We start from the raw sequence: 53633 nt of genomic DNA on the forward strand, positions 1-53633 counted from the left end.
AAGAACTTGGAAGAAGCAGCAAAAATGGTCGATGAATCGGTTCGGATTTACAATGCTGAACGACCGCATCTGGCCCTAAATTACAAAACGCCCGATGCGGTGCATCGGGCGTTTTGAGACCGAAATAGGTGTAAACCTATTTCAGGACTAGACAGGATTACGGCCGGGATTTGCCTTAAAACGAATGCGCCTGTTGCCGTCTGCGCCACTGACTTAAACTTTGTTCCAGGCGTGCAGGGCTGTCGATCAATTGTTTGCGGGCATGGCTGAACAGGATCAGTGCCAGTTCGGCTGTTACCAAGGCGTCGGCGCTGGCGTGGTGGCGCTCGCCCGCTTGCAGGCCGAAAAACGCGGTCCAGTCATCGAGACCCGCCTGGCGGATGTTGGCATTGGGGAACAGCATCGGCGCCATCTGCGCGACATCGATAAATCGGTGCTGCAAGCGATAGCCCAGGCTGTCTTTGAGCGCACGGCTCAGCATGTGTTGGTCGAATGCCGCGTGGAAGGCCATCAGCGGACTGTTGCCGACAAACTCCATCAGGTCCAGCAGTGCGTCGACCGGCTCGCTACCGGCCGCGATGGCGCTCGGTCCCAAACCATGCAGCAACACGCTGGGACTCAGCTTGTGGTCTGGGCGCAACAGCGTGCGTTCGAATTGTTGGCCGAAGTCGATGGCGCCGTCTTCGATCACCACTGCGCCGATGGACAATACCTGATCGCGGTTGAGGTTCAATCCGCTGGTTTCCAGGTCCAGCACCACCCAACGTTGCTGACGCAACGGATTTTCGTTGACTGGCGCGCAGGTGGCCAGGTTCTCCAGACGCTGCCGTTGGCGAGCATCGAGGGCGGGTGCGGCACTGCGTAGCCAGGCAAACAGGTTCATAGCTGATAGCGCAACGTCAGACTGCTTTGCAGGCGTTGGGCCTGGCGCAAAGACTCCCGCAGAATACGTCGATCCAAATGGTTGAGAATGTCGGGATCGACGCGGTTCGAATACGGCAGGTTTTGCCGACTTTGTAGCTGATGTTGCTGCATTCGGGTTTGCTGAATGAAGTGGTACGCCTCTTCATAGGCGGCGCCATCCAGCGGTTCGATGACTTCTTTGTCGACCAATTCCCGCAGACGCTCAAGGGTGTTATTAGCCTCGACACCGTTGGCCAGTGCCAGCAGGCGGGCGCCGTCGACAAAAGGCGTCAGGCCTTGAACCTTGAGGTCTAGCGTGGCTTTTTCAGCGCCCTTGCGGGCCAGCACGAATTCCCGGAAGCGACCGACTGGAGGCCGCTGGCGTAGCGCGTTGTCGGCCATCATGCGTTGAAATAACCGGTTGTCTGCGACCTGATCGAGGATTCCACGGCGCAATTCATCGGCGCTGCGCTCGTCGCCCCACACCACCCGCAAGTCGAAATAGATGCTGGAGGCCAGCAGGTTCTCTGGCGTCGCTTCACGAATGAACGCAGAGAAACGACGCGCCCATTCTCCGCGCGACAGACACAGGTCGGGATTACCCGCCATGATGTTGCCTTTGCACAAGGTAAATCCGCACTGCGCCAGACTTTGGTTGATCTGCTGGGCCAAGGGCAACAACTGCGCGCGGATGGCGGCTGCTTCCGCCGCGTCTTTGGCTTCGAACAGAATGCCGTTGTCCTGATCGGTGTACAGCGTTTGCTCGCGGCGACCTTCGCTGCCAAAGCACAACCAACTGAACGCAATGCCAGGATCGCCTTTCTCCAGCAGCGTCAGCTCGATGACTCGGCACACGGTATGGTCGTTGAGCAGAGTGATTATCTGGGTAATCTGCGTCGAGGAAGCGCCATGGGCCAGCATGCGGTCGACCAGTTGCACGATTTCCCCGCGCAGGTTGGCCAGGCTTTCGATTTTCGGCGCGTTACGAATGGTCCGCGCCAAATGCACCAGGTCCACGCGCTGCAAGGAAAACAAATCACGCTCGGACACCACGCCGCATAAACGCTGATCCTTAACCAGGCAGACGTGGGCGATGTGCCGTTCAGTCATGGCGATTGCCGCGTCAAAAGCGCTGGCATCGGGACTGAGAAAAAACGGTTTCTGGATCATGCTTTTTTCGATGGGAAAGCCGAAGTCTCCGGTGCCGTCGGCCACCACTTGGCGCAGGTCGCGCAAGGTGAAAATACCCAGCGGCGCCTTGTGTTCATCGACGATCACAATGCTGCCCACCTGTTGCTCATGCATCAGCTTGACCGCTTCACGCAACGGAGTGTCAGGGCTGCAGGTTACCGGGTGACGCATGGCCAATTCGCCGAGGCGCGAATTCAAGGAATATTGGGTGCCCAAGGTCTCTGCGGCGCGTTGTTGGACCTGTTGGTTAACCTGATCGAGTAAGCTGCTAACCCCGCGTAACGCGAAGTCGCGAAAAACGCTGGAAATAGCGAACAGTTTGATAAATGCCAGTTTGTTCAGCTGCAGGCAAAACGTGTCTTCAGCCGCCAGATGCTCAGTGCGGGTGGCGCGTTCGCCCAGCAGCGCGGCCAGCGGGAAACACTCCCCTGTGGAGATTTCGAAGGTGGTTTCGGTTCCGCTCTTTGCCGGGTGCGTGCGTTCTCCCACTACCCGACCGGTTTTGACGATGTAAAAATGTTCTACCGGCCCGTCCGTTGGCTTGATAATGCTTTCGTCAGCTGCATAAAAACGCAGCTGGCACTGTTCGACTAGGTACGCCAGGTGGGCGTTTTCCATCTGGTTGAACGGTGGGAATTTTTGCAGGAATTGGATGGTGCCGTGTATGTTCTGCAACACCGCCGTCTTGCCTGCCTGGGTGAAAGCATCTGCCTTACTCATGACCAATACCGCTTATGTAGAACTGTTTTTAGAATCGGTTTTTTCGACAGCCATGGTCGACCGCTTGCGCGTAAGTGCCCATTCGACGTAAGTCTAGGGTAGGGGGCCGATAAAACGCACAGCGCACCTTTGTGGATTCGCTGTCCTAATGCAGATGAACGATTGAGAGATGTATGTCCGATCTCGACCTTTTGAGTGATGAAGAGCGCGAAGCGATTAATGAGGCGATGCAAAACTCTGATCCGCTTGCGCAACAACGGGTGCTGATTGTCGATGACAATCGAGACTCGCGAGAGTTATTGGCTGAAATTCTCAGTTTGAACGGCATTAGCTGTTTGACGGCGGCGGACTGTGCCTCGGCGATGAGTTTGCTTGAAACCCCCAAATCCATCGGTTTACTGATTACGGATTTGCGCATGGAGCCGTGCAGCGGACTGGACCTGATCCGTTGGGTACGCGAGTCAACCCTGGCGGCGCTGCCGATTATCATCGTTTCTGGCGATGCGGATGTTCAAGACGCCATTGCGGCGATGCATCTGGGCGTGGTGGATTTTTTGCTTAAGCCGATAAATACAGAGCGGCTATTGGAATTGGTAAAACGGGAGTTGGGGGTTCTGTAGGAGGGGCCGCCACGTCTTCGACACCGCGCTGTCGCGCAGCAAATACAAAACCTGTAGTAGCTGCCGAAGGCTGCGATAGGCCGGGGCCGCGGGCGACCGGCACGACCTTCAGCGGCATCACGAGGGCGACCGGTTCCCTGTCGAATCGCAGCCTTCGGCAGCTCCTACAGGAGTTTATCTCAGTGTCAAATCCCGTTTTTTGCTTTGAACTCACGACGGCGGCGGTGCAGTACTGGTTCGGTGTAGCCGTTGGGTTGTTTAGTCCCTTCGATCACCAGTTCAAGTGCGGCCTGGAAGGCGATGTTGCTGTCGAAATCCGGCGCCAGGGGGCGGTACAGCGGGTCATTGGCGTTCTGCCGGTCTACCACTGGCGCCATGCGCTTGAGGCTTTGGACAACTTGAGTTTCGTTGACCACACCATGGCGTAACCAGTTGGCGATGTGCTGGCTGGAAATCCGCAATGTGGCGCGGTCTTCCATCAGGCCGATATCGTTGATGTCCGGCACCTTCGAGCAACCCACGCCCTGGTCGATCCAGCGCACCACATACCCGAGAATGCCCTGAGCGTTGTTGTCCAGTTCATTCTGGATCTCGTCAGCCGTCCAGTCAGTATTGGGCGCCAACGGGATGGTCAGAATATCGTCGACCGACGCGCGCGCACGTTTGGCCAGCTCGACCTGGCGGGCGAACACATCAACCTTGTGATAATGCAGCGCGTGTAGCGCAGCAGCGGTGGGCGACGGCACCCATGCGGTGTTAGCGCCGGCCAGCGGGTGAGCGATTTTCTGCTCAAGCATCGCCGCCATCAGGTCAGGCATTGCCCACATGCCTTTACCGATTTGCGCACGACCTTGCAGGCCACAGCTTAAACCGATATCGACGTTCCAGTTCTCGTAAGCGCTGATCCACTTCTCGGCTTTCATCTGCGCTTTGCGCACTACCGGGCCAGCTTCCATGGAGGTGTGAATCTCATCGCCGGTGCGATCCAGGAAGCCGGTGTTGATAAACACTACGCGCTCACTGGCAGCCTGGATGCAGGATTTGAGGTTGACCGTAGTGCGCCGCTCTTCGTCCATGATGCCGACCTTGAGCGTGTTGCGCGGCAGATTCAGCACGTCTTCCACGCGTCCGAACAGCTCGTTAGTGAACGCCGCTTCTTCCGGACCGTGCATTTTCGGCTTAACGATGTACACCGAACCGGCACGGCTGTTGCTGCGCTGGCTGCTGCCATTGAGGCTGTGTATCGCAGCAAGGCTGGTCAGCAAACCATCGAGAATGCCTTCCGGGACTTCGTTGCCGTCCTTGTCGAGAATGGCGTCGATGGTCATCAGGTGACCGACGTTGCGAATGAACAGCAATGAACGACCATGCAGGCTGACCTCGCCACCGTTCGGCGCGCTGTACACCCGGTCGGCGTTCATGGTGCGTGTAAACGTTTCGCCGCCTTTGGTTACCTGCTCGGCCAAATCGCCTTTCATCAAGCCCAGCCAATTGCGGTACACCACGACTTTATCGTCGGCATCAACGGCAGCAATGGAGTCTTCGCAGTCCATGATGGTGGTCAACGCGGCTTCCAGCAGCACGTCTTTCACGCCCGCAGCGTCGGTTTGGCCGACGGGGCTGGAGGCATCGATCTGAATCTCGAAATGCAGGCCGTTGTGTTTGAGCAGAATCGCCGTGGGAGCCGATGCCGGGCCTTGATAGCCGATCAGTTGCGCGTCATCGGCCAGGCCGGTATTGCTGCCACCTTTGAGCGATACGACCAGCTTGCCGTCGATCAGCTTGTAGCCGACGGACTCCACATGGGAGCCAGCAGCCAACGGCGCGGCGTCGTCGAGGAAGGCGCGGGCGAAAGCGATCACCTTGTCACCGCGGACCTTGTTGTAACCCTTGGTTTTTTCCGCGCCATTGGCTTCGCTGATGGCGTCGGTGCCGTAGAGCGCGTCGTACAAAGAACCCCAGCGTGCGTTCGATGCATTGAGGGCAAAGCGCGCGTTCATGACCGGAACCACCAGTTGCGGGCCTGCCATGCGCGCCACTTCGTCGTCGACGTTTTGTGTGGTGATCTGGAAGTCTGCCGCTTCCGGGAGCAGATACCCAATCTCTTGCAGGAAGGCTTTATACGCCGGGGCATCATGGGCAGTACCGGCTTGAGCCTGGTGCCAGGCATCGATCTGCGCCTGGAAATCATCACGTTTGGCGAGTAGGGCTTTGTTCTTCGGTGCCAGCTCATTGATGAGCTTTTCTGCACCGGTCCAGAACGTGGCGGCATCAAGGCCGGTTCCCGGAATGGCTTCGTTATTGACGAAGTCCAACAGGACTTTGGCGACCTGAAGGCCACCGACTTGAACGTGTTCAGTCATTACTTGCCTCACTCTGCTCAGCGGTTAGCTTTTCATCGATCAAACATTATGTAGTGCGCGCTGCGGCATACTACATGAAGCGTTGGGTTGTGAAAATCTGGGTAAATACGTCATTGAACGACCCTTTATTAACTTCGGGTCACTCTAAGGGACAGGATGTTCTCAAAAATGACATGGATTGTTCCAGATAATTATTAAAACGGTACACGATTTGTTTTGCCCGAGCTTGGTTGCCCTTGCCTATACTTCTTCGGGCAGCTTGCGTATTTATGCACTATCCAGTGCCGGGCGCTTCAGAATAAGAGGATTGAGCGTGGATCATCTCGTTATAACAGTATTTGCTCCCGATCAACCGGGCCAGGTTGAGCGCATCGCCGAATGCATTGCAGAGCATGGCGGCAATTGGCTTGAAAGCCGTATGTCACGCTTGGCCGGTCAATTTGCCGGCGTGATCAAAGTTGGCGTGCCAGCCGAATCCCACGATGAAATGCTGGATGGTTTACAGAGATTGGCGGAGCACGGCATTCGGGTGCTGGTGGCCAAGAGTGAAATCGAGCAGTCGTGCAACTGGAAGCCGATTGCGATGGAACTGGTGGGAAATGACCGACCGGGCATCGTCCGTGACATTACCCGGGTGTTGGCTGAGCAGGGGGTGAACCTTGAGCGGTTAGTCACCAGCGTCACCCCAGCGCCCATGAGCAGCGAACTGCTGTTTCATGCCGACGCGATTCTCGGTGTGCCGCTAACGCTGTCATTGGAGGTACTGCAGAAGCGTTTGGAAACTCTGGCGGATGACCTGATGGTTGAGCTGGTGCTGAAAACCGAAGAGTGAGTTTGTTCTGCTATCTGTCTGTAGGAGCCAACGTGTTTATGAATAGCTTTGTGCCGCATTTCGACGAGAACGTAGCCAAATGTCGACGCTGTAAACCGCCAGCCCCGACCAAATAAACGCAAACGCCACCAACGTGATGCTGGAAAGCTGTTCGCCGAATACCAGCACTGCCAGCGACAGCACCAAGGTAGGCGCCACGTATTGCAGAAACCCCAATGTGGTGTAGGGCAAATGCCGGGCTGCAGCGTTGAAGCAAATCAGCGGCAAGACCGTGATGGGGCCCGCGGCTGCCAACCACCAGGCCTCGGAAGTCGACCAGAAACCGGGTTGTGCGCTGACCGCCGCGGGGTTGAACACCATCCAGCCAATCGCTAACGGCACCAGTAACCAGGTTTCCACCACCAAGCCCGGCAATGCCGCCACGGGTGCCTGTTTGCGGATCAGGCCGTAGAATGCGAACGATAACGCCAACACCAACGAGACCCAGGGCAGGCTGCCGACTTGCCATACTTGCTGCGCAACACCGACCGCCGCCAAACCCACTGCCAGCCATTGCAGAGGCCGCAAGCGCTCGCCCAATATCAGCATGCCCAGTAGCACATTCACTAATGGGTTGATGTAATAGCCGAGGCTGGCTTCGACCATTCGTCCGTTGTTTACCGCCCAGACATAGGTCAGCCAGTTAATGGCGATCAAGCTTCCGCTCAACGTGAGGACCGCCAGACGACGCGGGTTATCGCGTAGTTCGCGCCACCAGCCCGGATGTTTCCACAGCAGTAGTAGTAATGAGCCGAACAGCGCTGACCACAACACGCGATGGACGATGATTTCTACAGGCGGTACAGATGCGATGGCTTTGAAATAAAGCGGAAACAAGCCCCAGGTGATATAGGCCGTAAGGCCAAGGATGTACCCGCGACGCGGGTTGACGGCGTGCATGCATGTTCCTTGTGCGGCGAAATAGTTAACGGCGTTCAGTCAGCGGCGCCGCTGTCCGGAAACAACGGCGCTAAGTGCGGGGGCTAAAACAGCTTCAACGGTTCTTCGTTGAGTGCGGACAATTGTTCGCGCAGCGCCAATACCTGATCGCCCCAATAACGCTCGGTGCCGAACCAGGGGAAGCTGTGGGGGAAGGCCGGGTCGTCCCAGCGCCGGGCGAGCCAAGCGCTGTAGTTCATCAAGCGTAAAGCGCGCAACGGTTCGATCAGCGCCAGTTCACGTGGGTTGAAGTCATGAAATTCGCTGTAGCCGTCCATCAATTCCGATAACTGGCTCAGGCATTCCTGTCGATCACCGGCAAGCATCATCCAAATGTCTTGGGCTGCCGGACCCATGCGGCAGTCGTCGAGATCGACAATGTGGAACATTTCATCACGGGCCATCATGTTGCCGGGGTGGCAATCGCCGTGCATGCGGATATTTTTATGCGGCGTGGCAGCGTAGACGTCTTCGACACGCTTGAGCAAATCCCGGGCAACCGACTCGTAAGCGGGCAACAGGCTACGCGGGATGCAGTTGTTCTCCAGCAAGAAGGCCAGCGAATCATGGCCGAAGTTTTTAACGCCGAGGACTTCACGGTGTTCGAACGGCTTTGTGGCACCCACTGCATGTATGCGGCCGAGCAATTGCCCGAGACGATACAGTTGATCCAGGTTGCCCGGCTCTGGCGCCCGACCGCCGCGACGTGGGAACAGGGTGAAGCGAAAACCGGCGTGTTCATGCAGGGTTTCACCGTTGTGAATCAGGGGCGCCACCACCGGGATATCTACATTGGCCAATTCAAAGGTGAAGCTGTGTTCTTCAAGGATGGCTTCGTTGGTCCAGCGCTGAGGCCGGTAGAACTTGGCGATCAGCGGCTCGCCGTCTTCGATGCCGACTTGATACACGCGGTTTTCGTAACTGTTGAGCGCAAGAATACGAGCGTCGCTGAGAAAGCCGATGCTTTCGACAGCATCCAGCACCAGGTCAGGCGTGAGTGTTGCAAACGGGTGGGCCATGCTTACTCCTGCGCGCAGCAGGCTGCCGCGTCGGGCCCGGTATGGTAACGCACTGGGCTCGGCCTGACACAAAGGGGTCTCGATTTTCCGTTGGCTGGGCTACAGCGGCGTGCCCAACAGTACGTACGTCGGTGCAAACTGCGCGCGCACCGACGCGCCCTTTTCCAGTTGCAATGCCGCGAGCTGTGCTGGCTCGGCTAAAGAGCACAACGTTTGACCGCCGGGCAGGGAAATTCGCACTTCACTGGGGCCGTCGTCGGCGTCGAGAATGTCTTCGATTTTTCCGGCCAGGCAATTGTGGCCAGGTGTTACCGGTTGCCCATCGCCCAGCAGTTCGAGCCAGCCGGCTTTGATCAGCGCCACAACGTCAGTGCCGATTGCCAGTTCAAGTCGCAACGTACTTTCATGGGTGATTTGCGCATCAATCGACACATCGCCAGCCAACAGCAAGCGCACCCGGTCGTTGTGCCCTTGGCGAGTGATGGTTTCAATACGGCCAAGCAGTTGATTGCGCGCGCTGGTGCGCAACATCAGACGGCTGAGCAAATCCAGATCACTGGTTTCCTCGGTGGCTTCCAGCACTTGGGTCTGCAACGCTTGCAAGCGCAGGTACAGGCGCAACACGCGCTCGCCTTCCGCCGACAATTGCGCACCGCCCCCGCCACGCCCACCGACACTGCGCTCGACCAATGGTTTTTGCGCAAGGTTGTTCAATTCGTCGATTGCGTCCCACGTCGCCTTGTAACTGAGCCCCGCGCTTTTCGCCGCACGGGTAATCGAACCCTGATCGGCAATGTGCTGAAGCAAAGCGATCCGCTGCGGGCGACGGACCATGTGCTGAGTGAGCAGAAGAGGCAAGGGCATGATGGCTGTGCTTTTGGTGTGAGGCTTGGAGTGTAAGACCCACAGCCTTCGGCCAGTAGCAGATTTGTGGAATGAGCGAAAAACCAACTGTAGGAGCGAACTTGTTCGCGAGGCATTGTAACTGACACATCAGGCAGACCCTTCGCCAACAAGTTGGCTCCTACAAGGGGGCTTTGTTTGCCGCGGGACAGTGCGGTCGATTGCGGCGATTAATCAATCCTGCGGCTTTGGTGTCCGTGCCAAACAGTACACATCCACCCGCCGCGCGCCGGCTTCTATTAACAGCCGCGTCACCGCGTCAACCGTCGCACCCGTCGTCAATACGTCATCCACCACAGCGACGTGCCTCCCTTTAATCTGCGCGCCAACAGCAAGGGCAAACGCTTTGCGCAGATTGATTTGCCGGGCCTTGGCATCCAGGCCTTGCTGGCTCGCGGTGTCCAGCACTCGCAGCAGCAAGCGGTCGTCTGATAGCAAGTCCAGTTGTTTGCCAAGCCAGCGGGCCAACATTTCTGCCTGGTTATAGCCACGTTTACGCAGCCGTTTACTCGCCAGTGGCACCGGCAGCAGGCAATCAGGGCGCGGCAGGCCTTCGGCAAAGCGATGCTGCAAGGCTTCCCCTAGCAACTCCGCCAGCAAGCGACCCATGGGCCATTTTCCTTCGTGCTTGAAACGTGTGATCAGGCTGTCGATGGGGAAGTCGTAACGCCACGGCACCACCACTTCACTGAACAGCGGTGGCTGCCTGCGACATTGTCCACAGGTCAGGCCGGACATCGGCATGGGTAGCGCGCAACGCTCACAGTGATCCCGCAGCCACGGCAGGTCGGTTTCGCAACCGGCGCATATGGCAAATAACGCGTCGGTACTTTCGTCGCACAGCAAGCACGATTGTTTGTTTTTTAACCAGATGTAAACCTGGCGTGTGCTATATGGTTGACAGCGCATGGCTCTTCCTTAAATATGCCGAACATCCGTGTAGTACGTTTTGGACGTGTGTTTTATCCGCGCCAATCCGCGCAAGCCAAGAAACAAACAAGGAGCCGCCCAATGAGCGCCAGCATCACCGCCACTCTGCGTCACGACTGGACTTTATCCGAGGTCAGAGCGCTGTTCGTACAGCCATTCAATGACCTGTTGTTTCAGGCGCAGACCGTGCACCGCGCTCACTTCGACGCCAACCGTGTTCAGGTGTCGACGCTGCTCTCAATCAAAACCGGCGCCTGCCCGGAAGATTGTAAATATTGCCCACAGTCCGGCCACTACAACACCGGGCTTGAAAAAGAGAAGCTGCTGGAAGTGCAGAAAGTCTTGGAAGAGGCTGCTCGCGCCAAGTCCATCGGTTCTACGCGCTTCTGCATGGGCGCTGCCTGGAAGCATCCGTCGGCCAAAGACATGCCGTACGTGTTGGAGATGGTCAAGGGCGTGAAAGCCATGGGCCTTGAAACCTGCATGACACTGGGTCGTCTCGATCAGGATCAAACCGCAGCGCTGGCTAACGCCGGGTTGGATTACTACAACCACAACCTCGATACCTCGCCAGAATTCTATGGCAGCATTATCACCACCCGCACTTACAGCGAGCGTCTGCAGACCTTGGCGTATGTGCGTGAGTCGGGGATGAAGATTTGTTCCGGCGGTATTCTTGGCATGGGCGAAAGCCTGGATGACCGTGCTGGCCTGCTGATGCAACTGGCGAACCTGCCTGAGCACCCGGAGTCGGTGCCGATCAACATGCTGGTCAAGGTCGCCGGTACGCCGTTGGAAAACGCCGAAGACATCGACCCGTTCGACTTCATTCGCATGCTGGCCGTGGCGCGGATCATGATGCCGCAATCTCACGTGCGCCTGTCGGCCGGTCGTGAAGCGATGAATGAGCAGATGCAAGCGCTGGCCTTTTTCGCCGGTGCCAACTCGATTTTCTATGGCGACAAGCTGCTGACCACTGCCAACCCACAGGCCGACAAGGACATGCAGTTGTTCTCGCGTCTGGGGATTCTTCCGGAAGCAGGTGTGGAACACTCCGACGAAGTGCATCAAGCGGCCATCGAACAGGCGTTAATAGAGCAGAAGAGCAGCGAAATGTTCTACGACGCGACAGCCTGATTCCGACGCCGCGCTGTCGCGCGGCCAGCCCACAACCTGTAGGAGCGGGCTTGCTCGCCATCGGCTGCAAAGCAGCCGTAATCAAGCGAATGCAATTCCTCCCGCTAGAGCCGGGTTCAGTTTGGGACCGCTTCGCGATCCATCGCGAGCAAGCCCGCTCCTACAGAAAGCCACCCAAACACCCATGAGGCCTGCATGTCTTTCGATCTCCGCACGCGTCTGGCAGCTCGTCGCGCTGAACAGCTGTACCGTCACCGGCCGTTGCTGCAAAGCCCACAAGGCCCGGAAGTGCTGGTGGATGGCCAGCCGCTGTTGGCGTTCTGCAACAACGACTATCTCGGCCTGGCCAATCACCCCGAAGTGATTGCCGCGTGGCAAGCGGGCGCTGATCGTTGGGGCGTGGGCGGCGGCGCGTCGCACTTGGTGATCGGCCACAGCCGCCCCCACCACGAACTCGAAGAAGCCTTGGCCGACTTGACCGGCCGCCCACGGGCGCTGTTATTTTCCAACGGTTACATGGCCAACCTCGGTGCAGTCACCGCGTTGGTTGGTAAGGGCGACTCCGTCATCGAAGACCGCTTGAACCACGCCTCTTTGCTGGATGCCGGTTTACTCAGCGGCGCGCGGTTTTCCCGTTATCTGCACAACGACGCTGACAGCCTCGCCTCGCGCCTGGAAAAGGCCACCGGCAATACGTTGGTGGTTACAGACGGCGTGTTCAGCATGGATGGGGATTTGGCCGATCTGCCCGCATTGGCTCAGGTGGCCAAAGCCAAAGGCGCCTGGTTGATGGTGGATGACGCCCACGGTTTCGGTCCGTTGGGCGCTAACGGCGCGGGTGCCGTCGAACATTTCGGCTTGAGCATGGAAGAGGTACCCGTGCTGGTCGGCACCTTGGGCAAAGCGTTTGGCACCGCTGGCGCGTTTGTCGCAGGCAGCGAAGAGCTGATCGAAACCTTGATTCAGTTCGCTCGGCCCTACATCTATACCACCAGCCAACCGCCTGCTTTGGCCTGCGCTACCCTGAAAAGCCTCGAAATACTGCGCACCGAACATTGGCGCCGTGAACACCTGCGACGCTTGATTCAGCAGTTTCGCCAAGGTGCCGAGCAGATCGGTTTGCAATTGGTGGACAGCTTTACGCCGATTCAACCGATCCTGATTGGCGACAGCGGTCGTGCCCTGCGTCTCTCGCACATGTTGCGTGATCGAGGCCTATTAGTGACCGCCATTCGCCCGCCCACCGTTCCGGCCGGCGGTGCTCGTTTGCGCGTAACGCTGTCCGCAGCCCACAGCGAAGCGCAAGTGCAGCTATTGTTAAATGCATTAGCGCAGTGTTATCCGCTGCTGGGTGCAGGCGAATCGGTGGAAACGGACCATGCGTGATCGTTTGATCTTGCTGTCGGGTTGGGGTCTCGGAATTTCACCCCTTGAGCCATTGGCCACCGCACTTCGTGGGCTGGATGAGCATTTGCGAGTGGAAGTCGAGCCTTTGCCGGACGTTCAGCTGTCAGCGTTCGGCGACATCGAACTGAGCGAACTGCTCGATGAGCTGGACGCGACTTTGCCGGACAATGCCTGGCTGGGCGGCTGGTCGCTGGGCGGCATGCTGGCGACGGAGTTGGCGGCCCGTCGTGGGGATCGTTGCTGCGGTTTGCTGACGTTTGCCAGCAATAGCTGTTTTGTGTCCCGCAGCGATTGGCCGAACGCGATGTCAACAGACGCCTTCGATGCGTTTATCGCCGATTGTACGGTTGACCCGCAAGGCACACTCAAGCGTTTTAGCCTGCTGTGCGTACAAGGGGCTGAAGATCCTCGCGGTCTGGCGAGATTACTGAACGCTGCCGCACCCCACACGTCGCCCGACGCGCTGCTGCATGGATTGAAACTGCTGGCGCAACTCGACACCCGGAATGCCTTGCAGGCGTATCGCGGGCCTCAATTGCACCTGTTTGCCGGACTTGACGCGCTGGTGCCAGCGGAGGCTGCGAGCGATGTGTTGCGCTTGCTGCCGGATGTGGAAGTTGGCGTGATCGAGCAGGCCAGCCACGCTTTTATTCTGGAAAACCCACACGGAGTGGCCGCGGCAATCCAGGCCTTTTTACATGAGTCCGGTGATGACTGATTTGTCTTTCTTCAAACAACCCGAGGTTGAACCATCAGGTGTGTTGCCCGACAAGCGCCAGGTGGCGGCCTCCTTTTCACGGGCTGCCGCCAGTTATGACAGCGTGGCGGAATTGCAACGTGCCGTGGGCAGCGAATTGCTCGGGCGTTTACCCGTACAACTGAATCCTGTGCGTTGGTTGGATTTAGGCAGCGGCACGGGTTATTTCAGCAGAATCCTCGCTGAAAAATTCGCCACCCGCGAAGGCATTGCGCTGGACATTGCCGAAGGCATGTTGCGCCATGCCCGTCCCTTGGGCGGCGCCGAGCATTTTGTCGCAGGGGATGCCGAGCACCTGCCGCTGGCTGACCACAGCTGCGGGCTTATTTTTTCCAGTCTGGCAGTGCAATGGTGTGCGGATTTCGCCGCAGTGCTTGGCGAAGCGCGCCGAGTGCTGGAGCCGGGGGGCGTGCTGGCATTTGCCAGTTTGTGCGTAGGTACTTTGTACGAGTTGCGCGACAGTTGGCAGGCAGTGGACGGTATGGTCCATGTCAATCGCTTCCGCCATTTCGAGGATTATCAGCGACTGTGCGCGGCCAGCGGTTTTTACGTTCGCAGCCTTGAATTTCAACCGCATGTGCTGCATTACCCGGATGTGCGCAGCCTGACCCATGAATTGAAAGCGTTAGGCGCGCACAATATCAACCCTGGCAGGCCGGGGGGCTTGACGGGACGGGCACGCATCACTGGGCTGATCGACGCTTATGAGCAGTTTCGTGACAGCGAAGGGCTGCCGGCCACTTATCAAGTGGTTTACGCGGTGTTGGAAAAATCATAAATAGCAGGCACTGAGATGAGCAGTTCGTACTTCATCACCGGTACCGATACGGATGTCGGCAAGACCACTATCGCAACCGGGCTGCTGTACGCCGCACGCCAGGCAGGCTTAAGCACGGCGGCGGGTAAGCCGGTCGCGTCGGACTGCGTTGTGGGACCTGACGGGTTGCGCAACCGCGACGCCTTGGCGCTAATGGCTGAAAGCTCGGTCAAACTGACCTATGACGAAGTCAATCCGGTTGCGTTTGAACCGGCCATCGCTCCCCATCTTGCGGCGCGAGAGGCAGGCGTAGCACTGACCGTGCAGTCTTTACTCAAACCCATGCGCAACGTGCTGAGCAAAGGCGCAGACTTCACCTTGATCGAAGGCGCGGGCGGCTGGCGTGTACCGTTGGCGGATCAGGCCAATTTATCCGACTTGGCCGCTGCGCTGCAGTTGCCGGTGATTCTGGTCGTAGGTGTGCGTTTGGGGTGCATTAACCACGCGCTGCTCACCGCCGAAGCCATCGCCCGCGACGGCCTGCAACTGGCGGGTTGGGTCGCTAACATCATCGACGGCAAGACCTCGCGCCTGGAAGAAAACCTCGCCACCCTGGCGGAGCGATTGCCTGCGCCGTGTCTAGGGCGAGTGCCAAGGTTGAAAAAACCGACAGCGGAAGCGGTGGCGGGGTACTTGCATTTGGAGCTGTTGGATTAGAAAAAAATTTGGATGAATTTGTGGGAGCCAACTCGTTGGCGAGCATTTGACTGTCAGGCGCTTCGCCAACAAGTTGTCTCCTACAGAGGCAGAGGTTGCGGGGCGATGTATAGATTTTTGTAGTGCTTTGCCTATCGCCTAGCCAATTGCCATTAGTCTTTTTGTCGGGCCTTTTGCGGTTTGGTCTGTTTCAATGGCCGTTGTTCGTTTTATGAACTGAGGGTTGGTTGCATGCAAATTCAAAGTAACAGCGCTTTTACGTCGGGCGTGAACCTTATCCAGTCTGGCCAGGCTCTCGTCGACCATGCCGCTGCGCAGATTGCTAAATCCAGCGTTCCCAGCGACGACACCGGTAGCAACAGCGTATCGACCAGCACGGGCGATTCTTCGGCCAAGAGCCAGTCCTCGAATCAGCAAGTCGAACGTCTGCATTCAGTTGACCGCAGCCAGCAAACCGATCTGGCGACCAACGCAGTCGAACTCTCCCTCGGCAAGATTCAAGCTGAGATGGGTGTGAAAGTGGCTAAAGCGTCCGATGAAGTGCTCGGCACATTGATTGACACTCACGCTTGAATCCCGTCTCTTGGGTGCGCCCCGGCGCACCTCGATAAATCGTCGCCCCCGTATTCCAGTCCTGTTCAACTAAACTTACACATTCGCAACGCTGGCTTCTGTCCCGGGCCTTTAGGCGCCCTTGTGTGCATTTTTTGCCTCGCTGACCATGAACGAAGTGCGCGCCGCCCTTGACAAGGTTTAGACGTAAACGTATGTTTCAAACAACTGTTTGATCGGCCTTCGATCATTCGTTCCAGGATTCCCAGCAGAGGTTTATCGCTATGCCTGACTACAAGGCCCCCTTGCGTGATATTCGCTTCGTTCGTGACGAATTGCTCGGTTACGAAGCGCATTATCAAAGCCTGCCGGCTTGCCAGGACGCTACTCCGGACATGGTTGATGCCATTCTCGAAGAAGGCGCCAAGTTTTGTGAGCAGGTATTGGCACCGTTAAACCGTGTCGGCGACTCTGAAGGGTGTACCTGGAGTGAATCCGGCGTGAAAACCCCGACCGGCTTCAAGCAGGCTTATCAGCAATTCGTGGAAGGCGGCTGGCCGAGTCTGGCCCACGACGTGGCACACGGCGGCCAAGGCCTGCCAGAGTCACTCGGTCTGGCGGTCAGTGAAATGGTTGGCGAAGCCAACTGGTCGTGGGGCATGTACCCTGGCCTGTCCCATGGCGCGATGAACACCATTTCCGAACACGGCACCGAAGAACAGCAGCAGGCTTACCTGACCAAACTGGTCTCGGGTGAATGGACCGGTACCATGTGCCTGACCGAATCCCACTGCGGCACCGACTTGGGCATGTTGCGCACCAAGGCTGAACCTCAGGCTGACGGCTCTTACAAAGTAAGTGGCACCAAGATCTTTATTTCCGCTGGCGAACACGATATGGCCGAGAACATCGTCCACATCGTGCTGGCCCGCCTGCCGGACGCACCGGCTGGCACCAAGGGCATTTCGTTGTTCATCGTGCCCAAGTTCATGCCTAACGCAGACGGCAGCGTCGGCGCTCGCAACGCTGTGACCTGTGGTTCCCTTGAGCACAAAATGGGCATCCACGGTAACGCAACCTGTGTGATGAACTTTGATGGCGCTACGGGCTTCTTGATCGGTCCGGCGAACAAAGGCCTCAATTGCATGTTCACCTTCATGAACACTGCGCGTCTGGGCACTGCGTTGCAGGGCTTGGCCCATGCCGAGATTGGTTTTCAGGGCGGTTTGAAATATGCCCGTGACCGCTTGCAAATGCGTTCGCTGACAGGCCCGAAAGCGCCCGACAAGGCTGCTGATCCGATCATCGTTCATCCCGACGTGCGCCGCATGCTGTTGACCATGAAAGCCTTCGCTGAAGGCAACCGTGCAATGGTGTACTTCACTGCCAAGCTGGTTGATATCGTTAAGTACGGTCAAGACGCTGAGCAGAAGAAGCAAGCCGATGGCCTGCTGGCGTTCATGACGCCGATTGCGAAAGCGTTCATGACGGAGGTGGGCTTTGAGTCCGCTAACCATGGCGTGCAGATTTACGGCGGTCACGGTTTTATCGCCGAGTGGGGCATGGAGCAGAACGTTCGCGACAGCCGTATTTCCATGCTGTACGAAGGCACCACCGGTATTCAGGCGCTGGACCTGCTTGGCCGCAAAGTGTTGATGACTCAAGGCGAAGCACTCAAAGGCTTCACAAAGATCGTTCACAAGTTCTGCCAGACCAACGAAGGCAACGAAGCGGTTAAAGAGTTCGTTGAACCCTTGGCTGCGCTGAATAAAGAGTGGGGCGAACTGACCATGAAGGTGGGTATGGCCGCCATGAAAGACCGTGAAGAAGTCGGTGCTGCTTCGGTGGATTACTTGATGTATTCCGGATACGCCTGCCTTGCATATTTCTGGGCTGACATGGCGCGCCTGGCTGCTGAAAAACTGGCTGCCGGCACCACTGAAGAAGCGTTCTACACCGCGAAGCTGCAAACGGCGCGTTTCTACTTCCAGCGAATCCTGCCGCGTACTCGCACCCACGTGGTTACCATGTTGTCGGGCGCTAACAACCTGATGGACATGAAAGAAGAGAATTTCGACCTGGGCTACTGAGTTTATTCTGTAGAAGCCAAATTGTCGGCGAGACGGAGCCATGAGTACGCTCCGTAAGGTCTTTCGCCAACACGTTGGCTCCTACAGACGTAAAAGGGTTGAATCGCCATAAGCCGCTTTTCCTTTGGGAGACGCGGCTTTTTTACGTCTGTCCCTACCGATTAAACAGTCAACTTCTTGGACTAGCGGCCGTTAAAGAAGATTAGTCAGGTCTCTAACGTCATTATAGTGCGTAACCGAGACGGTACAGGCACAATGCCATCTGTAGCGTTTCGCCGGTTAGGAGCCGTCCTCTTTTGCAGCGTTTCTCTTCCGCACGTCTCAGTCATTTCCTTCCCTCGCTGCTGTTGCTGCTGGCAGGGCTCTCGGCTGCGTATGTGAAAGACCTCAACGTATTTTTTACATCGTTGTTCAACGTGCTGCCGACGTTGGTATTGCTGCTGGGTGGTGCTTATTGTGCGGTGTATCGGCGTCAGCGCGAGCTGTTCCTGATGATCACTGTGTACACCGCCTATTTTCTATTGGATACCCAAACCGACTATTACCGCGATAATGGCAAAGTCCGTGAAGACGCCGCAGTGACTTTCCATTTGTGTTGTCTATTGTTACCGCTGCTGTACGGCCTGTTTGCCGGATGGGAGGAACGTACGCACTTGTTCCGCGATATGGTCGCGCGCTTTGCCGTGTTGCTTGCGTTCGGCAGCGTTGCGCTGGCGCTGGAACAGAGTTTTCCCCAAGCGCTGCTGGGGTGGCTGGCGGAAATCCGTTGGCCAGCCTTGCATGGCAACTGGATGAGCCTGATTCAATTGGCTTACCCGGTATTTTTCGCCGCTTTCTTGCTGGTAATCGTGCAGTACATACGCAAGCCCCGACCGCTGCATGCTGCGCAAATCGTCGGTTTGCTCGGTCTGTTCTGGGCCCTGCCGAAAACCTTTATTTTGCCCTTCACGTTAAACATCATGTGCAGCCAAGTCATGTTGATGATCGCCGCAGCGGTCGCCCATGAGGCGTATCAAATGGCCTTCCGAGACGAACTCACGGGCCTGCCTGGGCGCCGCGCACTTAACGAGCGCCTTCAGCGGCTGGGGCGCAATTACGTGCTGGCCATGACCGATGTCGACCATTTCAAGAAATTCAACGACACCCATGGCCATGACGTTGGCGATCAAGTGCTGCGGCTGGTGGCAAGCAAGTTGTCGAAGGTTACCGGCGGCGGTCGGGCTTACCGTTATGGCGGTGAAGAGTTCGCCTTGGTCTTTGCCGGCCAAACGCTGGAGGAATGCATGCCGCATCTGGAGCTGATCCGAGAGGCCATCGCGACGTACAACATCCAGCTGCGCAATGAGGATCGTCCCAACGATGACCAGCAGGGTCGTCAGCACAGAAGCGGTGCGAAAGCCTCCAGTGTCTCAGTCACTGTCAGCATCGGCGTAGCTGAACGGCAGGTGGACCAGCGTACGCCTGAGGAAGTGCTCAAATCCGCCGACCAGGCGCTGTACAGTGCCAAAGGCGCGGGACGCAATTGCGTGGTCGCGTATGGCCAGAACCGCCGGGGCGCTGTCCGTATGACGGGTGCTACCAGTTAAGTTATGAGCGTCCATTCAGCGTCTGGACTGTGATTGTCCGTGCCATCTTCGCGCAGTAGCTTGGGACATCTGCTGCCGGAGAAATGACCATGCCTGAGTACAAAGCCCCCCTGCGCGACATGCGCTTTTTAATCGATAACGTGTTCGACTTTCCCGCGCATTACCAGGCGCTGGGCGCCCACGACGCCAGCCCGGACATGGTCAATGCGATCCTCGAAGAAGGCGCCAGGTTCTGCGAGCAGGTGCTGTCGCCATTGAACCGTCCCGGCGATGAAGAAGGCTGCCATTTCGACAAGGGTGTCGTCACCACACCCAAAGGTTTCAAAGAAGCTTTTGCCCAATACGTTGAAGGTGGCTGGCATGGCCTGGCAGCGGATCCGGCTTATGGCGGGCAAGGTCTGCCACTGTCGCTGGGGCTGGTCATCAGCGAAATGATCTCGTCGAGCAATACCTCCTGGGGCATGTACCCTGGGCTGACCCACGGCGCCATGTCGGCCATCCATACCCACGGCACCGAAGAACAAAAACAGACATACCTGACCAAGCTCACCGAAGGCGAGTGGACCGGGACCATGTGCCTGACCGAGGCCCATTGCGGTACCGATCTGGGAATTATCAAAACCCGTGCCGTGCCCCAGGCCGATGGCAGCTATGGCATTTCTGGCAGCAAGATTTTCATCTCTGCTGGCGAGCACGACATGAGCCAAAACATCGTGCATTTGGTATTGGCGAAGTTGCCGGATGCGCCCGCCGGCACCCGGGGTATTTCGCTGTTCATCGTGCCCAAGTTTTTGCCTGACGCGGCTGGCGATGCGGGTCAGCGCAACGCGGTGTCCTGCGGCTCCATTGAGCACAAGATGGGGATCAAGGCTTCGGCCACCTGCGTGATCAACTTCGATAACGCTACCGGCTATCTGATCGGCGAGGCGAATAAGGGCCTCAATTGCATGTTCACCATGATGAACCATGCACGTCTGGGCACTGGCATGCAGGGCTTGTGTCTGGGTGAGGCGAGCTTTCAGGGTGCGATCAAATACGCCAATGAACGCTTGCAGATGCGCTCACTGACCGGCCCTAAAGCGCCGGACAAAGTGGCTGACCCGATCATCGTCCACCCTGACGTGCGCCGCATGTTGCTGACGATGAAAGCCTTCAACGAGGGCAACCGAGCGCTGACCTACTTCACCGCCCAGATGCTGGATACCACGCACATGAGCAGTGACGCGGGGCAGCGCGAGGACGCCGAAAACCTCTTGGCGTTTCTCACGCCGATCTGCAAAGCGTTCATGACCGAAACCGGTCTGGAAGTGACCAACCTCGGCATGCAGGTGTTTGGTGGTCATGGATTCATTCGCGAATGGGGTATGGAACAGTTGGTCCGCGACTGCCGAATCGCCCCGATCTATGAAGGCACTAACGGTATCCAGGCATTGGACCTGCTCGGGCGCAAGGTGCTGGGTAGCCAAGGCAAATTGCTGCGCGGGTTTACCAAAATCGTGCATAAGTGTTGCGAAGCCAATGCCGACCATCCGCAACTTAAGGGCTTTGTCGCTCAGCTCAATGGCTTAAATAAACAGTGGGGCGATCTGACCACTACGGTTGGCATGGCGGCCATGAAAAACCCTGATGAAGTCGGCGCGGCCGCTTTGGATTACTTGATGTACAGCGGTTACATCATTCTTGGCTATCTCTGGCTGCGTATGGCGCTGGTCGCTCAGGCCCAACTGGATAGCGGCAGCGGTGACGCGGCGTATTGCCAAGGCAAGCTGGCAACTTGCGAGTTTTACTTCAAGCGCCTGTTGCCCCGCACCACCGCCCATCAGGCAGCGATTGAGGCGGGCAGCGATTGCCTGATGAAATTGCCCGCAGAGATGTTCGCCCTTTAAATTCTGTAGGAGCCAACTTGTTGGCGAGGCGGCTGAATTGATACACCGCATAGGGCCTCTCGCCAACAAGTCGGCTCCTAGGAGTTTGCGTTTTCTTCTGGCATGAAAGTGACCAAAATAGTCTATACGGTCACGCACTGACCCTATGTGTCGCAAATGGTGTTCGGGTACACTCGGGGCCTTCGTTTCATTGGCTCAATTTCCGGGAGGTTTGCCATGGCTGACTATAAAGCGCCCCTGCGCGATATGCGTTTCGTCCTCAATGAGGTTTTCGAAGTTGCCAAGCTCTGGGCTCAGCTGCCGGCATTGGCCGAAACAGTCGACGCCGAAACGGTAGAAGCCATTCTTGAAGAGGCGGGGAAAGTTACCAGCAAAAGCATCGCCCCGCTGAGCCGCGCTGCCGATGAAGAAGGCTGCCACTGGAACGACGGCGTGGTTACTACGCCGGCCGGTTTCCCTCAGGCTTATCAGACCTATGCCGATGGCGGCTGGGTTGGCGTTGGGGGCGATCCCGAGTTTGGCGGGATGGGCATGCCCAAAGCCGTTTCGGCGCAAGTAGAAGAAATGATCAACTCATCCAGCCTGGCGTTTGGCTTGTATCCAATGTTGACATCCGGTGCGTGCGTATCGATCAACACCCACGCCAGCGAAGAGCTGAAAGCGATTTATCTGCCGAACATGTATTCGGGTGCATGGGCCGGTTCCATGTGCTTGACTGAATCCCACGCGGGCACTGACCTGGGAATTATTCGGACCAAGGCCGAGCCGCAAGCTGATGGTTCTTACAAGGTCAGTGGTACCAAGATCTTCATCACCGGGGGTGAGCACGACCTGACGGAAAACATCATCCATCTGGTATTGGCGAAACTGCCGGATGCACCTGCCGGGCCTAAAGGCATATCGCTGTTCCTGGTGCCCAAGTTCATGGTCAATGCCGATGGCAGCCTGGGCGCGCGTAACCCGGTCAGCTGCGGTTCGATTGAACACAAAATGGGCATTCAAGCCTCCGCAACCTGCGTGATGAACTTCGACGAGGCGGTGGGTTATTTGGTTGGCGAACCGAATCGCGGGTTGGCCGCGATGTTCACCATGATGAACTACGAGCGTCTGGGTGTTGGCATCCAAGGCCTTGCGTCTGGCGAGCGTTCCTATCAGAACGCAATCGAATATGCCCGCGACCGCCTGCAAAGCCGCTCACCAACTGGCCCCAAAGCCAAGGAAAAAGTAGCCGATCCGATTATCGTTCACCCCGACGTGCGTCGCATGCTGTTGACCATGAAAGCCTCCAACGAAGGCGGTCGTGCCTTTTCCACGTACGTGGCGATGCAGCTGGACACGGCGAAGTTCAGCGAAGACCCGGATGCGCGCAAACGCGCTGACGACCTGGTGGCCTTGCTGACGCCTGTGGCCAAAGCATTTCTCACCGACCTTGGGCTGGAAACCACGGTGCACGGCCAGCAGATATTCGGCGGCCACGGCTTCATTCGTGAGTGGGGCCAGGAGCAACTGGTGCGCGACGTTCGCATCACGCAGATTTACGAAGGCACCAATGGTATTCAGGCGCTGGACTTGGTCGGACGCAAGATCGTCGGTAATGGCGGTGCGTATTACGCGTTGTTCGCTGATGAGATTCGCCGGTTCACAGCCAGTGCTGGCAGCGACATGGCTGAGTTCACCAAGCCGTTGAACGCAGCCCTGGATAACCTCGACGAGCTGACCAACTGGGTCATGGACCGATCGAAAGCCGACGCCAATGAAATCGGCGCGGCATCTGTCGAGTACCTGCATGCGTTTGGCTATACCGCTTACGCTTACATGTGGGCGTTGATGGCTCGTGCGGCGCTGGGTAAAGAAACTCAGGACGATTTTTATGCCAGCAAGCTGGGCACCGCACGCTTCTACTTTGCGAGGTTATTGCCGCGTATTCATTCGTTGAGTGCGTCGGTGAAAGCAGGCAGCGAATCGCTATTTCTGTTGGAGGCGTCGCAGTTTTAAAGGCATCGGACAGGTCTGACGCAATGTAAGCATTTGCTTACGTGACGTGCTGCCGTTTCGCCCCTATCGCTTAGATGGATCCAAAGCTAATCTACTCAACAGGGACGTAGCGCAGGAAGCGCAAAAAACACAACAAGGACACGTAAGGATGCCTGCCAGGATGGCGGGGAGAAACGGATGTCAGGGAAACAGTCTGCAAAACCCCGCTTCGGCGGGGTTTTCTTTGGGCGCGATTTAACCCGGCACTTATTCCTCCAGCATTGTTCGCACCAATTCCAGCGCTGGCTGATGACGCTGTGCATCGCGGTACATCAGTCCAACCTTGAGCGGCACCCGCGGTTCGGTCAGCGGTTTCCACAGCAACGATGAGTTGCCCTGAATTCCCCGCACCCGCCCCGGCAAAACCGTCGCTAGCGTAGTGTTGAGCAGACTGTCGAGTATTCCAGTCATGCTATTCAGTTCGCCTTGCACGTGGGGGCGGCGACCTAAATTAGCCAACTGGGCCTGCCAGATCTGGCGCACTTGATACTCCTCACCCAGCAACAGCATCGGCAACTCTGCCGCTTGGCTGACCGAGACCTTTTTGAATTCCCGAAGTGGATGAGCGGCAGGGATGACCAATTGCAGTTCGTCTTCATACAACAGCACGCTGTGCAAGCCGGGTTGATGGGCTGGCAAAAAGCTGATGCCAATGTCCAGCGCGCCGTTGAGTAAGCGCCGTTCTATCTCCAGTCCCGATAATTCAAAAATCTGCACCACCAAATGCGGCTGAGCGTTGCGCAGTTGCTCAAGTAGATGCGGCACCAGATTGAGCACGGTTTGCAGCACACCAATCGCTAGCGTTCGAACCGACTGCCCACGGAAATTGCGCAGTGCATCCCGAGCGCGTTGCATGCCGTCGAGCAACGGCAATGCATGGTTGTACAAGGTATGCGCGGCCAAAGTTGGCAATAGTCGCTTGCTAGTGCGTTCGAACAAGCTCACGTCAAGACTGTGTTCAAGCTGGCGAATTTGCTGTGAAAGCGCCGGCTGCGACAGGGACAGGCGCTCTGCGGCACGTCCGACGTGACCTTCTTCGTAGACCGCGACAAAATAACGTAGCTGACGGAAATCCATAAGAAAAACTTATCGAAAGTGTAAATAAATCGAAATGGTCTCAGACCCCCAATAGGGCTTAGTCTAGCCCCATTCTTCGAGGCTTACAGGGCCATAAATTTTAATGAACAGCATATCTGTCGACGGAATTTTCATAGGAAAAGCCAAAAACCTCGGACACGGATTGGTCATTGATATCGATAAGCAAAGGTTGCAGCGCCGCACCTGGCTGTGGCCGCAAGGCCTAGGCGCCGATGAACACGGTGATCCGCGCTTCCATACCGGCCCAGAGCGCGCCTTGCATCACTACCCCGCCGAACATTACGCCTACTGGCGCACGCTCTACCCACACATTGACTGGACCGCTCCGGCTTTTGGCGAAAATCTGTCGACCCACGGCATTACCGAAGAACAGGTCTGCCTCGGCGATATTTTTCGCTGGGGCGGCGCATTGCTACAGGTCAGCCAGCCGCGTTCTCCGTGCTACCGCTTGACCCACCGTTGGGGCTTGGCAGACATGCCCCAAGAGGCCCAAGACAGTGGCCGTTGTGGTTGGTTTTATCGAGTGCTCAAGCCGGGCTTTGTCAGTGACAGCGATCCATTTGAATTGGTCCAGCGCAGCTATCCGGGTCTGACCGTGGCGGGGGCGTTACGAAGTTTTTTCCATGAGCCGCTGGAGCATTCGGGCCTGAAAAGATTGGTGGATTGCCCGGCGCTGTCATCCCGCTGGCGTGACATTGCCCTCAAGCGCTTGCGCACTGGCCGGGTGGAAGATTGGTCGGACCGTTTGCTCGGATTGCCGTTGGAAGGGCTGCGCGCATGAATTTGTTCAAGCTGTTATTCAATCGTGCGGCACGCGCCAACCCAGACGCCGGGATTGATTTGGCTGAACTGCTGCGCCAAAGCACAAGCCACGATCAGGTGCATATCGTGGCCACCGATTCCCAAGCCCGAGAAGCAACCCTCGTCCTGACGCGCCGATGGGGCCAGCAGCATCGGCGTGGCGCGTTCGGTATTGTGTCGACTTGCAGTGCTGGCCCGACAGCGGTCAGCGCACCGCCCAACGATTTAGCGGCGCTGCACGCCGCCATCGATGCGCGAACGGTCGCTATTATTCTGGAGCCTCGGCTTGGTGAAGCCGCTGATCGGCTTGAGACCCACGACTACTTTCAAGGGGTCGCGCAACTTTGCCGCGAGCTGAAGATTTTGCTGATTCTCGATGAAACCCGAACTGGCTTGGGTCGTCAGCAGACATTGCTGTGCGAGCTTCGCTGTGGAATCCGCGCGGACATTTTAGTGTTGGGCGGCGTTATCGAGAGCGGCAGGACAGTAGCTGCGGTTCTGGCCCGCGGAAGCGACGTGTCGGGTAAGCGCCCAGCCACATCCACGGCTGGAAATTGGCCCGCTGTCGCGGCGTGAAGGTTAAGACGCTGTTGAACCCTGCCAAGCGCAGCGGGTCGATTAGCTGTGTGGCTGACAAAAGCCGTCTTAATCGGGAGTCGTAAGTATGGATATCATCCGCATCATCATCGCCATCCTGCTGCCGCCGCTGGGTGTGTTTCTCCAGGTTGGCTTCGGCGGGGCCTTCTGGCTGAATATTTTGCTCACGCTGCTGGGTTATTTCCCAGGCGTGATCCACGCGGTATACATCATCGCCAAGCGCGATTGATCGAGCTGGCCTCAAACCCCCTGCAGGAGCCAAGTTGAACGTGTTGGCAAGAGGGCTTGATTAGGTATTTCAGGCATATCGCCTCGCCAACAAGCTGGCTCCCATACAGCCTGCACAGGGGGCGTATCAACCGTCTATCACCCGCCGATAAAACTTCCACTCCTCTTCTAGCGCATGCGCCTGGTTGCTGGCTTTGCGGAAGCCGTGGCGTTCGTCAGGGTAGAAATGGCCTTCTGCCGGGATCCCGTTTTCCACTAAAGCGTCGAGCATGTTGCGGGTTTGCTCGGGAACGACCACCGCGTCCAGCTCGCCTTGAAAAAATATTACTGGCACGGTGATTTGATCAGCATGCAGCAAGGGCGTACGGGCCTTGTAGCGGGCTTCGTCTTTGTCTGGGTCGCCGATCAACCAATCGAGGTAATCACCTTCGAATTTGTGTGTCGCTCGCGCCAGCGCAATCGGATCGCTGACCCCATACAAACTGGCCCCAGCGCGAAAAACACGATGGTACGCAAGGGCACATAAGGTCGTGTAACCGCCCGCGCTGCCGCCTCGAATAAAGGCTTGTTCGGGGTTGATCAGCTGGCGATCCGCCAAATATGCAACCACCGCACAAGCGTCTTCAACGTCGACATCGCCCCAGTTCAAATGCAGTGCTTGCCGATAGGCACGGCCGTAACCGGTGCTGCCTCGGTAGTTGAGGTCGGCGACGGCAAACCCGCGCTGGCTCCAGTACTGAATACGAGGATCGAACACTGGATAGCAAGCCGACGTTGGACCGCCGTGAATAAACACCACCAGCGGCGACAACTGCACACCGTCCATGGCCGGATAAAAGAACCCGTGTGCTTCGCCATCCCCGCTGGGATAACGCAGTGCTTGTGGGCGGGTGATGCGCTCTGCCGGTAAGGGTGCTGTGCCGCCCGCCAGCAGTTGAACCTGATGATCCAGGCGGCTAATGGCGAGCACGGCGGTAAGACTAACTGCCGAGGCGGCAACGCAATAAATGAATTCATCATCCATTGCCAGGCTGCGGAAGCGGCTGTAGTCACCGGTGAAATCTTCCAGCGAGCCGTCGGAATGACGAATAGCCAGTTGACCGATCCCGTCTTCTGACCAACTGCCCAAATAACTGTTTTCAGTCAATGGCAGCCACGTGCAACCGCCCAATTGCCACGGCGCGGATGAATAGTCCGCCGAAGCGGCCGACAGCGCGATGAGGCCATCGGCGGTCTCTGCCCAGGGTTGCCAAAACCCGCCACGATCGGTCAGACAGAGCAATCGGCCCTGGGGGTCAAAGCGCGGTTGTTGTAAAGATTCTTCAGCGCCCAACCCAGCGATACAGCGTGCGGTTGCCCATTGGCCATCGGTTTGGCGTTCGGCGCACATCAGTTGGGTGGAGGTCCACGGCTGATGCGGGCGTTGCCATTCAATCCATGCTAAACGTTGGCCGTCTGGACTGAGGGTCGGTGCCGCATAGAAGTCGGCGCCTTCTACTAATAGATGGCGTTGACCGGTCGCCAGATCGAACGCCACCAAGCGATGAACGTCGCCGTCCTCTTCCACGGTAAAAATTTGCCCCTGGGCAAAACGCACGTCGCCGTAGTGCTGGCTGCCATGGCTGATCAATTGCGGTTCGGACCCGTCGAATCGCTGCTGATACAGCTGCTGATCGGACTCATTTACGAACACTACGGCGTCATCGGCCAAGCAAAACGAGCCGCCGCCATATTCGTAAACCCGACTGCGCGCACTGAACCCCTGCGGTGTCAGGAACTGGGTCTGGCCGTTATGCCAGCGCCAGATACGGCAGGCAGCGTCTTCGGGGCGGTATTCATTCCAGAACACACCCGCCGCGCTGACGGCCAGTTCCGCGAAATCGACCCCCGCCGCAACCGCTTGGGCGGCGCTGAAGGTCTCAGGATTTGATGATGAGCCGGGAGTTGCGTTCATTGCGGAAGGCCAGCTGCTCAATGGTCTGATCAGCATACTCGGCTTCTTCGCGGGCTTGAATGATCATTCCGTGATGAGGAGATTTCCCACACACCGGGTCAGCATTACTGGCATCGCCCGTCAGCATAAACGCCTGGCAGCGGCAGCCGCCGAAGTCCTTCTCCTTCTCGTCACACGAACGGCACGGCTCCGGCATCCAGTCGTAACCGCGAAAGCGATTGAAGCCGAACGAGTCGTACCAAATGTGTTGCATGCTGTGTTCGCGGACGTTGGGGAACTGGATTGGCATCTGCCGCGCGCCATGGCAGGGCAGGGCTGTGCCGTCCGGCGTGACCGTCAGGAATACACTGCCCCAGCCGTTCATGCAGGCTTTCGGGCGCTCTTCATAATAATCCGGGGTGACGAAGATCAATTTGCACGGATGGTCCGCCGCCGCCAGTTTTGCCCGGTATTCGTTGGTCACGCGTTCGGCGTTCACTAACTGCTCGCGGGTGGGCAGCAAGCCGACCCGGTTAAGGTGCGCCCAACCATAGAACTGGCAGGTGGCAAGCTCAACGAAGTCCGCTTCAAGGGCAATACACAGCTCAATGATGCGGTCGATTTTGTCGATGTTGTGCCGATGGGTGACGAAATTCAGCACCATCGGGTAGCCATGGGCTTTCACCGCCCGGGCCATTTCCAGCTTCTGCGCGAAGGCTTTTTTCGAGCCAGCCAGCATATTGTTTACTTGCTCGTCACTGGCCTGAAAACTGATCTGGATATGGTCCAGCCCGGCTTTTTTGAAATCGACGATTTTCTGTTCGGTAAGGCCAATGCCCGATGTGATTAAGTTGGTGTAATACCCAAGCCGTCGCGCTTCGGCAATCAACTCCGCCAAATCTTGACGCACCAGCGGTTCTCCGCCGGAAAAACCGATTTGAGCCGCGCCCATCTCCCGTGCTTCGCGCATTACCTTGAACCACTGTTCGGTGGTCAGTTCCTGGCCTTGCGCGGCAAAATCCAAGGGGTTGGAGCAGTACGGGCATTGCAGCGGGCAACGGTAAGTCAACTCCGCCAGCAGCCATAGCGGCAAGCCGGTTTTGGGGGTTGGCGGAATGTATAGGTTGCTGTCAGGCAAGTTCGATCCAGCGTTCAGCACGGGCGACCTCCATAAACTGCTCGACATCGGTGCCGAGCTCTGGAAAGCCCGGAAACAGTTGGTCCAGCGCCTCGATGATTGCCGCGACACTGCGCTCGCCATCGATCAGGCCGCCGATGGCGCTGGCACTCTCATTGAGCTTGATCATGCCTTCCGGGTAGAGCAATACATGGCCGTTTTGCGCTGGTTCGAACTGGAAACGATACCCTTGGCGCCAGCGCGGAATCAATTGCCGGTCGAAACTCACAAGGCGATCCCCTTATGCCAGACGCGTTGGTCGGTAACGCTGTGATACGGCGGACGATTAAGCTCGTAGGCCATGCTCATGGCATCCAGCATGCTCCATAGAATGTCCAATTTAAACTGCAGGATTTCCAGCATGCGTTGCTGGCCTTCGTAGGTGGTGTAGTGCTGCAACGTGATGGCCAGCCCATGCTCCACGTCACGTCGGGCCTGGCCCAGGCGAGTACGGAAATATTCGTAACCGGTGGGGTCGATCCACGGATAGTGCTGCGGCCAGCTGTCCAGGCGCGACTGGTGAATGTGTGGCGCGAACAGTTCGGTCAATGAGCTGCTGGCGGCTTCTTGCCAGTTGGCGCGGCGGGCGAAATTGACATAGGCATCCACGGCAAACCGTACGCCGGGCAGGACCAGTTCCTGGGAGCGCAACTGGTCTGGGTCCAAGCCTACCGCCTGACCCAGGCGTAGCCAGGCTTCAATGCCACCGTCTTCACCGGGGCTGCCGTCGTGGTCCAGCAATCGTTGAATCCATTCGCGACGAATTTCCCGATCCGGGCAGTTGGCCAGAATCGCGGCGTCTTTCAGCGGAATATTGACTTGGTAATAGAACCGGTTGGCGACCCAGCCCTGAATTTGTTCACGGCTCGCCCGGCCTTCGTACATCGCCACGTGAAATGGATGATGAATATGGTAATACGCACCTTTGGCACGCAGGGCCGCTTCGAATTCACTGGATGACAGTGCAGTGGCGTCGCTCATTGGGGGGCTCCTAAAGCTCGATACTCATGCCGTCATAGGCAACTTCAACATTACGTCGGGCCAACTCGGCGCGCTCCGGGGAGTCTTCATCGAGGATCGGGTTGGTATTGTTGATGTGGATAAGCACTTTGCGTTGTTGCGGCAAGTGTTCCAGTACTTCAAGCATGCCGCCGGGGCCGTGTTGCGCCAAATGGCCCATCTCACGACCGGTGCGGGTGCCGACGCCGCGACGTTGCATTTCATCGTCGTTCCACATCGTGCCGTCCACCAACAGACAGTCGGCTGCGCTCATTTGCTCCATCAGCGCTTCATCGACTTTGCCCAATCCCGGCGCATAAAACAGTTTGCCACCGGTTTTCAGGTCTTCGACGATCAAGCCGATGTTGTCGCCGGGATGCGGATCGAAACGGTGCGGTGAATAGGGTGGCGCAGCGCTGCGTAACGGGAACGGAGTGAAGCGCAGGTTCGGACAGGCGGGAATCACAAAGCTGCCTTCCAACTCGATACGGTTCCAACTCAAACCACCGTTCCAGTGGGTCAGCATGGGGAACAGCGGGAAGCCGGTGGTCAAGTCTTCATGAACCATATCGGTGCACCAGACTTGATGCGGGCAACCCTCCCGCAGGCTGAGCAGGCCCGTCGTATGGTCAATCTGGCTGTCCATCAAGACAATTGCGCTGATGCCGGTGTCACGTAGGGCACGGCCCGGTTGCATAGGGGCAAAGCCCTGCAATTGCGCGCGGATGTCGGGGGAGGCGTTGCATAACACCCAGTGCACGCCATCGTCGGAAAGGGCGATGGATGATTGAGTGCGCGCCTGAGCCCGCAGGCTGCCGTCACGAAAGCCTGCACAGTTGACGCAATTGCAGTTCCACTGAGGGAAACCACCGCCAGCGGCGGAACCGAGAATCTGAATGTACATTTACGCTCCGTGAATAAAAACGCCCCGGCGAACCGAGGCGTCGTACTGCGTCAAAATCAACGGCTTGCGAAGTACATGGTGACTTCAAAACCGATACGCAGATCAGTGTAAGCAGGTTTAGTCCACGACATAGGGAGACTCCTTCCAGGTAAATACAGCGGTTGTTGACCCAACATTAGTCCATCGCCACGCGAAGACGTTCCGATGGATAGGCAGCTATCTTACTAAATTGCATTGGCGCAATGCGCTGGGATCTTAGAGAAAGGCCGTTGCGGAATTGGTAATGATAGAGCGGTTGTGGGCACTGCGTCGGCCCAGGCACACCAATTCTCTGTAGGAGCTGCCGAAGGCTGCGATCAAGGTCGGCACGGCCTTCAGCGATTATGATGAGCGCGACCGGTTTCCGCTCGGATCGCAGACTTCGGCAGCTCCTACAGTCAGATCAATGAGGCTCGAAGTTGGGCGGTTGCTGAGAAATATCCAACCGCCGGTCGCCTTATTTAACTGACCAGCGGCATCGAGCAATTCGCTTCTTTTGAGTTGCAGCAGCGCGGTTTGCAGCTGATGTGGGTAATGTTCGTCATGTCCGGCAAGATGCGCTTGCCACAGCCATTCGCTGAGCTGCGCAAGGTCCATGGCCGTCGTACCGAACTGCGCCGCCAACGCGTGTTGCTGAACCGATAAATCGGCCGTTTCAATGAGCCCAGGCAAACGGGCAACAAATTCTTGCAGATGACTGACGATTTCCTCTGCTGAGGCATTGGGTGATTGCACCCCGAACAGCCAGCCTGCCTGCCCGGCGATCTGTCGCAAACCGCTGAAAACAGCGTAGCCCAACTGCAATTCCACCCTTAGTCGCCGGTAAAAAGGCGCTTGGCCGAGGTGTGCCAACAGACGCCACGCCGCTTCATCGTTCACGCTATGGCTTGGCACCGGGCAAAATAAAAGCAGAGCGCTTTCGGGGTCTTCCGACGGATCGGTTATCCAGCGTTTGCCCGGCGTGACGTCAATGGCCTTCGGTGGTTGGTCGTCAGCGGTCCCCGGCATTTTTTCAAGTTCAGCGTTGAGTGCCGCGTTGACTTCTTCGGACAACCCGACGGTAAACGTAGTCCATCGCGCGTTGGCCCACAGGGTCGGCAACTCGTTGTCATGGTTATCGTCCCGTTCATCGACGCTTAAACAGGCGCTTAGATAATGGTCCGGCAATCGCTTGAGCAACTGGCGGATTGGGATTAATGCGGGTTCATTGCGCGCATCACCGAAATGTCCCCAGGTTTTAGCGTCCGGGGCGGTCAATAAGCGCAGAGCGTCCTCGATGATGGCGGGCATCGGTGCCGACAGTCCGCTGAGCTTAAGTTGCCAATAGACACCGTATTGGCTGAACGCGAGGCTGACCCCAGCCTGTTGTGCTGCTTTGCCGAGACTGTGCAGGCTGTCATTGAGCATTTGCCACAACGTTGTGTGCGCAGAGGTCAATTGCCAGCGCAGGAAAACCGCACCTTCGCTGGAGTCATCCAGCGAGGCTCGCAGGAAAGGATTGGGCGCGGGCAGTCGCCAGGCGATGTGTTGCATGCTCAAGTTATCCACAGGTTGCGGATGGATGAGCTGTTCTCGGGTTAATGCTGCGAGCAGGGGAGGCAGGGTCATGTTCAAGACATCAGGGCGCATGCAGAAACGGCGGGCTGTTTCCAGCGCTCCTTCAACCGCCGTTCGTTGCTTTTGCAGTAAAGCGTACTCCTCATGCAGTTTCGGATGGTCAGCGTGGGCTTTGAAAAATGCCAGCCAATCGAAAAACAATCCTGCGATTGTCCCGCCTTGATTGCTGCCTTCGGCTGTCAGAGAAAATTCGATGTTAAGTAATAACTGCTGATGGAATTGATACAGCGGCTCAACCTTGATCCTGTCGATCAAGCCCCGCTTACGCAGCTCAAATACCAGTCCGCCGGGTTGCTCATCCGTCAGCCATGTCTGAAAAAAGCTTAGTGCTTCGGGATGGGGGTAAGGAACGTGTTCGCACGCAAAAATCAGATGCAGCCGACGCGGATCGGTAACGGATTGCGGGCCAGGCGTAGCATCCAGCAGTGGCGGCGGTGGGCTTTGCACATGTTTTTCGCCGCTGACGAAAGTGCTGCCATAGGTTGTGGCCAGACCCCTTAACTCGGCTAACGATTGAGGCCCGGCAAGACTCAAAACCATCTGCCCGGCGTGGTAGAAACGTCGGTAAAAATCCTGCAGTGCCTGCTGAAATGCCTGACGAGGAACGGGGAGGCTGTAGCGATTGCCGGCGTGGAACGCACGCAACGGGTGACGGGCCGACAGCGGTTGCAGCAATGTCGTTTGGTAACGCGCTTCGGCATCGTGGGACCAGGCAATGAACTCAGCATGCAACACCTCCCGTTCGCGTCGTTGATCTGCCAACGTCATGCGCGGGTGGTTGAGCATCTCGCATAAGCGCTCCAACCCATGGGCAAATGCAGGTTGTGGCAGCTCGAAGAAAAAATCCGTTATGCGCTCACGTGTGCTGGCGTTCACCTGGCCGCCATGGCGCTGAACGAAGGCCATCAGGTTATCGTCGGCTGGAAATTGATCAGTACCGAGAAAAAACAAATGTTCGAGGAAGTGCGCCAAGCCTGGCCATGCTGCCGGTACATCGTGACTGCCGGCGGCAACCCGCAACGCCGCCGCGCACCGTCTTAACCGCGGCGCATGACGAAGCACCACCTGCAACCCATTGGGCAAGGTCAGGTGTTCGACAGTGGGGTTATTGGATGCTGGCATTAGGCTTCCGGCTTTTCAGCAAGGGAGGCCAATATGCTAGCGGAAATGTTTCGGTTTGGGACGATCAGCTGCGACTTAACCCGGTATACAACCCTGGGCGGCGGTCTTTGGAGTAGGTATTGATGGCGCGAGAATCAATCATTAACTGCCGATCCAGGGTGCCGACGATTAATCTTTCATCGTCGCTGGCCAAGGCTATTTGGCTGCCGTCCGGCGCTGCAATACTGCTCAGCCCGCAGTACTCAATATCACCCTCGCTGCCGCAATAATTGGCGTAGGCCACGTAGCATTGGTTTTCGAAGGCTCGCGCGCGAATAGTGACCTCGGCCACAAAGTCATAAGGCTTCATATTGGCCGTTGGCACCAGGATCAAATCTGCGCCGGCCAACGCCAGTCGCCGGGTGTTCTCGGGGAACTCCACGTCGTAGCAGATCAATAAACCGAGGCGCCAACCGTTCAGCTCGACCAGTGGGAAGTCGTCTTCGCCCGGCGCAAACATCGATTTATCAAGGTCACCGTACAGATGGGTCTTACGGTAATGACAGAGACTTCGCCCCCGCGCATCGATCAGTTGCACCGCGTTATAAATGTGCCCATCGCTGGATCGTTCGGGATAGCCATACAAAATGGCGATGCCCTGGGCTTGAGCAATCGCCATGACACGCCGGGCCGATTCGCCGTCACGCGCTTGGGCCAACGATGAAGCTGCTTCGGCACCGATGTTGTAACCGGTCAGAAACATTTCCGGACATATCAACAGGTCTGCGCCTTGGTCCGCTGCCTCCGTGGCTTTTAAAGCCAGGCGCTCAAGGTTGCCACTGACATCCAGCGGCAGTGGTGGGCATTGATACAAGGCGATACGCATGATGTTTGCTCCTCAGTCGGCCAGCGCGATGGGGCCGATGTCGTTGAACACATCGCCCGGGCCTGGGTTCTCCGGATGAGTGCTGCCGCCAAAATGATTCATGATGCCCCACACCGCATTGAGTGACGTCTGGACCGCGCCTTCTACCCATGCCGGGGTCCATGACACGTCATCGCCGGCGATGAAAATGCCGCGTTGTTCGTCAGGCATGTCCTGCTGCATGAAGTGCGCAAACATTCTTTGGTTGTAACGATAATGGCCGGGCAGTGCACCTTTGAAGGCGCCGAGAAAATGCGGATCGGCTTCCCAAGACACGGTGATGGGTTCGCCAATGATGTGCTTGGCAATGTCGACGTTGGGGTAGATTTTCTTCAGCGCGTCGAGCGCCAGTTTGACGCGCTTCTCTACCGGGTGCGGGAGCATCTTCAGCGCATCGCTCATCCATGAATAGGACAGACAAATAACGCCCGGTTTGTCGTCGCCGTTATCAAACAGATACGTGCCACGGGTCAGTCGGTCGGTGAGGGTCATGCTCATCAGGTCGCGGCCGGTTTCGGGGTCTTTGTCCTTCCAGAACGGGCGGTCAACCATGACGAACGTCTTCGACGCTTGCATGTAGCGCGTGCGGTCCAGCGCCATCCACATCTTCTGCGAAAACAACGATTCTTCGCAGTCGATCTGGGTGGTCAGCAGCCAGCTTTGGCAGGTAGTCAGCACGGCGGCGTAATGGCGGGTGTCGCCCCAATTGTCGGTGACTTCAAAGCGGCCATCTTCAGCGCGGGCAATGCGTTGCACCCCGGAGCGCGGGGCACCACGGTGCAGCGAAGCGAGGCTAGTGCCTTCGGGCCAATGCACGCAACGCTCCGGCACATGGCGCCAGATACCCAGTGGTACTTGTTCCACGCCGCCAACGATCAGGTGTTGGTGATCGTCGCAGTTAGTCATGACCACGCGGAAGATTTCCAGCATCGAGTTGGGGAAGTCCGAATCCCAGCCTCCAGTACCGAATCCGACTTGGCCAAACACTTCGCGGTGGGTGAAAGACAACTTGGCAAAGGCTTTGGAGGTGGCGACGAAGTCATAGAAGGTGCGGTCGTCCCACAATGGAACAAGGGTGTTCCACAGGCTTTTCAAACGTGGAACGTCGCGATCACGGATCGCTTGCTGGATTTCGGCAAATTGCGAACCCACTTCAAGCGCATCCGCCCAAGCGTCGGCGACTTCCTGGAACATTGCCGGAAGGTCTGACAGTTTTTGCGCGTAATAGGTGGCGCCTTCCAAGTCAATCACTGTGCTGCCGGAGGCTCCGGTCAGCGGGTTCGGGAAGGGTTTTGATTCCAGGCCAAGCTTGTCGACGTAATGGTAAAACGCGGTGGATGAAACCGGGAAACGCATGCCGCCCAGTTCGGCAACGATGCCGTCGGTGCCAGCGAACGCTTGAGAGCGCAGCCGTCCGCCCATTTTCGACGCTTCGTAGATGACCGGTTTTAAGCCGAGTTTCATCAGTTCGTATGCCGCCACCAGCCCCGCAATGCCCGCGCCAACCACCGCCACTTCCGTGCCATGGTGCTCAGCGGGAACGCTGCCCAGACCGGCGGGGTGTTCGATCCAGCTGTCGAAGGCAAAAGGAAAGTCCGGACCGAACATAGTGATCGGTTTTTTACCGTCTGCTGGATGGCGATTGCTGTTCATGACTGACCTTGCTCGGCTGCTACGCAAAAGAACACAGTCTAGATAAGAGCGACCACGTTAATAAGACGCATTGTGTCGTCGATTTGCTGTTTTTCGCTGCATTGTGACGAGATGATTGGTCATATAAGAGCTTGTAGGAGCGCGCTTGCCGGCGATGGAGCGCGAAGCATTTCCCGATGCTAAATCCAAGTCCTATCTAATAATGCATTAACCGATTTACGACTGCTTCGCAGCCGATCGCGGGCAAGCGCGCTTCTACAGGATTGGGTGCAACCATTTCTTAAACCGGCTGGCCGCGGTCTATCTTGCTGCTGAGGATGATGGAGGTGGTGGTTTTTTCTACTCCATCGACGCTGCCGATCAGGTCCAACAATTGATCCAGTTGCTCTGGCGAATCCGTGCGCAGCCACGCCACATAATCAAATTCGCCGCTGACCGCACACAGTTGCTGGACCTGAGCGATGGCGCTCAGTCGGCGCAATACTTCTTTGCCCGAGCGCGGTTGCACGGTAATGCCAACGTATGCCTGCAATCCGCCATCCACCACGCGCTGACTCAAGCGCACGCCATAACCGGTGATGACTTTCGATTTTTCCAGGCGTGCCAGGCGCGAGGTCACGGTGGTTCGGGCGATTCCCAAATGCCGAGCAAGCATCGCCACGCTTTCGCGGGCATTATTCTGCAAAGCAGCAATCAACTGGCGGTCGATTTCGTCCAGAGCGGGCGGGCGGCTATCGGGCAAGGTCATCTCCATCGGTCTGTCGGGCGGGGCCGGTTAGCGGCACCGATCATTGCTTGAAATCAGGTGCTATCCGCTCGACCAATCGCAGCAGCGCGGCCCACGCCATGCGGTTAGCGTCCGGGTCGCTCAATTCACCTTCAGCGACGTCTTTACCGGGCTCGTTGAATTGCTGTTCGGTACGACGACAGACCTCATCCGATGGAAATTGCAACGCTCCACCGGCCTGGGCAGCAATCTGAATTTCACAGGCTTTTTCGAGGTAATACATGCGCAGAAACGCTTGCGATACGCTGTCGCCAACGCTGAGCAATCCGTGGTTGCGCAAGATCATCACCGATTTATCGCCCAAATCCGCCACCAAACGTTGTTGCTCGCTGAAGTTCAGCGCGATGCCTTCGTACTCGTGATAAGCGACCCGGCCATAAAACTCCATGGAGATTTGGTTGACCGGCAGCAAGCCGCACTCTTGCGCCGCCACCGCACAGCCGGCTTTGGTGTGCGTGTGCAACACACACTGGGCATTATCCCGGGCACGGTGAATGGCGCTGTGAATGACAAAACCAGCAGGGTTGACCGGAAACGGTGAGTCTTCGACTTTCGCACCGTACAGATCAATTTTCACTAGATTCGATGCGGTAATTTCTTCAAAGAACAGGCCGTATGGATTGATCAGGAAATGATGCTCTGGTCCCGGTACGCGTACGGAAATGTGCGTTGAGATTAAATCGCTCATACGATAATGCGCGACCAAGCGGTAACAGGCGGCCAACTCCAACCTGAGTTGCCACTCTTCCTGGCTATAAGGGTTTGCCATGGAGCCTCCGAAACAGTGTGTTAAACGGCAAGATTGAATCAATGCGATCAGCCTTGTACACCACTGCATGACGTTGTTGTCAGGAAAAGGGCGAGCGAGCGGGTTTACGGGCGAAGCCCATGCAACCCTGGAAGCCGCGATGAATCAGGCGCTCAGACTCCGGCGCACAGAAACGGTTGCATACCAGGTTCGCAACGCCGGGAGGTCTTCTGGCAGATCGAGTTCGAGTGCCGCCACGGCGAAGTCGATGGCTACCACTGCAGTTATATCAGCCACTGAAAACCGATCACCGGCCACAAACGCTACGGTCTCCAGTCGCGAATTCAGGTCCGTATAGAAATGACCGAGTCGCGCCTCGCCGCGCCCAACCAGCGCCGGAATCTGCTCATAAGCATGGGGGCCCGGCAGTGCCCGCCCGGCCAAGCCCGGTGCCCAATTACGCGCCGCTTCCATCGCCGCCGCGAAACCTTCCTGCTCAGCCCAGCGCTCCCACATAGTCACCATTGCCCTGTGCTTTGCATCGGTGCCCAGCAGCGGCTTTTCGGGATACATCTCTTCGAGGTAGCGCCAAATCGCAGGTACCTCGCCGATGGCGGTGCCATCTTCCAGTATCAGCGTCGGTACTACGTTGCGCGGATTGATCGCGGCGTATTCCGCTGAAAATTGAGCTTTGGTCGCGATGTCCACTGGGATCAGTTCGACATTGATGCCTTTCTCGGCCAGAAATATCCGCACGCGACGAGAGTTGGGGGAGCCTTGGGATTCGTAGAGTTTTAGAGCGGTCTGCAGCATGGGGTGGGCTTCCTTTTTTACGCAGACCGCAGCTTACGGGATTAGTGGGGCACAGGCTCTGTGTTTGCTTGCACCCTGCACCTTGCATTCGCAGAGGCCGGGAAGACTCGACAGTTAAATGATGTTGTTAAATAAACCGCTTTCGTCTCTCTAAAAGTAATAATGCCTGTACGTTATAGCCTGCGATAGACAAGTATTAAAAATGACCTAATAAGTTGGCGCCATATTCTTGTCGATTAATTAAATTGGTTAAAACTCAGCAAAAAGCTGGCGTCAAAAACTAACTTTAAAAAGTCCTGTATTTAATAATGGCAGAATGCGACTATTGAGATATAAAGACTGACCACTACCTGTAATCGGCTCGGCAAACCCATGACGTACTCTAAAATGTTGAGCGTGACGGTTCTGCAATTGTGCGTTGTAACCATGGTTTTTGCCCAAGACAGCGTTAACAGTAACCCAAGCGTTGCCCAGCACCGAACTCTCAACAACGCCGAGGTCGGCGGGCTTGTAACCGGGCAAACGATGACCCTTGCCGGGCGTGCCTTTTATGAAGGTTTTGCGGCTGCGTGGAGTGACATGGATGAGTCCGGGCATTTCACCGTTGCAATTTCCGAGCGGCCAACTGCACGTTTGGGCAGTCAAGTATTTGTTGATTACGGTAACCGTAGGTTGTTCCAGATATTTTTACCGCCTAACCGCAGCTTAATACCTGCCATTGGCGCTGACGCTGCAGCACAAGTGTACCAAGGCATCCTCGACTACCAGCTATCACAGTTTTTTGGCGACCCGGATATGGGCCGTGACGAAATATAAAGGTATTTTATGCATCGCTTATTTCCGGTCTTTATCAGTATGGTTTTACTGTCCGGTCTGTCTGGTACTGCACATGCCAGCGAATTGGCTTATGTGCCTAACAACCCATCGTTCGGCGGTAACCCGCTCAATGGACCGGTATTACTCAACCAGGCTCAGGCCCAAAACCACTTTACGGCAAAGTCCGACTCTTCGTCGTCGTCGGGCCAGACCGCCCTCTCTCAGTTCAACAGCATGTTGCAGAGCGCAATTCTGAGCCGAGTGTCTTCTGCTGTTACTTCCAGCATCGTCGGCCCTAATGGCCAACTTATTCCAGGGATTGTTGAGACGACGGATTTCCGTATTGCAATCACCAATCTTCCAGGCGGTTTGCTGCAAATCGTGACGACCGATAAGTCGACCGGGCAGACCACCCAGTTTCAAGTGAACCAACCGTAATCCCGCAATAACAGTTGCATGCCTCATAACCAATTGAAACCTAAAAATAGAAAAAGGAAGATCACCATGCACGCACGTAAATCACTTTTGTCCCTCGCCGTACTGGTTGCTTTGTCGGGTTCGGCGATGGCCGACTCGAGCAGCGTTACCACCACCCAAAGCGGTACCGATAACGGCTTGAATGTTGACCAGGCGGGCGCCAAGGGTTCGTCGCTTTCTATCAATCAAAACGGCAACAGCAACACTGCGGGTACTGCTGCGAAATGGGATCACTTCGCTCCGCCTATTAAACAAACAGCAACCTATAGCGCCCTGAGCATCACCCAGTCTGGCAGCAGCAACGTAAGTGCCGCTAACCAGTCGGGCAACAACAACAATGCTGGCATCACCCAAAACGGGTCGAGCGGTCAGTCCGCCAAGCTCACTCAAGGGGGTAGCTACAGCACTGCCGCTATCGCTCAAGACAACAACGCGACTGGTGCCGCCTCCATCTCCCAAGCTGCAAACGGGTACGGTAGCAACAACAGCGCTACTGTGACTCAGAGCAATAACGAGCTAGTGGGTGCCGCAATTACTCAAGCCGGTAGCTACAACGCCGCCGCGATCAACCAGCAGAACAACAGCCTGGTTACGGCCACCCTTGGGCAAAATGGTAGCGGCAACACTGGCTCGATCTATCAGCAAAACAGCAGCGGCTTTACTCAAGCTTCGTTGAAGCAAACCGGCAACAACAACACCGGTTATGTACAACAGGTTTCTGCTACCTCAGGCTCGAACGCCAACGCTACTCAAATTGGTGACTTCAGCACCGCCAGCCTCTACCAGACCGGTAGCGACTTGCAGGCTAACGTAACGCAGACCGGCAACAACGATTACGCTTACAGCAACCAGACCAATGCTCATAACGAAGAAACTCTGCTGCAAACCGGTAACTACAACTCCGCTGTGGTCAACCAGACTGGCGGCGGTACTAGCCGCAGTGCCAACACGGTCGCTTTGACCCAATCGGGTAACAACCTGGTTGCCAACATCAGCCAGACTGGCGGCAGCGGTAACGTCGCAACCGTCCTCCAGCGCTAAGTTGTTTTTCCCCGCCGGTTGTCCCGGCGGGTTTCCATTGGAGGAAAGTAATGCGCGCCCGCTTGATATCATTGATTGTATTCGCCGTAATGCTACTCGCCGGCTGTGTGACTTCCGAACCCGCGTCAACCTTTTCGCCGGCCATGCTGGCACCCGCTACAGAGAGTTCACGGGACTTAACGAACCTGCCACCCCCTGTCGGTCAAATTGCTGTGGCGGTATATGGCTTGCGTGACCAAACCGGTCAATACAAGCCGTCGCCGGACAGTTCGTTTTCTACATCGGTGACCCAGGGCGCAGCATCGCTCTTGATCACTGCGCTACGTGATTCGCGCTGGTTCAAACCAGTCGAACGCGAAAACCTGCAAGACCTGCTCACGGAACGTAAAATTATCCGTGCACTGGAGCAGCCGCAAGACAAGGCTCAAGTCCAGTTGCCAGCGCTGCGGCCAGCCAACATGTTGATTGAAGGCGCCATCGTTGCCTATGAAAGCAACGTGAGAACTGGAGGAATTGGCGTTCGTTATCTCGGGGTAGGACCCTCAGAGCTGTACCGGCAAGACCAGGTAACGATCAACCTGCGCGCGGTCGACATCCGTACCGGCGAGATCATACAAAGCATTACTACCACCAAGACTATATTTTCGATTCAGGTCGACTTCGGTATTTTCCGCTTCGTCTCGCTGCAGCATTTACTGGAAGTCGAGACCGGGTTCTCGCGTAACGAACCCGTGCAGCAGTGTGTTCGCGAAGCGATCGAAACCGCACTTATTCACTTGATCGCCCAAGGTGCACGCGATGGCAGTTGGCACCTGAAAAATCCGGACGATCTACAAAAGCCGTTGCTTCAAGGTTACTTGCAAAGCTACGACGAGCAGATGACCAAGTTGCCGGCGTCAGCTTTCCCTTTTGATAAGAAAATGTTCCCAGGCGGTGATAATAATGTCACGCAGAAATAACCGATTTTGGATATTGGCAGCGGCCCTGTTTGTCGCCAACACGCTATGTCAGGCGGCGGATCTGGTGTCCGAACCGCGCTATGCCGACATTACGACACGCGGCAGCGTGGCCATTATTTCGCAAATCGGCTCGAATAATCAGACGCGGGTTGATCAAGGCGGTACAGCGCAAAGGCTTACTCAGAGCCAGGCCGGCAGCCGCAACGAAGCGTTGATCTCTCAAAGTGGCGTAAGAAACGTGACCTCGGCGCAACAGTCTGGCTTCGGCAATGGGCTGGACATCAACCAGTCCGGTGCCTATAACCAGGCGGGTGTTGTGCAACAGGGAGTTAATAACTCAGCCAGTGTGGTCCAGAGCGGCTCATACAATCAGGCGTTCGTGGGTCAATATGGCCAATCCAACCAGGCGGCAGTCAGCCAGTCCGGATTTGGCGGCACGGTATCCGTTACCCAATACGGCAACAATATGACCGCCAACGTAACGCAGAGGTGAGCCGGATAATGGACTTTTCTCAACTTGCCGTTTCAATCGACACTCAGCGCAACGGCGCGATTGTGATGATTCGCCCGCATATGGAAAACCCTACCCCGTTGACGCTGCAGTACCGACTGACCGTGCGCCAAAGCGGCGCTGGTGGTAATTCGTTCATTAACCAGCAGGGCGACATTCAAAGTGGCGCCCCGTCTTCCAGCGTAAGACTAAGCCTGCCCGCAGGCGCGACCTGTCAGGTGCATCTGGAAGTCCTTCAGGAGAAGACCCTGATAAAACAGGTTGAAGGGTCGTGCGAAGGGTGATCGGCCACTAAGTGACCTGTCCCCTTTAGTATTTCTAAACCCGGCCCAGGTGCCGGGTTTTTTTACGGGTGCGCAAAGCTTGAGCGACGGCTTTGACTCCCTCCGCCGTTTTTACCCAAGGCCAAGAATGAATGCACGGAAGCTCTGGGTTACTGGATCCGGGTCATTCTTGCGCCAGGCGAGATGAAGTTCGGCGCTGGCGCCTCCCAGTTCGATCTGTTTGAAGACGATTCGCTCCGAAGGTAAGTGCTGGGCGGTACTCGGTACCAATGCGATGCCTAGACCAATGCTGACCAATGAAAGAATGGTGTGGGTTTGGTACAGGTACTGAACGTAACTTGGCTCGACACCCGCTGCACGAAAAAGTCCGGAGAGCAACTCGAACGAATAACGGCCGTCGGAAGGTGAATACATGATGAAGGGCTGTCTGTCCAAGTCGTGCACGGTCAAATGGTCGCGCTTGGTCAGTGGATGGTCGTACGGCAATGCCAGGGTGAACGGGTCGCGCAGTACGCAGACGGTTTCAATCCCTGGATGAGATTTCACGGGCCGTATCAGCCCGAGGTTCAAGCGACTCGATAGCAGTGCCTCTTTTTGCTCTGGCGTCGACATCTCCTTAAGCACCACATCGATGTCCTTCAGCGAGTGGTACGCCCCCGAAACGATTTCCGGAAGCACCTTGAACCGCGCTGCTGAGATGAAGCCCAGCGCAACGCTCCCCGCATCGCCACGGATGGCGCGACGAGCAGCGAGCGCCGCACTTTCGCAGCGCAGCAGAATGTCTTCAGCTTCGGGCAAAAAGGCAATCCCGGCGGGGGTTAGCTGAACGGAGCGCCGTGTTCGCGCGATTAGCAACACACCCAGATCATGCTCAAGCGCCTGTATTTGACGACTGAGTGGAGACTGGGTCATGTTCAGTCGTTGGGCGGCGCGACCGAAATGCAGCTCGGTTGCCACAGCAACAAAACATCTCAGTTGGGTCAGCTGGAACATGATGCAAATTCCGCAATAGTTGATGCCGATTGAGCGTTGGATGGGAATCAGAGCGTCTGATTAGACTAGGCCGCACGCGCCAGTTCAAGCACCGATGGGTGAATGGGCTAGTTAAATTCCCTGCGCCAATGGAGCAATGTGTGTCTAACGCAAATCCCTTATCCCTGCGTCAAGCCCTCAACGGTATTTCCGGCATCCTCGTTACCCCCTTCGATGATCGGGACCGAGTCGATGGACCGCGCCTGCAACCTATCGTGGATCGGGCCATCGACGCGGGTGTTCATGCCCTTGTCGCTAACGGCAACACCGGCGAGTTCTACGGCCTCACCCTCGCCGAAGCGAAGATCATGGCGCAGGTGGCGGCCGAGCAAATCGCTGGACGCGTGCCGTTGCTCGCTGGCATCGGTCGCAGTATTCATGATGCTTGCAGTCTCGCCGCCAATGCGCGGGAGGTCGGTGCTGCGGCTTTGATGATTCACCAGCCACCTGATCCGTTCTCTGCGCCTCGGGGATTCATTGATTACGTAAAGAAGGTCGGGGATGCCAGTGACGGGTTACCGCTGGTTCTGTATTTGCGCAACGAGTCCATCGGGCTGGAAGCCATAGAACAGCTTTGCCGCTTGCCACAGGTGGTTGGCGTCAAATGGGCTTCGCCAACCCCTATGGTATTGGCCGAAGCCATACGCCGCACGGCCGACATTGATTTGGCTTGGGTCGGCGGCTTGGCGGAAGTGTGGGCACCGCCGTTCTACGCCGTAGGGGCCAGAGGCTTTACGTCCGGATTGATTAACGTGTTTCCCACACGATCAGTGGCCATCTACGACGCGCTTGAGGCTTCGGAATATGGCCGGGCAAGGGCGCTGATCAATGACATGTTGCCGTTTGAAGAGCTGCGCGCCGAAGAGAACAATGGCACTAACGTGACCGTGGTTAAAACCGCACTTCAATTGATGGGACAAAACTGCGGCCCGACGCGGCCCCCTTCTGCCTGGCCGTTGACCGCCCGCGCGAATTCAAAGCTGCAAGCACTGCTCGGCGGATGGGAGCTCATGGGCTCTTAGCGTGTCGGCAACCCGCTTGAGTATTGTGGCGGCGCCCAGACTTCATCCTTACCAAAAATAATTATATGGGAGAGTTACTTGTGGAAAATAATCCAGACTTGGTGAGGATCAGGAAGATCCAGCGCCTGACCATGGTGATGCTGGTGATCAGCGTAACGGTCAGCACCATCGACCGGGCAGCGCTTTCGGTTGCCAACCCATTAATCCGCGCAGAGTTCGGCCTGTCGCTGGCGGACATGGGCTATTTGCTATCGGCCTTTCTGTGGGCCTACGCCCTGGCGCAACTTCCCATCGGCACACTAATTGACCGTTTCGGCCCCCGCTGGGTGCTGTCTATCGGTCTTGCCGTGTGGTCGACTGCGCAAATGCTCTGTGGGCTTGTAACGGGCCCGGTTCAGCTGTTCGCAGCTCGCGCGCTCCTCGGCGCTGGGGAAGCCCCGCAGTTTCCATCCGGGGCCAGAGTAGTGCGGGACTGGTTCTCGGTAAAAGAGCGCGGCACGGCGACCGGCGTGTTTCTCAGCGCTTCCTATCTGGGTACCGGCCTGGCCGCGCCACTGCTGACGTTCCTGATGCTTTCATTCGGGTGGCGCTGGATGTTCCTGGTCATGGGTGTGTTCGGTTTGATCGTGGCTGTGGTCTGGAAAGTGTTCTACAGAGAACCGTCACAAATCGCCCTGACCCACGCGGAGAACGTTTACCGGCTGGACGGTAATCTCACGCCTGTCAGCAATAAGGTCACTTTTGCGCAATGGCGCAGCTTGTTCCGCAGCGCGACGGTGTGGGGACTGGTGACGGGTTATTTTGGCGTGATCTATGTGAACTGGCTGTTCAACACCTGGCTGCCCGGTTATTTGCAAATGGAGCGTCATATGACGCTGGAACACGTGGGCTGGGCGGTGGCAGTGCCTTACGCCTTCGCAGTCTGCGGAGCACTCTTCGCCGGCCGTCTGACTGATTGGCTTGCCAGAAGAGGCGTCAGCTTGATCAACAGCCGTCGGATACCTGCGTGCTGCTTCCTGCTGGTCCAGTTCGTCTTGATCGTCATGGTCACGTTCATTCCCGACAATTCGCTGGCCATTGGCTGCCTATCGTTGGCGATGTTCTGCGGAACCGCGGCGACCACAACCGCTTGGGCGATGATCAGCGCATTGTGCCCGGCGAATTGCACAGGCTCGATGGGGGCATTGCAAAACCTGGGCGGCTACACAGGCGGAGCGCTAGCGCCAGTCATCACCGGGCTTATCGTTCAACACACGGGTTCGTTCACCCCCGCGCTGTTTACGGGTGCAGGCATGTCCTTGTTGTCGGCCATCATATATCTGGTGTTCGTCCGCGCGCCTGTGACGGTCAGCGACCCGGAATCCTTCGGCAGCGGGCAGCACGTCAAAGCCGCTTAGTGGCCTGAAATGGCGGCGTAACTTCTCTGCGCTGCGATTGGGCAGAGAGACGGCGTGCGAACATATTCTTTTCGCCTTGGCGGGTGCGCTGAGGCGATTTCAATTAGAGTGAAAGCCAGGACCGACCTCTCGGTCAGAATAGGGATCGCCCCGGTGACTTCTCCTGCTACCCCCGACCCAAGCCTCGCAGCCGAGTCTGGCATCAGTGTGCCAACGCGGCTTATCGCCCTGGTGGTTGCGGTGACCTTTTTCATGGAAAACCTCGACGCGACGGTGATCGCCACGGCGCTGCCAAAAATGGCAGAAGCCTTCAACGTCACTCCGGTCGACATGAACGTGGGTATCAGCGCCTACCTCTTGGCGGTTGCCATTTTTATTCCGCTTTCAAGCTGGGTCGCCGACCGGTATGGCACTCGCCGAGTATTCGCCAGCGCCATCGTTATTTTTACCCTCGCCTCGCTGTTGTGCGGGTTGAGCCAAAATCTGGGAACGTTTGTCTTTGCTCGCGTGCTTCAGGGCATTGGCGGGGCGCTGATGGTGCCGGTAGGGCGATTGGCCGTGCTTCGTCATACGGACAAAAAAGACCTGGTGAAAATGATCGCGGTGATCACCTGGCCGGGACTGGTGGCGCCAATTCTCGGGCCGTTAGTCGGCGGTTTGATCGTTACCCATGCCGTATGGCAATGGATTTTTTACATCAATCTTCCGCTGGGAATCGTCGCCTTGGGGGCTGCGCTTTGGTTGATACCTGCCGGTCGCGGGAGCGCTATTCGCAAATTCGACGCGAAGGGTTTTGTACTGTTGGCGAGTGCCTGTGCCTTGATTCTTGGCGGTTTGGAATGGCTGGGAGGGCAGGATGCCAATGGACTGCCCGCTGGCGGCGGGGCAGTTGTATTGGGCGTAATATTTTCCTGGCTGGCTATTCGTCACTGTCGAAACCACTCGAACCCGCTTCTGCCACTCGGGACGATTGCCATCGATACCTTCCGCGTGAGTATCTTTGGCGGCTCGTGTTTTCGGCTGGCAATCAGTGCGTTGCCCTTCCTGCTTCCGCTGCTGTTCCAAGTGGCGTTCGGATTGTCCCCCGTCGACGCCGGCACGTTGGTGCTGGCGGTGTTCGCCGGCAACCTTGCTATGAAACCCTTCACCACTGCGATTATGAAGCGATACGGATTTCGCAAGGTGTTGCTGGTCAATGGACTGATCGGCGTCGCTTCCGTTGTCGCTTGCGCAGGTTTTTCCGTAGACACGCCGTTTTGGTTAATAGCTGCAGTGTTGTTTGCGGGTGGATTGTCCCGCTCCATGCAATTCACCTGCTACAACTCGATTGGTTTTGCCGACGTGCCCAAGGATCGAATGAGCGAGGCATCGGCGTTGTTCAGCATGTTCTTCCAGTTGGCCATGGGCATTGGCGTGACAGTCGCCGCGTTGCTGTTACGTATTTCCATGTCAGTGCAGGGGCATGAATTGCAGGCCCAGACTTCTGATTTCCGAGCGGCGTTCCTAGGCGTGGCGGTGCTGGGATTATTGGGCTTGATTGATGTGTTTAAGCTGCCTGAACATGCGGGAGCGAGCGTGTTGAGGCGGTGACGTTACGGTTTAAGGTGTGCCCTCAGAACTATTGCCCGATGGACATTGCCATTTCAGGCGCAGGGTCGATGGCGTGGGCGAGCGTTAAAGGCTCTGCAGGGTTTTGCATTTTGGGTAGGTTGAGCAACCCCAGAATTGTTGGCCGGCGTTGGCCCCCGTTTTACGACTGCGGATAACCAGGGCGTTGCCACATTTCGGGCATTGTCGCTCGGCGGTTGGGTCACTACGGCGCTTGAGGTTTTGCACGTGCTTGCGGTGGGTTGCGAATGTCGGGGCTCGACGGCCGGTTTGCAGGGCCTGCATGAGGGCATCGACTTCAGCCTCACTGAATACCGGCTGCTGGAATGACCTGATGTAGCGAATAAAGCCGATGCCTTGGGTGACGTTGGCGGGCACCCCGGTTTTGAAAGTACTGCCGCCGACGAAGGTAACAACCGAGTGCAGGTGCTGCGGATTTACCCCAAGGGTGTCCTCCATTGCCTTGAGATGCTTATAGTTTTGGCGCAACGGGTTCTGGAACTTGAACGTGCGTTTATAGAGTTTTTGCGTCCACTGCGCCTGCTTTTCGCTGCCGAAGATCCAGCCGCTCATGTTCTTCGTTTCCAGCACGAAGATGCCATAAGGCGAGAGAAATACGTGGTCGATCTGCGTGGTGCCGTCAAGCGTGCTAAGGGTAACGTTGTGCAGCCGACGGTAGGCTTGCTTGTCCAACTGCCAATGGGCAAACAAGCGAACCAGGAGCTCACCGATGTGGCCCTTGGCCCAGCGCGACTTGAGAAGGCCGATCAGCAGCATAAGCGGGATAAACCAGCCCAGCGTGCCCCAGAGTTTCGCGACGATTGGGGTGAAGTCCATTTCCTGATTTCCTTTAGTTCGAACTTGAACGGATGAGCCGAATAATGAGCCTATTTGGCTCATTCATTCCACTGACGGGATCTCCCGAAGCTGGGTGAAACGGGCACGGCTCTAGACATCATCGACCCGCTCGATGACGTAGTCGCATCAGTTGATGCCGTTGTCACGAAGAACGTCGCAAAGATCTAGAACTTCCGGACGATGTCGCTGCTGTTCATAGGTAACTCTCGAAACCGTGTTTTCGTAGGATCTGAGGTTGCGTTAGCTCCGGCGATCAACAAACGAAGTGAACGAGACTTGGACGAAAGCAGTTTTTGCCCGTTTTTTCATCGTGAATTTTTGTGAATGCCAGAAACGACAAAGGCCACGTAAGACGTGGCCTTGAAGATGGTGGGCCCAGTAGGACTCGAACCTACGACCAAGGGATTATGAGTCCCCTGCTCTAACCAACTGAGCTATAGGCCCTCAGTAGGTCGCGGATTATAACGATGGTTTCTCGGCTGTGCTATCCGAAAAATCCGAAACATTCATACGAAGATATTTCGCGCAGAATTCTTCGGCGCGCAGTGGCAGGCTGACGAGGTATCCCTGGATTTGTTCGCAGCCTTCCAGGGCGAGGAATTCTTGCTGTTCTTCGGTTTCAACACCTTCGGCGATGACGGTCAGTTGCATGCTGCGGCCGAGGGCGATGATGGCGCGGACGATGGCTGCATCGTGGGGGTCGTCGGGGAGGCCGCGGACAAAAGACTGGTCGATCTTGAGAATATCCAGTGGAAGGCGTTTTAGGTAACTGAGGGACGAATAGCCAGTACCAAAGTCGTCGATAGCCAGTTGGACACCGATTTTTTTTAGCTTGTGCAGCACTGCCAGTGCTTCTTCGGCTTGGCTCATAATGAAGTTTTCGGTGATTTCCAATTGTAAGCAGCCGGGGCGCAGGTCGTATTTTTTGAGCAGTTGCTCGATGCGCTGCAAAAGATTGGGTTGGCGCAGCTGTGCGCCCGCGAGGTTCACCGAAAGGGGGCCAAACGATTTGTAGGTTTTATTCCATTCGTACATTTGCTGGCAGGCGTTTTCCAGCACCCAGTCACCGATTTGCATGATGGTGCCGTTTTCTTCGGCCAATGGAATGAAATGTTCGGGGGGGACGTCGCCGAACACCGGGTGGCGCCAACGAAGTAGGGCTTCGGCACCCACCAGACGTTGCGACAGCAAGCTGAGCTTCGGTTGAAAGCAGAGGGTGAACTGATTGCGCTCTATGGCGCGTCTGAGTTCATGTTCCAACGCGATCCGCTCGCTGGCCTGGGAGGTCAGGTCGCGGGTGTAGCTTTCTACCCGGTTACGGCCCTTGGCCTTCGAGCGGTACATGGCGGCGTCGGCGTTTTTAATCAGCGTTGGCACATCGTTGCCGTCGGCAGGGTACAGGCAGGTGCCGATGCTGGCGCTGATGAAAAACTCATGCTCACCCGCTTGAAACGGCGCGCCGAAGCACGCCAACAGCTTGTTGGCGACGGTTTCCGCGTCATTGGCGTGCAACAGGCCGGGCAGCAGGATGATGAACTCGTCACCGCCCAGACGCGAGACAGTGTCTACATCGCGCAATTGTTCGGTGAGGCGTTGGGCGATGCCTTTTAGCAGCAGGTCACCCACGGGATGACCGAGGCTGTCGTTGATGTTCTTGAAACGGTCCAGGTCGAGAAACAGCACGGCGCCTTGGCCGCTGGCCTCGTGACTATGGCTGAGGGCTGTTTGCAGACGGCTCTCGAACAGGGTGCGATTGGGCAGGCCGGTGAGAGGGTCGTGGTGCGCCTGATAGTCCAGGCTGGCTTGTGCGTGCTTGATACTTGAGATGTCCGCGAACACGGCAACAAAGTGCGTGACGACCTGCTCTAAATTCCGCACGGCGCTGATGGTGAGCCAGCTCGGGTACAGCTCGCCGTCTTTGCGGCGATTGCTGATTTCACCTTGCCAATGACCTTCGGCGGTCAATTGGTACCACATGGCCGCATAAAACGCGCTGTCATGCTGGCCGGACGCGAGCAGGCGTGGGGTTTTTCCCAAAGCTTCCTGCTCGCTGTAACCGGTGATCTCAGTAAAGGCGCGGTTCACTGCGTTGATATTCTGCTGGATGTCAGTGATCAATACGCCTTCTGCGGTGCTTTCGAATACGGTGGCGGCCAATAGCAGTTTTTCCTGCATTTGTTGGCGCTCGGTGATGTCCCGAGCGATGGTCAACATGCAATCTTCACCGCCAATGGGCAGCGACCTCGCGGAAACCTCACAGAGCCTTATCTCACCGTCCATGCGACGTATATGGCTGATGAAATCACGCACATAGCCGTCCCGCTGAAGCAGTTTAAGCATCTGGGCGCGCTGCTTCAGGTCAACCCAAATCCCGAGGTCGATGGTCGAGCGATCCAGGGACATGGCACCGCTGTACCCGGTAATGCGGGTAAAACCGTCGTTAACCTCGATTAACCGACCATCGCTTTGGCGGGTGATGAGCATGCCGTCTGGCGATGAGTGAAAAGCTTTGGCGAATTTCTCTTCAGAAATTTGCAGTTGCTGCTGCGCTTCCTTGAGCGGGCTGATGTCACGGACCACCACCACCAGCGCGGGCGTTGAGTCGAGGTCGAACGTTTCAGCGGAGATCAATCCGGTGAACAAGCGACCGTCGACGCGCCGGAAAGGCAGTTCAAGGTTACGAATGCTGCCACTTTGCAGGCGCATTAGAAGGCTTGGACCAATGCCGGGGATTCCCCATATGTTCAGTTCGGTGGGCGTTTTACCAATGACCTGGGCTGCCGGAAGGCCAATCTGTTCTTCAAAGGCTTTGTTGGCCTCAAGCATGCAGCCGTCGGAAAGCCGTGCAATGACCAGGATGTCCGGGCATTGGGTGAACACCGAGGCGAATTTCCCTTCGGACAAGCGAAGGGCGTTTTCGGTTGCCTTGGTGTCACTGATGTCGATCATAAGACCGCGCATTACCTTTGCATGGCCATGCTCGATCAAACTGACGATGTCGCGAATCCAGATAACCTTGCCGTCTGCGCGCAACACCCTGTAATCAAGGCTATGACCACGGCCAAGGCGGGTCTCCTGGTCACAAAAGCGCTCAGCTTGCCCGACGTCTGCGGGGTGCACGATGCTGCGCCAGAAGCCAGGCTTGAGCCAGCACGCCAGTGAGTAGCCCAGCAGGTCAACCGCGTGAGGGGATACGTAGCTGTAGGTGTAATCAACTATGTTTGCTTCCCACGCGATCGCGGAAAGGCTCTCGATCAGCCCACGGTAATGGTATTCGCTGGTGCGCAGTTCTTGTTCGAGTGCGACGCGGCGTGCGATTTCTGAACTTAAGCGGCGATTGATGCGCATGACCACAGTCAAGACAGTGGACAGTAACAGCAGCCCCGGGAAGCCGTAGAACAGAAAGTCCTGCCAGAGTTTGGGGTGGTCGATGACGCCTCCAACCCAGCGCTCTTGAATGCGGCTGACGTCAGCCGGACTCAGGTCCGCGAAGGTTTTATTCAGAATACCGAGCAATATTTTCTGATCCCGTGGGACAGCCATTGCCAGCTGGTAGCGATAGGGCGTCTCACCGCTGACAAAAATACCCTCGAGCTTTGACTGGCGCAAGCTCCAGACGCTGGAAGCCAGATCACCCACCACCGCGTCCACTTCGCCCGTCGCCAAGGCCTGCAACGCAGAGTTGAGGTTGGGCAAAGGTGAGAGATGAAGTTCGGGATGTTGCGAGCGAAGGAGTTCGTGGGCCGCGTAGTTTTCCACGACGGCAACCCGTAGGCCTTGAAGGTCTTTTATCGTGCGGGGATGTTCGCCGCTTTTATGGGCGAGGATGACGATCGGAAAATCCAGATAAGGTGGGGTGAAGGCTAAATAACGCTGTCGTTCGGGTGTCGACATGGCGCCTGGCAATATATCGATATCGCCCTTTTTTGCTCTGTTCAACACCTCGTTCCAATCCTGCGACGCAACAGGTTTCAACGTGATCCCGAGACGTTTTTCAATGAGTGAAACGTATTCTGCCGCCAGTCCCTGATAGTTTCCCTGGGCGTCGCGAAATTCAAAGGGTGGCCACGTGTTGTCTACTCCGAGGCGAAGTTCTTTGTGTGAACCAAGCCAGCTATTTTCCTCGTCCGAGAGAGTCAGGGCGTTAGCCGTTACTGTCGCGCCGATCATGTAGAAGAAAATAATGGCCGGCAGTCGTGACATGGCAGCCTCATAGTAGGCAGACGGGAATGCAACGAGTGTAGTCGGGCCGGAGCGGGTGAACAGGCGAGAGAAATTAAATTCTGCAGAATGCAAAACCCCCGGCGAGCCGGGGGTTTTGGTGTTACCTGCTCCTACTTGTGAAGCTTACTCGTCGAGGAACGAGCGCAGGTGTTCGCTTCGCGTCGGATGGCGCAGCTTACGCAGTGCCTTGGCCTCGATTTGACGAATCCGCTCACGCGTTACGTCAAACTGTTTACCGACCTCTTCCAGCGTGTGGTCAGTATTCATGTCGATGCCGAAGCGCATGCGCAAGACCTTGGCTTCACGGGCGGTAAGGCCCGAAAGCACTTCGCGCGTTGCTTCCTTGAGGCTTTCGACCGTGGCGACATCGATTGGCGACTGCATAGTCGAGTCTTCGATGAAGTCACCCAAGTGCGAATCTTCGTCGTCACCAATCGGCGTTTCCATGGAGATCGGTTCTTTAGCGATCTTCAATACCTTGCGGATTTTATCCTCAGGCATTTCCATGCGTTCGCCCAGCTCTTCCGGGGTCGGTTCGCGACCCATTTCCTGCAACATCTGCCGGGAAATACGGTTGAGCTTGTTGATCGTCTCGATCATGT

The 53633-nt window shown here is 56.8% G+C and carries 49 protein-coding genes and 1 tRNA gene; 25 read left to right on the top strand and 25 right to left on the bottom strand.

The window, feature by feature from the left end; genetic code table 11:
- The coding region (locus JWR17_RS07060; protein ID WP_299829785.1) for an integrase core domain-containing protein at nucleotides 1–117 on the top strand (117 nt) is incomplete at its 5' end.
- A gap of 58 nt (nucleotides 118–175) precedes the next feature.
- On the opposite strand, the gene JWR17_RS07065 is transcribed toward JWR17_RS07060, so the two are convergent.
- A complete protein-coding gene (locus tag JWR17_RS07065; protein WP_299829696.1) occupies nucleotides 176–883 on the bottom strand; it encodes a 3'-5' exonuclease in 708 nt (235 codons plus the stop codon).
- The gene (locus JWR17_RS07070; protein WP_299829698.1) at nucleotides 880–2814 is read right to left on the bottom strand and encodes a putative nucleotidyltransferase substrate binding domain-containing protein; all 1935 of its coding nucleotides are present in this window, start codon (nucleotides 2812–2814) and stop codon (nucleotides 880–882) included. The genes JWR17_RS07065 and JWR17_RS07070 overlap by 4 nt, the downstream gene beginning before the upstream one ends.
- Nucleotides 2815–2987: 173 nt before the next feature.
- Between JWR17_RS07070 and JWR17_RS07075 the strand changes: the two genes are divergently transcribed.
- Nucleotides 2988–3434, top strand: a complete 447-nt coding sequence (locus JWR17_RS07075) for a response regulator (RefSeq protein ID WP_299829700.1) — start codon at nucleotides 2988–2990, stop codon at nucleotides 3432–3434.
- 185 nt (nucleotides 3435–3619) lie between these two features.
- Here JWR17_RS07075 and JWR17_RS07080 read toward each other — a convergent pair whose 3' ends face one another.
- Entirely contained in the window at nucleotides 3620–5797 is a 2178-nt protein-coding gene (locus tag JWR17_RS07080; RefSeq protein ID WP_299829702.1) for a malate synthase G, read from the bottom strand.
- 313 nt (nucleotides 5798–6110) lie between these two features.
- On the opposite strand from JWR17_RS07080, the gene JWR17_RS07085 reads away from it, so the two are divergent.
- Nucleotides 6111–6629 carry an ACT domain-containing protein gene (locus JWR17_RS07085; RefSeq protein WP_299829704.1) on the top strand — a complete coding sequence of 173 codons (519 nt, stop codon included), beginning with the start codon at nucleotides 6111–6113 and terminating at the stop codon, nucleotides 6627–6629.
- 36 nt (nucleotides 6630–6665) lie between these two features.
- On the opposite strand, the gene rarD is transcribed toward JWR17_RS07085, so the two are convergent.
- From rarD to JWR17_RS07105, 4 genes are all read right to left on the bottom strand, one after another.
- Nucleotides 6666–7568, bottom strand: coding sequence for an EamA family transporter RarD (gene rarD, locus JWR17_RS07090; protein WP_299829706.1), 903 nt, complete (start codon nucleotides 7566–7568; stop codon nucleotides 6666–6668).
- An 83-nt stretch (nucleotides 7569–7651) separates the two neighbouring features.
- The gene (locus JWR17_RS07095; protein WP_299829708.1) at nucleotides 7652–8626 is read right to left on the bottom strand and encodes a serine/threonine protein kinase; all 975 of its coding nucleotides are present in this window, start codon (nucleotides 8624–8626) and stop codon (nucleotides 7652–7654) included.
- 99 nt (nucleotides 8627–8725) lie between these two features.
- On the bottom strand, nucleotides 8726–9490 hold the full coding sequence (locus tag JWR17_RS07100; protein WP_299829710.1) for a TOBE domain-containing protein: 765 nt from the start codon (nucleotides 9488–9490) through the stop codon (nucleotides 8726–8728).
- A 213-nt stretch (nucleotides 9491–9703) separates the two neighbouring features.
- The gene (locus JWR17_RS07105) at nucleotides 9704–10438 is read right to left on the bottom strand and encodes a ComF family protein (RefSeq protein WP_299829712.1); all 735 of its coding nucleotides are present in this window, start codon (nucleotides 10436–10438) and stop codon (nucleotides 9704–9706) included.
- 102 nt (nucleotides 10439–10540) lie between these two features.
- Between JWR17_RS07105 and bioB the strand changes: the two genes are divergently transcribed.
- From bioB to JWR17_RS07155, 10 genes are all read left to right on the top strand, one after another.
- Nucleotides 10541–11596: a biotin synthase BioB gene (gene bioB / locus JWR17_RS07110; RefSeq protein WP_299829714.1), complete on the top strand. Its 1056-nt coding sequence runs from the start codon at nucleotides 10541–10543 to the stop codon at nucleotides 11594–11596.
- 195 nt (nucleotides 11597–11791) lie between these two features.
- A complete protein-coding gene (gene bioF, locus JWR17_RS07115; protein WP_299829716.1) occupies nucleotides 11792–12982 on the top strand; it encodes an 8-amino-7-oxononanoate synthase in 1191 nt (396 codons plus the stop codon).
- On the top strand, nucleotides 12975–13721 hold the full coding sequence (locus tag JWR17_RS07120; protein ID WP_299829718.1) for an alpha/beta fold hydrolase: 747 nt from the start codon (nucleotides 12975–12977) through the stop codon (nucleotides 13719–13721). Before bioF ends, JWR17_RS07120 begins: the two co-directional genes overlap by 8 nt.
- Complete coding sequence (gene bioC, locus JWR17_RS07125) at nucleotides 13714–14538, top strand: malonyl-ACP O-methyltransferase BioC (protein ID WP_299829720.1); 825 nt, start codon at nucleotides 13714–13716, stop codon at nucleotides 14536–14538. The genes JWR17_RS07120 and bioC overlap by 8 nt, the downstream gene beginning before the upstream one ends.
- 15 nt (nucleotides 14539–14553) lie before the next feature.
- Entirely contained in the window at nucleotides 14554–15234 is a 681-nt protein-coding gene (bioD, locus tag JWR17_RS07130; RefSeq protein WP_299829722.1) for a dethiobiotin synthase, read from the top strand.
- A gap of 231 nt (nucleotides 15235–15465) precedes the next feature.
- Nucleotides 15466–15807: a pyrroloquinoline quinone biosynthesis protein PqqE gene (locus tag JWR17_RS07135; RefSeq protein ID WP_299829724.1), complete on the top strand. Its 342-nt coding sequence runs from the start codon at nucleotides 15466–15468 to the stop codon at nucleotides 15805–15807.
- 263 nt (nucleotides 15808–16070) lie between these two features.
- The gene (locus JWR17_RS07140; protein ID WP_299829726.1) at nucleotides 16071–17876 is read left to right on the top strand and encodes a phenylacyl-CoA dehydrogenase; all 1806 of its coding nucleotides are present in this window, start codon (nucleotides 16071–16073) and stop codon (nucleotides 17874–17876) included.
- A gap of 296 nt (nucleotides 17877–18172) precedes the next feature.
- Nucleotides 18173–19462 carry a diguanylate cyclase gene (locus JWR17_RS07145; RefSeq protein ID WP_299829728.1) on the top strand — a complete coding sequence of 430 codons (1290 nt, stop codon included), beginning with the start codon at nucleotides 18173–18175 and terminating at the stop codon, nucleotides 19460–19462.
- 89 nt (nucleotides 19463–19551) lie between these two features.
- Complete coding sequence (locus JWR17_RS07150; protein WP_299829730.1) at nucleotides 19552–21348, top strand: acyl-CoA dehydrogenase C-terminal domain-containing protein; 1797 nt, start codon at nucleotides 19552–19554, stop codon at nucleotides 21346–21348.
- Between the two features lie 216 nt (nucleotides 21349–21564).
- Nucleotides 21565–23343: an acyl-CoA dehydrogenase C-terminal domain-containing protein gene (locus JWR17_RS07155; protein ID WP_299829731.1), complete on the top strand. Its 1779-nt coding sequence runs from the start codon at nucleotides 21565–21567 to the stop codon at nucleotides 23341–23343.
- A 246-nt stretch (nucleotides 23344–23589) separates the two neighbouring features.
- Here the strand turns inward: JWR17_RS07155 and JWR17_RS07160 are convergent, their stop codons facing one another.
- Nucleotides 23590–24459 (bottom strand): LysR family transcriptional regulator, encoded by an 870-nt coding sequence (locus tag JWR17_RS07160; protein WP_299829733.1) that lies wholly within the window; start codon nucleotides 24457–24459, stop codon nucleotides 23590–23592.
- 103 nt (nucleotides 24460–24562) lie between these two features.
- Here JWR17_RS07160 and JWR17_RS07165 point away from each other — a divergent pair, with 103 nt between their 5' ends.
- From JWR17_RS07165 to JWR17_RS07175, 3 genes are all read left to right on the top strand, one after another.
- Nucleotides 24563–25261: an MOSC domain-containing protein gene (locus tag JWR17_RS07165; RefSeq protein ID WP_299829735.1), complete on the top strand. Its 699-nt coding sequence runs from the start codon at nucleotides 24563–24565 to the stop codon at nucleotides 25259–25261.
- Nucleotides 25258–25857 (top strand): aminotransferase class III-fold pyridoxal phosphate-dependent enzyme, encoded by a 600-nt coding sequence (locus JWR17_RS07170; RefSeq protein WP_299829737.1) that lies wholly within the window; start codon nucleotides 25258–25260, stop codon nucleotides 25855–25857. Before JWR17_RS07165 ends, JWR17_RS07170 begins: the two co-directional genes overlap by 4 nt.
- Before the next feature lie 88 nt (nucleotides 25858–25945).
- Entirely contained in the window at nucleotides 25946–26107 is a 162-nt protein-coding gene (locus JWR17_RS07175; RefSeq protein ID WP_299829739.1) for a YqaE/Pmp3 family membrane protein, read from the top strand.
- Between the two features lie 126 nt (nucleotides 26108–26233).
- Here JWR17_RS07175 and JWR17_RS07180 read toward each other — a convergent pair whose 3' ends face one another.
- From JWR17_RS07180 to JWR17_RS07235, 12 genes are all read right to left on the bottom strand, one after another.
- Nucleotides 26234–28060 carry a S9 family peptidase gene (locus tag JWR17_RS07180; protein WP_299829741.1) on the bottom strand — a complete coding sequence of 609 codons (1827 nt, stop codon included), beginning with the start codon at nucleotides 28058–28060 and terminating at the stop codon, nucleotides 26234–26236.
- Nucleotides 28026–29198, bottom strand: a complete 1173-nt coding sequence (gene pqqE / locus JWR17_RS07185; protein WP_299829743.1) for a pyrroloquinoline quinone biosynthesis protein PqqE — start codon at nucleotides 29196–29198, stop codon at nucleotides 28026–28028. The genes JWR17_RS07180 and pqqE overlap by 35 nt, the downstream gene beginning before the upstream one ends.
- A complete protein-coding gene (gene pqqD, locus JWR17_RS07190; protein WP_299829745.1) occupies nucleotides 29170–29445 on the bottom strand; it encodes a pyrroloquinoline quinone biosynthesis peptide chaperone PqqD in 276 nt (91 codons plus the stop codon). Before pqqD ends, pqqE begins: the two co-directional genes overlap by 29 nt.
- Nucleotides 29442–30197: a pyrroloquinoline-quinone synthase PqqC gene (gene pqqC, locus JWR17_RS07195; protein WP_299829747.1), complete on the bottom strand. Its 756-nt coding sequence runs from the start codon at nucleotides 30195–30197 to the stop codon at nucleotides 29442–29444. Before pqqC ends, pqqD begins: the two co-directional genes overlap by 4 nt.
- Nucleotides 30198–30207: 10 nt before the next feature.
- Nucleotides 30208–31119, bottom strand: coding sequence for a pyrroloquinoline quinone biosynthesis protein PqqB (gene pqqB, locus JWR17_RS07200; protein WP_299829749.1), 912 nt, complete (start codon nucleotides 31117–31119; stop codon nucleotides 30208–30210).
- A 56-nt stretch (nucleotides 31120–31175) separates the two neighbouring features.
- Nucleotides 31176–31250 carry a pyrroloquinoline quinone precursor peptide PqqA gene (gene pqqA / locus JWR17_RS07205; RefSeq protein WP_003422658.1) on the bottom strand — a complete coding sequence of 25 codons (75 nt, stop codon included), beginning with the start codon at nucleotides 31248–31250 and terminating at the stop codon, nucleotides 31176–31178.
- A gap of 250 nt (nucleotides 31251–31500) precedes the next feature.
- Complete coding sequence (gene pqqF, locus JWR17_RS07210) at nucleotides 31501–33897, bottom strand: pyrroloquinoline quinone biosynthesis protein PqqF (protein WP_299829751.1); 2397 nt, start codon at nucleotides 33895–33897, stop codon at nucleotides 31501–31503.
- Nucleotides 33898–33961: 64 nt separating this feature from the next.
- Nucleotides 33962–34762 (bottom strand): carbon-nitrogen hydrolase family protein, encoded by an 801-nt coding sequence (locus JWR17_RS07215; protein ID WP_299829753.1) that lies wholly within the window; start codon nucleotides 34760–34762, stop codon nucleotides 33962–33964.
- Between the two features lie 12 nt (nucleotides 34763–34774).
- Complete coding sequence (locus tag JWR17_RS07220) at nucleotides 34775–36454, bottom strand: NAD(P)/FAD-dependent oxidoreductase (RefSeq protein ID WP_299829754.1); 1680 nt, start codon at nucleotides 36452–36454, stop codon at nucleotides 34775–34777.
- A 280-nt stretch (nucleotides 36455–36734) separates the two neighbouring features.
- A complete protein-coding gene (locus JWR17_RS07225; RefSeq protein WP_299829756.1) occupies nucleotides 36735–37196 on the bottom strand; it encodes an Lrp/AsnC family transcriptional regulator in 462 nt (153 codons plus the stop codon).
- A gap of 46 nt (nucleotides 37197–37242) precedes the next feature.
- Entirely contained in the window at nucleotides 37243–38010 is a 768-nt protein-coding gene (locus JWR17_RS07230) for a class II aldolase/adducin family protein (protein WP_299829758.1), read from the bottom strand.
- A gap of 144 nt (nucleotides 38011–38154) precedes the next feature.
- A complete protein-coding gene (locus JWR17_RS07235) occupies nucleotides 38155–38802 on the bottom strand; it encodes a glutathione S-transferase family protein (RefSeq protein WP_299829760.1) in 648 nt (215 codons plus the stop codon).
- A 372-nt stretch (nucleotides 38803–39174) separates the two neighbouring features.
- Here JWR17_RS07235 and JWR17_RS07240 point away from each other — a divergent pair, with 372 nt between their 5' ends.
- The 6 genes from JWR17_RS07240 to csgH all read left to right on the top strand — a co-directional run bounded on the left by JWR17_RS07240 (nucleotide 39175) and on the right by csgH (nucleotide 42890).
- On the top strand, nucleotides 39175–39618 hold the full coding sequence (locus tag JWR17_RS07240) for a CsgE family curli-type amyloid fiber assembly protein (protein WP_299829761.1): 444 nt from the start codon (nucleotides 39175–39177) through the stop codon (nucleotides 39616–39618).
- Nucleotides 39619–39627: 9 nt separating this feature from the next.
- Entirely contained in the window at nucleotides 39628–40056 is a 429-nt protein-coding gene (locus tag JWR17_RS07245) for a curli assembly protein CsgF (protein WP_299829763.1), read from the top strand.
- A gap of 66 nt (nucleotides 40057–40122) precedes the next feature.
- The gene (locus JWR17_RS07250; protein ID WP_299829764.1) at nucleotides 40123–41136 is read left to right on the top strand and encodes a hypothetical protein; all 1014 of its coding nucleotides are present in this window, start codon (nucleotides 40123–40125) and stop codon (nucleotides 41134–41136) included.
- Between the two features lie 89 nt (nucleotides 41137–41225).
- The gene (locus JWR17_RS07255; protein WP_299829791.1) at nucleotides 41226–42095 is read left to right on the top strand and encodes a CsgG/HfaB family protein; all 870 of its coding nucleotides are present in this window, start codon (nucleotides 41226–41228) and stop codon (nucleotides 42093–42095) included.
- Nucleotides 42079–42588 carry a curlin-associated protein gene (locus tag JWR17_RS07260; protein ID WP_299829766.1) on the top strand — a complete coding sequence of 170 codons (510 nt, stop codon included), beginning with the start codon at nucleotides 42079–42081 and terminating at the stop codon, nucleotides 42586–42588. The genes JWR17_RS07255 and JWR17_RS07260 overlap by 17 nt, the downstream gene beginning before the upstream one ends.
- An 8-nt stretch (nucleotides 42589–42596) precedes the next feature.
- A complete protein-coding gene (gene csgH / locus JWR17_RS07265; protein WP_299829768.1) occupies nucleotides 42597–42890 on the top strand; it encodes a curli-like amyloid fiber formation chaperone CsgH in 294 nt (97 codons plus the stop codon).
- A gap of 111 nt (nucleotides 42891–43001) precedes the next feature.
- Here the strand turns inward: csgH and JWR17_RS07270 are convergent, their stop codons facing one another.
- Nucleotides 43002–43883 carry a LysR family transcriptional regulator gene (locus tag JWR17_RS07270; protein WP_299829770.1) on the bottom strand — a complete coding sequence of 294 codons (882 nt, stop codon included), beginning with the start codon at nucleotides 43881–43883 and terminating at the stop codon, nucleotides 43002–43004.
- 140 nt (nucleotides 43884–44023) lie between these two features.
- On the opposite strand from JWR17_RS07270, the gene JWR17_RS07275 reads away from it, so the two are divergent.
- From JWR17_RS07275 to JWR17_RS07285, 3 genes are all read left to right on the top strand, one after another.
- Complete coding sequence (locus JWR17_RS07275) at nucleotides 44024–44944, top strand: dihydrodipicolinate synthase family protein (RefSeq protein ID WP_299829772.1); 921 nt, start codon at nucleotides 44024–44026, stop codon at nucleotides 44942–44944.
- An 80-nt stretch (nucleotides 44945–45024) separates the two neighbouring features.
- The gene (locus JWR17_RS07280) at nucleotides 45025–46341 is read left to right on the top strand and encodes an MFS transporter (RefSeq protein ID WP_299829774.1); all 1317 of its coding nucleotides are present in this window, start codon (nucleotides 45025–45027) and stop codon (nucleotides 46339–46341) included.
- A 153-nt stretch (nucleotides 46342–46494) separates the two neighbouring features.
- Nucleotides 46495–47931 (top strand): MFS transporter, encoded by a 1437-nt coding sequence (locus JWR17_RS07285; RefSeq protein WP_299829776.1) that lies wholly within the window; start codon nucleotides 46495–46497, stop codon nucleotides 47929–47931.
- Nucleotides 47932–48015: 84 nt separating this feature from the next.
- Here the strand turns inward: JWR17_RS07285 and JWR17_RS07290 are convergent, their stop codons facing one another.
- The 4 genes from JWR17_RS07290 to JWR17_RS07305 all read right to left on the bottom strand — a co-directional run.
- A complete protein-coding gene (locus JWR17_RS07290) occupies nucleotides 48016–48786 on the bottom strand; it encodes a nuclease-related domain-containing protein (protein WP_299829778.1) in 771 nt (256 codons plus the stop codon).
- A gap of 388 nt (nucleotides 48787–49174) precedes the next feature.
- Nucleotides 49175–49251: transfer RNA gene (locus JWR17_RS07295), tRNA-Ile, on the bottom strand.
- Nucleotides 49252–49266: 15 nt separating this feature from the next.
- On the bottom strand, nucleotides 49267–53010 hold the full coding sequence (locus JWR17_RS07300; protein WP_299829780.1) for a bifunctional diguanylate cyclase/phosphodiesterase: 3744 nt from the start codon (nucleotides 53008–53010) through the stop codon (nucleotides 49267–49269).
- A gap of 144 nt (nucleotides 53011–53154) precedes the next feature.
- Nucleotides 53155–53633: sigma-70 family RNA polymerase sigma factor (locus tag JWR17_RS07305; protein ID WP_042913918.1), on the bottom strand; the 479-nt coding region annotated here is incomplete at its 5' end.

The organism is Pseudomonas sp. (assembly GCF_028293835.1).
Taxonomy (GTDB): Bacteria; Pseudomonadota; Gammaproteobacteria; order Pseudomonadales; family Pseudomonadaceae; genus Aquipseudomonas.

Coding starts and splice junctions, on each gene's coding strand:
- JWR17_RS07065 (WP_299829696.1), bottom strand. CDS start 883: ATGAACCTGTTTGCCTGGCTACGCAGTGCCGCACCCGCCCTCGATGCT.
- JWR17_RS07070 (WP_299829698.1), bottom strand. CDS start 2,814: ATGAGTAAGGCAGATGCTTTCACCCAGGCAGGCAAGACGGCGGTGTTG.
- JWR17_RS07075 (WP_299829700.1), top strand. CDS start 2,988: ATGTCCGATCTCGACCTTTTGAGTGATGAAGAGCGCGAAGCGATTAAT.
- JWR17_RS07080 (WP_299829702.1), bottom strand. CDS start 5,797: ATGACTGAACACGTTCAAGTCGGTGGCCTTCAGGTCGCCAAAGTCCTG.
- rarD (WP_299829706.1), bottom strand. CDS start 7,568: ATGCACGCCGTCAACCCGCGTCGCGGGTACATCCTTGGCCTTACGGCC.
- JWR17_RS07095 (WP_299829708.1), bottom strand. CDS start 8,626: ATGGCCCACCCGTTTGCAACACTCACGCCTGACCTGGTGCTGGATGCT.
- JWR17_RS07100 (WP_299829710.1), bottom strand. CDS start 9,490: ATGCCCTTGCCTCTTCTGCTCACTCAGCACATGGTCCGTCGCCCGCAG.
- JWR17_RS07105 (WP_299829712.1), bottom strand. CDS start 10,438: ATGCGCTGTCAACCATATAGCACACGCCAGGTTTACATCTGGTTAAAA.
- bioB (WP_299829714.1), top strand. CDS start 10,541: ATGAGCGCCAGCATCACCGCCACTCTGCGTCACGACTGGACTTTATCC.
- bioF (WP_299829716.1), top strand. CDS start 11,792: ATGTCTTTCGATCTCCGCACGCGTCTGGCAGCTCGTCGCGCTGAACAG.
- JWR17_RS07120 (WP_299829718.1), top strand. CDS start 12,975: ATGCGTGATCGTTTGATCTTGCTGTCGGGTTGGGGTCTCGGAATTTCA.
- bioC (WP_299829720.1), top strand. CDS start 13,714: ATGACTGATTTGTCTTTCTTCAAACAACCCGAGGTTGAACCATCAGGT.
- bioD (WP_299829722.1), top strand. CDS start 14,554: ATGAGCAGTTCGTACTTCATCACCGGTACCGATACGGATGTCGGCAAG.
- JWR17_RS07135 (WP_299829724.1), top strand. CDS start 15,466: ATGCAAATTCAAAGTAACAGCGCTTTTACGTCGGGCGTGAACCTTATC.
- JWR17_RS07140 (WP_299829726.1), top strand. CDS start 16,071: ATGCCTGACTACAAGGCCCCCTTGCGTGATATTCGCTTCGTTCGTGAC.
- JWR17_RS07150 (WP_299829730.1), top strand. CDS start 19,552: ATGCCTGAGTACAAAGCCCCCCTGCGCGACATGCGCTTTTTAATCGAT.
- JWR17_RS07155 (WP_299829731.1), top strand. CDS start 21,565: ATGGCTGACTATAAAGCGCCCCTGCGCGATATGCGTTTCGTCCTCAAT.
- JWR17_RS07160 (WP_299829733.1), bottom strand. CDS start 24,459: ATGGATTTCCGTCAGCTACGTTATTTTGTCGCGGTCTACGAAGAAGGT.
- JWR17_RS07165 (WP_299829735.1), top strand. CDS start 24,563: ATGAACAGCATATCTGTCGACGGAATTTTCATAGGAAAAGCCAAAAAC.
- JWR17_RS07170 (WP_299829737.1), top strand. CDS start 25,258: ATGAATTTGTTCAAGCTGTTATTCAATCGTGCGGCACGCGCCAACCCA.
- JWR17_RS07175 (WP_299829739.1), top strand. CDS start 25,946: ATGGATATCATCCGCATCATCATCGCCATCCTGCTGCCGCCGCTGGGT.
- JWR17_RS07180 (WP_299829741.1), bottom strand. CDS start 28,060: ATGAACGCAACTCCCGGCTCATCATCAAATCCTGAGACCTTCAGCGCC.
- pqqC (WP_299829747.1), bottom strand. CDS start 30,197: ATGAGCGACGCCACTGCACTGTCATCCAGTGAATTCGAAGCGGCCCTG.
- pqqB (WP_299829749.1), bottom strand. CDS start 31,119: ATGTACATTCAGATTCTCGGTTCCGCCGCTGGCGGTGGTTTCCCTCAG.
- pqqF (WP_299829751.1), bottom strand. CDS start 33,897: ATGCCAGCATCCAATAACCCCACTGTCGAACACCTGACCTTGCCCAAT.
- JWR17_RS07215 (WP_299829753.1), bottom strand. CDS start 34,762: ATGCGTATCGCCTTGTATCAATGCCCACCACTGCCGCTGGATGTCAGT.
- JWR17_RS07220 (WP_299829754.1), bottom strand. CDS start 36,454: ATGAACAGCAATCGCCATCCAGCAGACGGTAAAAAACCGATCACTATG.
- JWR17_RS07230 (WP_299829758.1), bottom strand. CDS start 38,010: ATGGCAAACCCTTATAGCCAGGAAGAGTGGCAACTCAGGTTGGAGTTG.
- JWR17_RS07235 (WP_299829760.1), bottom strand. CDS start 38,802: ATGCTGCAGACCGCTCTAAAACTCTACGAATCCCAAGGCTCCCCCAAC.
- JWR17_RS07240 (WP_299829761.1), top strand. CDS start 39,175: ATGACGTACTCTAAAATGTTGAGCGTGACGGTTCTGCAATTGTGCGTT.
- JWR17_RS07245 (WP_299829763.1), top strand. CDS start 39,628: ATGCATCGCTTATTTCCGGTCTTTATCAGTATGGTTTTACTGTCCGGT.
- JWR17_RS07250 (WP_299829764.1), top strand. CDS start 40,123: ATGCACGCACGTAAATCACTTTTGTCCCTCGCCGTACTGGTTGCTTTG.
- JWR17_RS07255 (WP_299829791.1), top strand. CDS start 41,226: ATGCTACTCGCCGGCTGTGTGACTTCCGAACCCGCGTCAACCTTTTCG.
- JWR17_RS07260 (WP_299829766.1), top strand. CDS start 42,079: ATGTCACGCAGAAATAACCGATTTTGGATATTGGCAGCGGCCCTGTTT.
- csgH (WP_299829768.1), top strand. CDS start 42,597: ATGGACTTTTCTCAACTTGCCGTTTCAATCGACACTCAGCGCAACGGC.
- JWR17_RS07270 (WP_299829770.1), bottom strand. CDS start 43,883: ATGTTCCAGCTGACCCAACTGAGATGTTTTGTTGCTGTGGCAACCGAG.
- JWR17_RS07290 (WP_299829778.1), bottom strand. CDS start 48,786: ATGGACTTCACCCCAATCGTCGCGAAACTCTGGGGCACGCTGGGCTGG.
- JWR17_RS07300 (WP_299829780.1), bottom strand. CDS start 53,010: ATGTCACGACTGCCGGCCATTATTTTCTTCTACATGATCGGCGCGACA.